Below are 57,671 nucleotides of genomic sequence, written 5' to 3' on the forward strand. Positions count from 1 at the left end.
GCGTGGCCGATCTGGAGCGCTCCATCCGGCAATACATCGACCGACATAACGCCGACCCGAAACCTTTCATCTGGCACAAGAGCGCCGATACGATCCTCGCAAAGGTCGCTCGGGCTGCCCACAAACTTAGTTCGGCTTATTTTTGAGACACCACACTAGGATGCCTTCACACCTTCCGGCGCGGCTCCGCGGCTCGCATCCGGCAGGGGCCCGTAGCGCCACTCAACCCGCAGCGCCAGGCTCTCGCCCTGTGCCAGGGTGCGCAGGCCCGGCTGCCCCGGCAGGTGAAAGGCGTCGATCGGATGGGTGATCGGCTCGAAGCATAACGTGGGTGCTTCTGGCGGCCGGTAGACCAGGCAGAAGTGCCGGGCGGCACCGCCGTCCTGCGCGAAATCGGGCATGCGGGCGGTGAGCTGCAGGCCGCGCTCGGGCCATTCGATGCGGGCGGTGCCGCCCCAGCCGGTGTAGGCGTTGTCGATCAGGCTGTCGTGCGCCGATACGCCCGCGTTCAGGTCCCAGCCGGGCGGGAACTGCCCGGTGTGCGTGGTGGGCAGCGGATCGTCGCCGCTGAGCCACACCCCTTCGACCGGTGCCGCGACGCGGGTGGCCGGCGTGCGCGGAAACCAGGGGTGCAGGCCCAGACCGTAGGGCAGCGGCTCGGCACCACGGTGCACCACGCTGATCGCCTGGTCCAGCCCGCCGGGCACCAGCCTGAAGGTCTGCAGGCCGTCGTAGTCGTACGGATTGCCGTCGAAGCATTCGGAGCGCAGGCGCATCGTGAGCGTGTCGGCGGCCGGCCGGTCGATCTCCCACGGTTGCAGCCAGCCGTCGCCGTGGATCGGATAGGGCTCGCCGACGCGGTTGGGCTGCATCGGGTGGAAGCGCCCCGCATGGGTGAAGCCGCCCCCGCCGATCCGGTTGGACCAGGGCACCATCGCGAAGGAAGCGAGGGTGTAGAGATCGGGCGCCGCGCCGTCCCATGGCCGCCAGAGATCGACCGGCGTGCCGATGCCTCCTGGATCGTCGATCTGCCATGCGGCGACGCTGCCGCCCAGGCGGGGGACCAGCCCCAGGTGCTGCCCGGCGTGGCGCAGCCAGACGATGGGATATGCGGCCTCGGTCATGGGCGGGCTTTCGTAGGGAAGCGCGAGCGATGGCAGGAAGCCGGTGGGCGCCCAGACCGAGCGGTCGACCGGTCAGCCGCCGAACGGATGCGCCGGCGACCCGGGGCTGTCCACCGCCACTGCGAACAGGCCGCCGGCCAGGGGCTCGGCCGCCTGCTGCGCGGGGGTGAGGCCGTCCCGTGCCGAGGTGATGAACAGGGTGCGCAGATCGGCACCGCCGAAGGCGCAGTTGGTCACCTGGCTCACCGGCAGCCGGATGCGGCCGAGTTCGGCCGCGGTCGCCGGGTCGTGGCAGGTGACGCAGCCGCCGCCCCAGTGCGCGATCCAGAGCCGGCCCCGTGCATCGGTGGTCATGCCGTCGGGCACGCCGTCCTCGGCGGGCCAGCGCTTCCACAGCGTCTTGTTGCGCAACGGGCCGGCCGCCGGATCTGCGTCGTAGCGGTAGGTGCAGCCGCGGGCGGTGTCGTTGAAGTACAGGCCGAGCGTCGCGCCGTCGTGCGACCAGGTGGGGCCGTTGGTCACCGCGAAGCCGTCGTCTTGGCGGCTGCAGCCGCCGTCGGGGTCGTAGCGGTAGAGCGCGCCGGTGGGGGCACGGCAGGCGAAGTCCATGGTGCCGGCCCAGAAGCGTCCGAGCGCATCGCATTTGCCGTCGTTGAAGCGGTTGCCCGCGCGCTCGGGCTCGGGCTGGTGCAGGTAGCGCGGGGCCGTGTCGGTGGCCGGATCGAAAAGTGCGAAGCCCCGGCGCATCGTGACGATCAGGCCCGGTGCGCAGGCCCGCTCGGCCAATGCGGAAATCTCTTCGGGAAAAATCCAGCGCCGGCACGCACCCGAGCCGGATGGCCCAGGCTCCCAGCGGTGCAGCTTGCGCGCCAGGATGTCGACCCAGTAGAGCGCCTGCTCGCGCGCCGACCAGAGCAGGCCCTCGCCCAGCTCGGAGCCCAGGGGCTGCACGCAGCGCACGGGGCCGCATGCCGGGGCATCGGATGCCGCAGCGCTCGGCACCGGATCGGGAATGTTCAGGTCGCTCACCAAGTCAGGTCTCCGGGCGTTGTTCGTGCCATGTTTTCAGCGATGCCTCTTGACGAGCGGCATGTTATCAACGCAAATTGATACTGTTAATTCGCATTAATTCATCAGTCGATACCTTTATTTATATGTCAAAAATTTCTGGTTTGTGGTCGTCCGACACGTTTTCTCCTGAAAGAACATCGATTTTCCCCAGCCTGCGCGCACGCTCCGTCTTCGTGACCGGCGGCGGCGGCGGCATCGGCGCCGCGATCGTGGCGGCCTTCGCCGAGCAGGGCTCCCGCGTGGCGTTCGTCGACATCGCCGGGGGGGCGAGCGAGCATCTGGTCGCGCAGATCGCCGAATCGGGTTTCGAGAAGCCGTGGTGGCGCGTCTGCGACGTGCGCGACATCCACGCGCTGCGAACCTGCATAGCCGACGCGGCCGCCGAGCTGGGCGACTTCTCGGTGCTGGTCAACAACGTGGCGAGCGACGATCGGCACACGCTGGAATCCGTCACGCCGGCCTACTACGACGAGCGGATCGCGATCAACGAGCGGCCGGCATTCTTCGCGATCCAGGCGGTGGTGCCCGGCATGCGCAAGCTGGGCGCCGGCTCGGTCGTCAACCTGGGCTCCACCGGCTGGCAGGGCAAGGGCGAGGGCTATCCCTGCTATGCGATCGCCAAGTCGTCGGTCAACGGCCTCACGCGCGGCCTGGCACGTACCCTGGGGCGAGACCGGATCCGGATCAACACCGTCTCGCCCGGCTGGGTGATGACCGAGCGGCAGATCAAGCTCTGGCTCGACCCCGCCGGCGAGGAAGACCTTGCCCGCAACCAGTGCCTGCCCGACAAGCTGCGGCCGCACGACATCGCCCGCATGGTGCTGTTCCTGGCCTCCGACGACGCGGCCATGTGCACCGCGCAGGAGTTCAAGGTGGACGCCGGCTGGGTCTGAGCCGCAGGCCGCCCAGTCGTCATAGAAGGTGTGAAAGAACCGTAGCGAGCGGCCCGAGTGTGCGGCGAGGACCGCAGCTGCGCAGTCGGGCCGCGCAGCAGGTTCTCTCACACCTTCTCGGGGTCGATGCGGCGGCCGTACTGCACCAGGCTGGTCTGCTGCAGCGCCTTCATCATCACCTTGGCCGCGGGCGACAGCAGCCGGTCGGTGCGGGTGATGATGCCGAAAGCGTCCATGTGGCACGGCATCGGGAGCGGCAGCACGGTTACCAGACCGTGGGCCGCGTAGTAGTGCGCCACGTCGGCACCCACTACCGCGACCATGTCGCTCTGCTGCAGCATGCGCGTTATGAACAGCAGGGCGGCGGTCTCCACCACGTTGACCGGCGGCGCGAGGCCGTCCTGCCGGAACATAAGCTCGAACCGGTGGCGCAGCACGCTGCCGGCGGGCGGCACGATCCAGGTGGCCGACAGCACGTCGCGCAAGCTCAGGTCGTTCATGCGCGACAGCGGGTGGCCGGGTCGGGTGACGGCGCAGACCAGTTCCTCGGTCAGCGGCTCGTAGCGCAGGTTGCCCTTGCTGTGATCGGCGAAGAGCCGACCCACCACGATGTCGAGCTTGCCCTGCTCCAGCCGCTCGAGCAGCACCGGGCTGGTTTCGATGTCGAGCGAGATGCGCAGGCTGGGATGCTCCTGCTTCACCAGGGCCACCGCGGCGGGCAGCAAGGTCAGCCCGGGCGATGTGATCGCGCCGATGCCCACCTGGCCGTAGTGCCCGGTCTTGAGCGCGCCGATCTCGTCGTGCGCCTGGTTCAGGCTGGCCAGGGCCATGCGCGCATGCCGGATCATCGTCTCGCCGTACCAGGTGGGGCGCATGCCGCGCGGCAGCCGGTCGAACAGCGACACCTCCAGCACGTCTTCCAGGTCCTTCAGCAGCTTCGACGCGGCGGGCTGGCTCATGTTGAGCACCTGGGACGCCCGGTGGATGTTGCCCTCGTCGGCCAACGCCACCAGCAGCAGCAGCTGGCGCGTCTTCAGGCGTGCGCGAATGAACCAGTGGTTGTAGGTGCTCATGGGGTTTTCCAGAATACTTGGATCGATATATGCTTTGCAGCAAAAGCCATTAGATCGATACCTAAATTATCTCTAGACTTTCGTCGTAATGACAAGATGTTCCGTGAAAACCACCCCAATCCGCCGGTTGCGACGCATCCTGCGATGAAGCCGCCAGTATCCTTTCCCGCCTGCATCCATTAGGCATGGGGTTGCCCCCCGTGAAAAACAAGGAGAGAACTGACCATGAAAAGAACTGTGCTCAAAGCCATCGCCGCTTCCATCGCCCTGAGTGCCCTCGGGGCGCTTTCGCTGGCCCCCGCCGCCCATGCCCAGGACAAGGGCAGCATCGGCATCTCGATGCCCACCAAGTCCTCGGCCCGCTGGATCGCCGACGGCGACAACATGGTCAAAGTGCTGAAGGAGCGCGGCTACAAGACCGACCTGCAGTACGCGGACGACGACATTCCCAACCAGCTGGCGCAGATCGAGAACATGGTCACCAAGGGCGCGAAGGTGCTGGTGATCGCCCCGATCGACGGCACCACGCTGTCCCGCGTGTTGCAGAACGCGGCCGACAAGGGGGTGAAGGTCATCGCCTACGACCGTCTGATCAAGGGATCGAAGAACGTCGACTACTACGCCACCTTCGACAACTTCCAGGTGGGCGTGCTGCAGGCCATCTCGATCGTCGACAAGCTGGGCCTCAAGGAGGGCAAGGGCCCGTTCAACATCGAACTCTTCGGCGGATCGCCCGACGACAACAACGCCTTCTTCTTCTACGACGGCGCGATGAGCGTGCTGCAACCCTATATCGACAGCGGCAAGCTGGTGGTGCGCAGCAAGCAGACCGGTATGAACAAGGTCGGCACCCTGCGGTGGGACGGCTCGGTGGCGCAGGCGCGGATGGACAACCTGCTCTCCGCCTTCTACGGCAAGGAGAAGTTGCATGCGGTGCTGTCTCCCTACGACGGCATCTCGATCGGTATCCTGTCGTCGCTCAAGGGCGTGGGCTATTGCTCCGCCCAGCAGCCGTGCCCGATCGTCTCGGGCCAGGACGCCGAGGTGCCGTCGGTCAAGTCGATCCTCAAGGGCGAGCAGTATTCCACCGTGTTCAAGGACACGCGCGAGCTGGCCAAGGTGGCCGCCAGCATGGTGGCCGCCACGCTGTCGGGCAAGCAGCCCGAAATCAACGACACCAAGACCTACAACAACGGGGTGAAGGTGGTGCCGTCCTACCTGTTGAAGCCAGTCTCGGTGGATGCCTCCAACTGGAAAGCGGTGCTGGTCGGCAGCGGCTACTACAAGGAATCGCAGGTCAAGTAAGCGGCGCGCCTGCGCGGCGCCGTCGTCCGCGCGCGCGCCGAGCGCTGCGGACGGCCGGCCGCCGCATGGGCACCATGGACATCCCAAGGAAACCCAAAACCATGCTCCTCGACATGCGCAACATCCGCAAGACATTCCCCGGTGTGGTGGCGCTGAACCAGGTGGGCCTGCAGGTGAAGGCGGGCGAGATCCATGCCATCGTAGGCGAGAACGGTGCCGGGAAATCGACGCTGATGAAGGTGCTCTCTGGCGTCTATCCGCATGGCAGCTACAGCGGCGAGATCGTCTTCGACGGGGAGGAGCGGCGCTTCGCCGGTATCCGCGACAGCGAGCGCCTGGGCGTGATCATCATTCACCAGGAGCTGGCGCTGGTGCCGCTGCTGTCCATCGCCGAGAACATCTTCCTCGGCAACGAAACGGCGCGCCACGGCGTCATCGACTGGATGGATGCGCACAGCAGGACGCGGGCGCTGCTGCACAAGGTCGGGTTGCGCGAATCGCCCGAAGCCCTGGTCGGCCAACTGGGCGTGGGCAAGCAGCAACTGGTGGAGATCGCCAAGGCGCTTTCGCGCCATGTGCGCCTGCTGATCCTGGACGAACCCACCGCCAGCCTGAACGAGAACGACAGCCAGGCGCTGCTCGACCTGCTGCTGGAGCTCAAGGCCCAGGGCATCACCTGCATCCTGATCTCGCACAAGCTCAACGAGATCTCGCGCGTGGCCGATGCGATCACCATCCTGCGCGACGGCAGCACGGTCGAGACGCTCGACTGCCGCGCGGAGGCGATCAACGAAGACCGGGTGATCCGGGCGATGGTCGGCCGCGAGATGGCCGACCGCTACCCGCCGCGCGAGCCACGCATCGGAGACAAGGTCTTCGAGGTGCGCGGCTGGCGTGCCCACCACCCGCAGCGTCCCGAGCAGCCGTTCCTGAAGGGCATCGACCTGCATGTCCGCCAGGGCGAGATCGTCGGCATCGCCGGCCTGATGGGCGCAGGCCGCACCGAGTTGGCGATGAGCATCTTCGGCCGCTCCTGGGGTCTGCGGATCGCAGGCGAGGTGCTGCTGCACGGCCGGCCGATCGATGTGAGCACGGTGGAGAAGGCGGTGCGCCACGGGCTGGCCTACGTGACCGAGGACCGCAAGGGCAACGGCCTGGTGCTCAACGAAGATATCCAGTTCAACATCTCGCTCGCCAATCTCGACGGCGTGTCGACCGCATCGGTGATCGACGGGGGCCGTGAGTACGCGGTGGCCCAGGGCTACCGCGAGAAGCTGCGGATCCGCAGCTCCGGCATCGACCAGAAGACGCTGAACCTCTCGGGCGGCAACCAGCAGAAGGTGGTGATCGGAAAGTGGCTGTTCACCAGCCCGGAGGTGCTGATCCTCGACGAGCCCACCCGCGGCATCGACGTCGGCGCCAAGTACGAGATATACACCCTGATCGGCCAGCTGGCGGCCGAGGGCAAGTGCGTGATCGTCATCTCGTCGGAAATGCCCGAGCTGCTGGGCATCACCGACCGCCTGTATGTGATGAACGAGGGCCGCTTCGTCGCCGAGATGCGGACGGCCGACGCCTCGCAGGAAAAGATCATGCGCGCGATCGTGAAGCCCTCCCCTGTGTCGCTTCGCGCCATCCCCCCCGAGAAGGAGGGAGACGCCGCACCTGCCGCGGGGCGGCCTTCGCAAGGCGGCCCCGGCCCGGACCGCGCCAGTGCCAGCGCCAGCGCCAGCGCATCTGACAGCCACCAGCAGCAGCTCAACCCATAAAAAACATGAGTCAGACAACCACTTCCTACCCTACGGCCTCGGCCGCGCCTGCATCCGGTGCACCGACCCGCCCCACGCGGTCGCTGCTGGACCATGCCAAGCACAACCTGCGCGAGTACGGCATGCTGATCACGCTGGTCGCGATCATGGCCTTCTTCCAGTACGTGACCGACGGCACGCTGATGCAGCCGCTCAACCTCACCAACCTGGTGCTGCAGAACAGCTACATCGTCATCATGGCGCTGGGCATGCTGTTGGTGATCGTGGCCGGGCATATCGACCTGTCGGTGGGCTCGGTCAGCGGCTTCATCGGCGCGCTGGCGGCGGTGCTGATGGTGCAGTACGGCTGGCACTTCGTGCCCGCCACGCTGGTGTGCCTGGTCTGCGGCGGGCTCATCGGCGGGCTGCAGGGCTGGTTCGTAGCGTTCTCGCGGATACCGTCCTTCATCGTCACGCTGGCGGGCATGCTGGTGTTCAAGGGGCTGGCGCTGGCGCTGCTGGCGGGCCAGTCGGTGGGGCCGTTTCCCGACGCGTTCCAGCGGCTCAGCTCGGGCTTCCTGCCCGACCTGTTCAGCGTGGAAGGGCTGCGCCTCACCTCGCTGCTGATCGGCGTGGCCAGCGCGCTGGCGCTGGTGGTGGCCGGCCTGTGTACCCGGGCCAACCGTTTGCGGCACGGGGTGCAGGTGGAGCCGACTGCATTCTTCCTCGCGCGCAACGCGGTGTTCGTGGTGCTGCTCGTCTATTTCAGCTACCTGCTCGCGTCGTACAAGGGCCTGCCCAACGTGCTGATCGTGATGGCGCTGCTGATCGTGCTGTTCGATTTCGTCACCAGCCGCACCACCATCGGCCGGCGCATCTACGCGATGGGCGGCAACGAGAAGGCGGCCCGGCTCTCGGGCATCAAGACCGAGCGCCTGTCGTTCTACGCCTTCGTCAACATGGGCGTGCTGGCGGCCCTGGCCGGACTGGTGTTCGCGGCGCGCCTGAACACCGCCACGCCCAAGGCCGGCCTGGGTTTCGAACTGGACGTGATCGCGGCCTGCTTCATCGGCGGCGCGTCGGCCTCGGGCGGCGTCGGCAAGGTGATGGGCGCGGTGATCGGCGCCTTCGTGATGGGCGTGATGAACAACGGCATGTCGATCCTGGGCATCGGCATCGACTACCAGCAGGTGATCAAGGGGGTGGTGTTGCTGGCCGCAGTGCTGGTCGACGTCTACAACAAGAACAAGGCCTGACGGCATACGCGGTCGCACGCATGCGGTGCCGACCTTTTATTTACTCTATCGAGCCCGCAACCACGATGACCACCACTCCCCGCAAGAAACTCCGTTCCGCCGAATGGTTCGGCACCGCCGACAAGAACGGCTTCATGTACCGCAGTTGGATGAAGAACCAGGGCATCCCCGACCACGCGTTCGACGGACGCCCGGTCATCGGCATCTGCAATACCTGGTCGGAGTTGACGCCCTGCAACGCCCATTTCCGCAAGATCGCCGAGCATGTGAAGCGCGGCATCTACGAGGCGGGCGGCTTCCCGGTGGAGTTCCCGGTGTTCTCCAACGGCGAATCCAACCTGCGGCCGACCGCGATGCTGACCCGCAACCTGGCCAGCATGGACGTGGAGGAGGCGATCCGCGGCAACCCGATCGACGCGGTGGTGCTGCTGGTGGGCTGCGACAAGACCACGCCCGCCCTGCTGATGGGTGCGGCCAGCTGCGACGTGCCGGCCATCGTGGTCACCGGCGGGCCGATGCTCAACGGCAAGCTGGCGGGCCAGGACATCGGCTCGGGCACGGCGGTGTGGCAGCTGCACGAATCGCTCAAGGCCGGCGAGATCGACGAACACCAGTTCTTCGCGGCCGAATCCGGCATGTCGCGCTCGGCAGGCACCTGCAACACGATGGGCACCGCCTCCACCATGGCCTGCATGGCCGAGGCGCTGGGCACCTCGTTGCCGCACAACGCCGCGATTCCCGCGGTCGATGCGCGGCGCTACGTGCTGGCCCACATGTCGGGCCAGCGCATCGTGGAGATGGCCCACGAAGGGCTGACGGTTTCGAAGATCCTGACCCGCGAGGCGTTCGAGAACGCGATCCGCACCAACGCCGCCATCGGCGGTTCGACCAACGCGGTGATCCATCTGAAGGCGATCGCCGGCCGCATCGGCGTGCCGCTCGACCTGGAGGACTGGACCCGCATCGGCCGCGGCACCCCGACGCTGGTCGACCTGCAGCCCTCGGGCCGCTTCCTGATGGAAGAGTTCTACTACGCGGGCGGCCTGCCCGCGGTGCTGCGCCGCCTGGGCGACGCCGGCCTGCTGCCGCATCCGGACGCGCTCACCGTCAACGGCAGGAGCCTGTGGGACAACGTGCGCGAGGCGCCCCAGTACAACGACGAAGTGATCCGCCCGCTGATCAACCCGCTGATCGCCGACGGCGGCATCTGCATCCTGCGCGGCAACCTGTCGCCGCGCGGCGCGGTGCTCAAGCCCTCGGCCGCGTCGCCGGAGTTGTTGAAGCACCGCGGCCGCGCGGTGGTGTTCGAGAACCTGGAGCATTACAAGGAGCGCATCGTCGACGAGAACCTCGACATCGATGCGAGCTGCGTGATGGTGCTGAAGAACTGCGGCCCCAGGGGCTACCCCGGCATGGCCGAGGTGGGCAACATGGGCCTGCCGCCCAAGCTGCTGCGCCAGGGCGTGAAGGACATGGTCCGCATTTCCGACGCCCGCATGAGCGGCACCGCCTACGGCACGGTGGTGCTGCACGTCGCGCCCGAGGCGGCCGCCGGCGGCCCGCTGGCCGCGGTGCAGGACGGCGACTTCATCGAGCTGGATTGCGAACAGGGCCGCCTGCACCTGGATGTCGGCGACGAAGAGCTGACCGCGCGCCTGGCCGAACGGGCCAGCGCCGACATGGGAGGGCGCGGCGGCTACCAGCGCCTCTACGTCGACCATGTGCTGCAGGCCGACGACGGCTGCGACTTCGACTTTCTGGTCGGCTGCCGCGGCTCGGCCGTGCCCCGCCACTCGCACTGACCGCGTCTGCGACCCCCCGCGACTCCCATGCACGCCACGACCTCCCGCCCGCCCGCGCGCTACCGCGGCATCTTTCCGGTGGTGCCCACCACCTTCCACGCGGACGGCCGGCTGGATCTGGACAGCCAAAAGCGCTGTCTCGACTTCATGGTCGATGCCGGCGTGGACGGCCTGTGCGTCCTGGCCAATTTCTCGGAGCAGTTTGCACTGTCGGACGCGGAGCGAGAGACGCTGACCCGCCTGTCGCTGGAGCATGTGGCCGGCCGGGTGCCGGTGATCGTCACCACCACCCACTACGGCACCCGGGTGTGTGCCGAACGCAGCCGCGCGGCTCAGGACATGGGCGCCGCGATGGTGATGGCGATGCCGCCCTACCACGGCGCCACCTTCCGGGTGCCCGAGCCGCAGATCTACGAGTTCTATGCCCGCGTGTCGGATGCCGTCGGCATCCCGATCATGGTGCAGGACGCGCCGGCCAGCGGCACGGTGCTGTCGGCCGCGTTCCTGGCCCGTATGGCGCAGGAGATCGAGCATCTGGCCTATTTCAAGATCGAGACTACGGGCGCCGCCAGCAAGCTGCGGGAGCTGATCCGCCTGGGCGGCGACGCCGTCGAAGGTCCGTGGGACGGCGAAGAAGCGATCACCCTGCTGGCCGACCTGGACGCGGGCGCCACCGGCGCCATGACCGGCGGGGCCTTTCCCGACGGCATCCGCCCGATCATCGAGGCGCACCGCCAGGGCGCTGCCGACGCTGCCTTCGCGCTCTACCAGCGCTGGCTGCCGTTGATCAACCACGAGAACCGCCAGGGCGGCATCCTGACCGCGAAAGCGCTGATGAAGGAGGGCGGCGTGATCGCCTGCGAGGCGGGCCGCCATCCGTTCCCGGCGATGCATCCCGAAGTGCGCCGGGGCCTGATCGACATCGCGCGCCGGCTCGATCCGCTGGTGCTGCGCTGGGGCCGGTAGCAGTCCATGCACGACGCTCCTCGCTCCCGCGAAACCCGACTGGTGGCCCTCGACTGGGGCACCAGCGCGCTGCGCGCATTCCGCTTCGACGCCCAAGGCGACGTGCTGCAACTGCGCCACCGCCCCTGGGGCATGATGCATCTGCCACCGTCGCCCGACGGCCGAGACGACGCACCGGGCGCCGCTTGCGAGCGTGCCTTGCAGGATGCCTGCGGCGACTGGCTGGCCGCGGACCCTGGCGTGCCTCTGCTGGCCTGCGGCATGGTCGGCAGCGCGCAGGGCTGGCGCGAGGCAAGATACCTGGATGTGCCGGCCTCGCTCGACGATCTGGCGCGCGGCCTGACCGTGGTGCCGCGCGGCGCGGGTGTTCCGCTGCACATCGTGCCCGGACTGCTGCAGCGTGCCGACCTGCCCGACGTGATGCGCGGCGAGGAAACGCAGGTGCTCGGCGTGTTGGCAGACGTCGCGTTCGCAGGCGGCGGCCCGCTGCTGGTCGGCCTGCCCGGCACGCACAGCAAGTGGGTGGTGGCCGAGCGGCGCGCCATCCGCCGGTTCCATACCTTCATGACCGGCGAGGTGTTCGCCGCGCTGCGGCACCACACGATCCTCGGCAGGACGATGCAGGCGCCGCTGCAGTCCGACGACGCGGCATTCGCGCGCGGCCTGGACGTGGCCCGCGGCGGCGACGCCGCCGGCCTGGGCCTGCTCTCGCACATCTTCAGCACCCGCACCCTGGGCCTGACCTGCGCGCTGCCGGCAGAAGCGCAGGCCGACTACCTCTCGGGCGTGCTGATCGGCCACGAGGTCGCCAGCCTGGCGGGGGTGCACCCGCCCGCCGCCGCCGCGCCCGGCCGCGTCGTGCTGTGCGGCGAGCCCGACCTGTGCCGCCGCTATGCGCTGGCGCTGCAGGCCTGCGGCTTTCCTCCACCCTCCGTCGCTGTGCAGGCCACGGCGGCAGGGCTGTGGCAGATCGCCCAGGCCGCCGGGCTTTGCGGGACCCACAACTCTTTATCGCCGCTCACCGAAAGCTTTACCGCATGAAAATGAACGACACGCTCTTGCGCCAAGCCCTGCGCCACTGCGGCCTGATCGCGATCCTGCGCGGAGTGCAGCCGCACGAAGTGGTCGCCATCGGTCGAACACTCTACGACGCCGGTTTTCGGATCATCGAGGTGCCGCTGAATTCGCACGATCCGCTCGCCAGCATCCGTGCGCTGCGCGACGCGGTTCCCGCCGACTGCCTGGTGGGGGCCGGCACCGTCTTGTCGGTGCAGGCGGTGACCGACGTGGCCACGGCGGGGGGGCAGCTCATCGTCATGCCGCACAGTGACGCCGCGGTGATCCGTGCCGCCCGCGCGGCCGGCCTGGCCTGCGCCCCGGGCGTCGCCACGCTGACCGAGGTCTTCGCCGCGCTGGCTGCCGGCGCCAGCATGCTCAAGCTTTTCCCGGCCGAAGCACTGTCCCCGGTGGTGCTCAAGGCTTGGCGCGCCGTGGTGCCGCCCACCGTGCCGCTGGCGCCGGTCGGCGGCATCGTGCCGGGCAGCATCGCTCCTTATGCGGCGGCCGGTGCCGCCGGCTTCGGCCTGGGCTCCGCGCTGTATCTGCCGGGCGACGGCGCTGTCGACGTGGCCCGCAACGCCATCGCTTTCGTCGCCGCGTGGCGGGCCGCCTACGGCGCGGCGCCTGCGGCAGCGACCCCGTTTCTCCACTGACTCCTTCACCCGCTTTCCTGCCCATCCGCCATGAAGATCACCCGACTGACCACATTTCTGGTGCCGCCGCGCTGGTGCTTCCTGAAGGTCGAGACCGACGAGGGCATCGTCGGCTGGGGCGAGCCGGTGCTGGAGGGCCGCGCGCACACGGTGGCCGCCGCGGTCGAGGAACTGGCCGACTACCTGCTCGGCAAGGACCCACGCCATATCGAGGACCACTGGACGGTGCTCTACCGCGGCGGCTTCTACCGCGGCGGCGGGGTGCACATGAGCGCGCTGGCGGGCATCGACCAGGCGCTGTGGGACATCAAGGGCAAGGCGCTGGGCGTGCCGGTGTCGGAGCTGCTCGGCGGCAACGTGCGCGACAGCATCCGCGTCTACAGCTGGATAGGCGGCGACCGTCCGAGCGAAACCGCGCAGCAGGCCCGCGATGCGGTGGCGCGCGGCTTCACCGCGGTGAAGATGAACGGCACCGAGGAACTGCAGTTCGTCGACACCTTCGACAAGGTCGAGCGCTGCCTGCAGAACGTGGCGGCGGTGCGGGACGCGGTGGGGCCGCATGTCGGCATCGGCGTCGATTTCCACGGCCGGGTGCACCGGCCGATGGCCAAGGTGCTGGTCAAGGAGCTGGAGCCCTACCGGCTGATGTTCATCGAGGAGCCGGTGCTGAGCGAGCACGACGAGGCGCTCAAGGAGATCGCGCGCATCTCCGCCACCCCCATCGCCCTGGGCGAGCGGCTCTATTCGCGCTGGGATTTCAAGCGGGTGCTGTCGCAGGGCTATGTCGACATCATCCAGCCCGACCCTTCGCACGCCGGCGGCATCACCGAGACCCGCAAGATCGCCTCGATGGCCGAGGCCTACGACGTGGCGCTGGCGCTGCACTGCCCGCTGGGCCCGATCGCCCTGGCGGCCAACCTGCAGATCGACGCCGTCTGCTACAACGCCTTCATCCAGGAGCAGAGCCTGGGCATTCACTACAACCAGGACAACGACCTGATGGACTACGTGTCCAACCCCGGGGTGTTCGCCTACCGGGACGGCATGGTGGCGATCCCGAACGGGCCGGGCCTGGGCATCGAGGTCGACGAGGCGTACGTGCGCGAGCGGGCGCAGCGGGGACACCGCTGGCGCAACCCGGTGTGGCGTCACCGGGACGGCAGCTTCGCGGAGTGGTGACCGGCCGGCGCGCGTGCCGGAACGGGTGCGCGATGATCCGCTGCGGATGCGGCATCCGGATATCCCGCTGACGGCGCAACCTGCCCGAGGCCCTTCTTCGGCGGCCTGGATCGATGCTCCTGAATTGATAGCTAGTGGTCGGCGTGGATAGCCGGCCGGAGCATCGTTTGGCTTCGAATTCGCTCGTCGAGGGCGTCTTGGCTCGCGGGCCTGGTTTCTGGCGGCCCTGCGTTTCATTCGGCCCCCGCAGGCGCGCTCGGCCCACGGGTGCCGTGTCTCCAACGCTTTGCGGTTGGCCGCGGGACGCCGACTTCCCTCCGCAACCCGGCGGTCCCAACCTATGATCCGAAGCTTTCCCGACAGCCTTTCACATTCGGCGCACCTCGACCGTCGCGTGCACAACGACCCGGTGCCCGGCCACTCCTTTCCTGTTCCAACGTGTCTGCTTCTCACCGTCCCGACCGATCGATTCTGGTCCCCGTCGCCTGCGTCGTCGGCAGTCTGGTGGCGCTGTGCGTGGGCACCTCCTTCGCCGAGAGCCTGTTCCCGGTCATCGGGGCCGAGGGTACCGTCGCGCTGCGCACCGGCTTCGCCGCGCTGGTGTTGCTGCTGGTCTGGCGCCCGTGGCGGCGCCCGCTGGCCCGTCGTGACGCGGTGTGGATCTGCATCTACGGCGCCACGCTGGGCCTGACCAACCTGCTGTTCTACCTGTCGCTACGCACCATGCCGCTCGGCGTCGCGCTGGCGCTGGAGATCACAGGGCCGCTGGGGCTGGCGGTGCTGTCGTCGCGCCGGCTGGTCGATTTCACCTGGATCGCGCTGGCGGCCGCAGGCCTGGCGCTGTTGCTGCTGATCGGCGGGCCGGCCGCCCGGCCCGACAGGGCGGGGGCGACCTATGCGCTGGGGGCCGGCGTGATGTGGGCGCTCTACATCGTCTTCGGCCAGAAGGCGGCAAATGCGCATGGCGGGCAGGCGACGTCGATCGGGCTGCTCTGCGCCGCGCTGGTGACCCTGCCGTTCGGGGTGGTGCAGGCCGGCACCGGCCTTCTGGCGCCGGCGGTGCTGCTGGCGGGCCTGGCGGTGGGCATCGTCTCCAGCGCGCTGCCGTACTCGCTGGAGATGGTGGCGCTGAAGCGGCTGCCGCGCCGCACCTTCGGCATCCTGCTGAGCCTGGAGCCGGCGGTGGGCGCCCTGGCCGGCGTGCTGTTCCTGGCGGAGCGGCTTACGGCGGGGCAGTGGGCCGGCATCGTCTGCATCATGGCGGCCGCCGTCGGCTGCACCGCCACCGCCCGGCGGGCGGTGCCGACCCCGTCCGTAGAGGTGACCGCTGCGGCGGCGGGCAGTCGAGAAGAAGCCGCCGGCTGAAGGTTGCGAATGTCCCGGAGCATGCCTGACCAAAGCCCGTTGCCGCTGCGCGACGGCGTCGGCGCCAGTTGCGTCGCGGTGCCGCGGCGCACGGCGGGTTCGGTGCTCGATTTCCTGGAGCGGCGCCTGCCCGGCGTATCGCGCGAGGCCTGGGCACGGCGCATCGCGCAGGGCGAGGTGGTGGCCGCCGATGGCCGACCGCTGCAGGCGGGCGACGCCTGCACCGACCACGCACGGCTCTTCTACTACCGGATGCTGGAGGAAGAGCCGGTGCTGCCCTTCGAGGCCGAAGTGCTGTTCCAGGACGCGCACCTGGTGGTGGTCGACAAGCCGCATTTCATGACGGTGGTGCCCAGCGGCCCCTATCTGCAGCGCAGCCTGCTGGTGCAGATGAAGCGCCGCCTGGGCATGGCGGCGCTGTCGCCGCTGCACCGGATCGACCGCGACACGGCGGGCTTGGTCGCTTTCGGGGTGCGGCTGCAGGAGCGAGGCGCCTACCAGCGGCTGTTCGCCCTGCACACGATCGAGAAGACCTACGAAGCGGTCGCGCCCTGGGTGGCCGATCTGGCCGCGCCGCGCACCCACCGGATGCGGATGGCGCCCGCGGCCGAGTTCTTCCGCGAGCAGGTCGTCGAGGGCACCCCCAACACCATCACCCGGACCGAGATGCTGGCCCGCCTCGGCCCCCTGGCCCTCTACCGCCTGCGGCCGACGACCGGCCGCAAGCACCAGCTGCGGGTGCACATGGCCGCCCTCGGCGCACCGTTGCTGCACGACCCGCTCTATCCCGCGATCGTCGATGCGGACGCGGGCGACTACGCCCGGCCGCTGCAGCTGCTGGCGCGCAGCCTGGATTTCACCGACCCGGTGACCGGCGGCCTCCGCCATTTCGAAAGCCGCCGCGCCCTGGCGGCGGTGGAGGCCTGGGAACAGGCGGGCGGGGCCGCGCCGGCGCCCTAGTCGCCGCGGGTGGCGGTTGCGTAGCTGTTGCGGTGCAGGCGCTTACCCGGTCGGTCGGCGCGCGCATTACAGTCCCGGCATGGCATACGAACTCTATTACTGGCCCACCATTCAGGGCCGCGGCGAATTCATCCGGCTCGCCCTCGAATCCGCCGGCGCTCCCTACGTCGACATCGCCCGCGGGCCGCAGGACGATGGCCAGGGCGTACCGGCGATGACCCATTTCCTGGAAGACAAGCGGGTCGTCCATCCGCCTTTCGCGCCGCCCTTCCTGAAAGACGGAGCGGTGGTGGTCGGCCAGACGGCCGCCATCCTGCAGTACCTGGCGCCCGAACTGAAGCTGGTGCCCCGCAGCGAGCAGGCCCGCATCTGGACCCACCAGATCCAGTTGACGCTCTGCGACATCGTGGCCGAGGCGCACGACACCCACCACCCGGTCGGCACCGGCCTGTACTACGAAGACCAGAAGGCCGAGGCGCTGCGCCGGTCCACCGAGTTCTGCAGCGCCCGCATGCCCAAGTTCCTGAACTGGTTCGAGGCGGTGCTGGCGCGCAACCCCGCCGGTCAGCGGCATCTGGTGGGCGGCAAACTGAGCTACGCCGATCTCTCGCTCTTCCAGGTGGTAGAAGGCCTGTGCTATGCATTCCCGAAGGCATCGGCCCGGGTGCTGGCCAAGACGCCGCATGTGCTGAAGCTGCGGGACCGCGTCGCCTCGCTGCCGCGGGTGGCCGCCTACCTGCGCAGCGAGCGGCGCATTGCCTTCAACGAGGACGGCATCTTCCGCTGCTATCCGGAACTCGACGTGTGACGCGCGTCGCATGCTGATCGCGGGTGTCGACTTCGCCGGGCCTGCCGATGCCGTGGCCCGGCAACTGATCGGCGTCACGGTGCGGATCGACGGCGTCGGCGGCCGTATCGTGGAGACCGAGGCCTACGACCGCAACGACCCGGCATCGCACACCTTCGGCGGACCCACCGCCCGCAACGCCGCGATGTTCGGCCCGCCCGGGCGGCTCTACGTCTACCGCTCCTACGGCCTGCACTGGTGCGTGAACTTCGTCTGCCGTGCGGAAGGGCACGGTGCCGGCGTGCTGATCCGGGCCCTGGAACCGACAGCCGGGCTGGACCGGATCCGCGAACGCCGCGGCCCGATGGCCGATCGCCTGCTGTGCGCAGGTCCGGGCCGGGTCGGCCAGGCGCTGGCGATCGACGGCGGCTTCAACGGGATGCCGCTCGACGCACCTCCGCTGGAACTGCTGCCGGCCGACCACAGTTCACCGGTCGATGTCCTGACCGGGCCGCGCATCGGTATCTCGAAGGCCGCCGAAGTGCCGTGGCGTTTCGGCGAAGGGGGATCGCGGTTTCTGAGCAGGCCATTCCGCCAAGAGGACGGGCGGCAGAGGCGTCGATAGCGAGAAGCGGACTAGAAAGAGGTTGTGATATTTTCTAAGTCCAGGTTGATCGCGCTATTTTTGAATATAGAACTTTGTGTGCTTACGGAGCCACTGGGTGCGAACGTAGACATCGCAGCCACCAAAGAGTCAGGGTTGCTCGATGTATTTTGCGATTCTGTTCCGAGCGTACCTTTTGAGAACCGAAAGTAAACATCGATGGCATTGACTGTCGTATTGTTGAATACAGCGTCGGCCATTCTCCCAGTAAACTTCCATTGTTTAGGATATTTTGGGTTTCATACTCGGTGTTCATACTTTGAAGGCCCGCCGCTGATGCTTGAGAAAGCTCACCCTCATCTGTGATGCCATCGTCATTAAAATCTTGCCAAAGCAATAGTGCAGAATAACGTTCATCGCTTTCATTTATCACGCCGTCGTCGTTGGTATCGAAATCCGCTAATTTTGCAAATCCATCGCCGCGCTCTCGCCCACCAAAAAATTCATCGACCCCATTGATCAAACCATTTTCGTTTTTATCAATGGCAAGAAAAGCATCTTTGTTCGAAATCCACGCAGTTTTATCTTTTATATCATCGCCATCCACGTCAAATAATACTGTGCTTCCTGCAAGGAACGATGTTGTTTCAATTCCATCCCCGCCTAGATAGATTATAATGGGAGATGAAATTCCGCTGTTGGCTTTTTCGATTGCCCATGAGCCGCTGAGTACTGTTAAGCGCTTGCTGCGCAAAGCCTACGTGCACGTAACAGCTTTTAAAACGGAGTCTCCAAGACTTTCATGTTCTGCGTCAACGGGCCTGGCATCTCAATTTGCATCGATTGCAACCAATTCGATTGCGACCGTTAGTCGATGGATAGTTGATTCTCGATACCGTCTCGGAAGTAGGCGGCGGCTGAAACTGGACGCCCAGACGCCTGGAGCAGGCCCCCGTTGCGGAGGCAGGCGCCGTGACCCGCCCTGAACAGGAGGCGCGGCTCAGGCCGCGATATTGCATTCCCGCCGCAGCAGCGCCAGCGCGTCGTGCAGCCGGTAGTCCAGGTCGCTGCGCAGGGTCTTCTCGGATTCCTGCAGGAAGCTGGTCCACAGCGCGCGGTAGTCGTCGCGGTGCGCCTCGGGTGCATGCGCGTCGACGAAGGCGGTCGCCAGCGCCGGCTCCATGCCGTGCTTGCGGATGCGCCGCACAAGGCTGGCGGCCTGCTTCTCGGCCAGCAGCGTCTTTTTCGGCAGGCCGGCCGCCAGGCAAAGCAGCAGGGTGAGCAGCGAATGCTCGTCCTCGTGGCCCTGGGTGGCACGTGCCCAGGTCTTGCTGCCGGGCTGCGGCGGCGCGTCCTGGCCCAGCGACTGGTAGTAGTGGTCGATTTCGCCCAGCGGGTCTTCCACCAGAAAATATCGCTCGCGCCACACGGCGCCCGAGCGCAGCATCAACCGCACCGATTGGGTGGTCTCCAGCAAGCGCGGCAGATCGGCGGCGACGCTCTTGCGTATCGCCTCCACCGTTCGGTTCAGCTCTGCGGGAAGCCCTGGTGGCAACGCGATCTGCAGCGTTGTGCCGCGCTTGCGCAACGCGACGATCCGCTTGTCGATCCGCACCGCGTCGGGCCAGTCGGTCGCACCGGGCGCCAGGGCGCGGTAGAGCAGGGCGGTGCGGACCACCGCTTCGGCATCCGCCCCGGCTTCTTCCAGCGCGTCGGCATCGAGTTTGAACGGCCGGCCCAGCCAGAGCGCCGCGTCGGTGAGGTGCGCGGTGGCCGTGCGGCGTGCCAGCTCGGCGCGGTAGTCGGCATGGCTGCGCAGGGACCAGGCCGACAGCAGCGGCGTTTCGGCATCCGAGAAACGGCGCATGCCGAAATGGCCGCTCTCCGGCATCGCGATCAGGCGGCGCAGCATGTCGGATCCGGCCTTGGAGCGCGACATGAAGGAGTGGTCGCGCAATAGCTCGGCCGCACCGCGCAGGTCGCCTTCGCTCGCGTCCTCCAGATGCAGGCTGACCAAGTTGACGATGCGGGCGCGGGCCCGCTCCAGGTCGGGCCGCAAAAACTCGCTGCCGAAGTAGCGTGCGATCTGCACCATGCCCTTGGGCGCCTCGGTCCGGATCGCGGCGATCTTGTCGGCATCGATCACGCCGTACTGCAGCCCGTAGGCCAGGGCTTTCTCGAAGAACGGGCGGCCGTCGTGGATCGACAGCCCCGCGGCGGGGGAGGGCACAGACATCCTGGGTACCGTCGGCGCGCTCAGATCGCCGATTCCTCGTCCGAGTTGCGGGCGGCGGGCGTCGCCTTGCCGCGGTCGGTGTCGCTGGTCTCGAACTTGCCGTCGTCCTCGTCGTCTGGCGGTGCCTCGTCGTCTTCCAGCCCCAGGTCGTGGGCACGGGCCTTGGCCCGCAGCACCAGCAGCATCTCGACGAAGAGGTCGCGGCATTCGTAGCGCAGCAGCCAGGCCAGCTGCATCCAGTCGCGGTCGGCCACCTCGTCCTGCAGCAACTGCGGCTGCACATAGGCCGAGGCCAGCAGCTGCTCTTCGGTGAGCATCAGGCCGTAGTCCTCGGTGGTGTCGAAGGTGCCGGTGCGGGCGAAGGCCTCGATGCGGCTCCACTTCTCGGTGAAGTAGTTGGCCAGCGCCTCGCTGCCGCCCTCCAGGTCGCCGATGGCGTTCAGGAATTCGAGCGGATCGCCGTCGTCGCGGAAGACCACCGCGTTCACCATGCTGCGCAGGTGGGTGTGGCTCAGGTCCTTGTACTGCTTCTCCAGCACCATCGCCCGGGCGAACTGCTCGGGCGTGACCAGCAGGTTGACGACCGAGGCGCGCGAGTCGTCGTACTCGCGCATGACGGCCAGGATGTCCTTGGGCGCCAGCTGGTCCAGCACCAGAATCAGGGCGTTGTCGCCTTCGGCGTCGGCCAGGTCGGCCAGGGCCGATTCGGCACCGACGATGTCGCCGGCCGCGATCAGGCCGCGGGTCCGGGTGATGAGTGCGAGATGGTTCATCGTGTCACTCCTTGCGGTCGAAGCCTTGGTCGGACAACCAGTCGCTGCCGGCGTCCTCGCGGCTGCGCCGGGTCTGCGGATCGCGGGCGTCGTCGGCGCTGAGCGGGGTGTCGTCGTCTTCGACCGGTTCATTGTCGTCCTGGTCGTCGTCGGCGTTCTCGTCCTCGTCCTCGTCCGAGGCGCCGGCATCCGCCGGGCCGGGGCGGGCATGGGTCTGCAGGTATTCGAGGGTGGCGGCCGCCACCAGGAAACGGCTGCCGGCCGGCTCCTTGAGCACCGCCTCGGCCATGCCCACGGCCCAGGGTTCGAGTACGACCGACTGCGCCAGCGTGTGCCACTCGGGCAGCTCGGCCGCGTCCAGCCCCACCAGCGGCTCGATCGCGCGCGGCTGCGGGAACTTGAAGGCCCGGTGGAACGCCACGGCGACCATCTCCGGGCTCAGTTCCAGCATCTGCACCAGGAAGCCGATTTCCTTGCGCTTCTGGGTCAGGCGCCTGTGCAGCACGTCCTTGCCTTCCGAATCGGAGGTCAGGTCGTCCAGCTCGGCCCGGTAGGCGGTACGCAGGTTGTGGAAGTAGGGAGAGAGGGTCACGGCGGGAGGATGCTCTTGAAATAGGCTTGCCAGATCTCGGTCGCCGTTTCCAGCGGGTCGTCCAGCAGATTGCGACGTCGGTTCTCGTCGTAGGCTCGGCGCAGTTCGTCGTCGGACAGCACCTCGTAGGCTTTCTGCACCGCCTGGAACCTGGCGGCCGCGTCCGGCGCGGGATTCCGGTCGGGGTGGAGCTGGGCGGCCTTCTGGCGGAAGGCCTTCTTGATGTCGGCCGGCGAGGCGCTGCCGGCCAGTCCCAGAATTTCGTAGTGGTTGCTCATGCGGTCACCCCGGATGCCGCCGTTCCGGGCGATTTCAAGCCGGTGGCCGGGGTGCTCTGCGCCACGGGGCCAATCAACCGGCCAGCCCCACGAACACGTTCTGCACGTCGTCGTTGCCGTCGATCGCGGCGAGGAAGGCCTCGACTTCCTCCAGGTGCTCGGGGCTCAGGCGGGCCGGATCGACCGGGTTTTTCGGCTTATAGCCCAGCTTGGCCGACAGCACGGTGAAGCCCTGCGCCGGCAGTGCGCGGCTGACCAGGTCGAGATCGGTCGCGTCGGTGATGAAAACGGTGGCGCCGTCTTCGCCGGCCTCGAAATCCTGCGCGCCGGCCTCGATGGCCGCCACTTCCGCGTCGGCACCGGCGGCGGCCGGCTCGGCCTCGATCATGCCGACATGGTCGAAATCCCACGAGACCGAACCGGAGGTGCCCAGCTGGCCCTTGCGGAACAGCACCCGCATCTCGGGTGCGGTGCGGTTGACGTTGTCGGTCAGGCATTCGACCATCACCGGCACCTGGTGCGGCGCGAAGCCTTCGTAGATGACGTGCTCGAAGTTGACCGTCTCACCGGTCAGGCCGGCGCCCTTCTTGATCGCGCGCTCCAGGGTTTCCTTGGGCATCGAGACCTTGCGGGCCTGCTCGACCACCAGGCGCAGCCGCGAATTGGCGGCCGGGTCGGCGCCGCCGCGCGCGGCGACCATGATTTCCTTGGCCAGCTTGCCGAACAGCTTGCCGCGGGCATCCGCCGCCTGCGCCTTGCCTTTTGCTTTCCACTGCGCGCCCATGTCTGATCTCTCTCGGTGTGTTGCGGCGCCCGCGGGCGCCAGTCGGTGTCGGGGTTCTTGCGGCGAGGGCGCGGCCGCCCCATCGGCAGTGCAGCCCGGATGCGCCGTCGGAAGACGGAACCGCCGGCGCGGTCTCGCATCGGCGGCTCAGGCTGTTTCGGCGGGCCGTATCGCGGGCCGCCGGTGGGCGCCTGGAGCATGTTATGCACTGTGACGTACCCGCGTGTGTCCCATCCTTCGGGAAAGCCGGGCAGAGGCCCGGCTGCCGCGTTGCAGTCCGCTTGCGGTATCCACACCGCGGCGCGTCCTGCGCCGGGCCTTTTGCCGGCTGTCGCGGGTACGTCACAGTGCACCACACGCCCTAGTGTATCGGCCATGCCGCCCATCGCGTCGAAGCGAGGCCGCGTCGCGGGCGCGACCGTCGGCAGGCCATCACGTTGCTATTAAATAAATAGCTAGAAGTCGTTGCAGGGTGGCCTCAGCCCCGAGCCGCGGCGGTTCCTGCCGCATGGGGCGCGTTTTGCAGCATCGCCTGGGTGACGCTGGCACCGGCCGGCACGCTGTCGGTCGGCCAGACGTTGCCGCCGATGACCGCACCCCGGCCGATGGTGACTCTGCCGAGGATGGTGGCGCCGGCGTAGACGACCACGTCGTCCTCGACGGTCGGGTGGCGCGGCAGGCCCTTCTTCAAGGTGGTGCCGTCGGCCTCGGTCGGGAAACGCTTGGCCCCCAGCGTGACGTTCTGGTAGAGGCGCACGCCCTGGCCGATGACGGCCGTCTCGCCGATGACGACGCCGGTGCCGTGGTCGATGAAGAAGCGCGGGCCGATGGTGGCGCCGGGGTGGATGTCGATGCCGGTCTGGCCATGCGCCAGCTCCGAGATGATGCGCGCCAGCAGCGGCAGGCCCAGCGTATAGAGGCTGTGGGCCAGCCGGTAGTGGATCATCGCGAGCAGGCCCGGGTAGCAGAGCAGCACCTCGTCCACGCTGTGGGCGGCCGGATCGCCTTCGTAGGCGGCGACCGCGTCGCTGTCGAGCAGGCGGCGTATGGCCGGCAGTCCGGCGGCGAAGTCCCGGAGCAGGGCACGCGTCGTCCGTTCGGTATCGCCGGACGCGGTCGACGTCCTGCGGGCGGTGTAGCGCGACTCGAGCAGCGCCTGGTCGAGCAGTGTGTGCAGCGCCGAATCGAGTGTCCGGGCGACGTAGAAATCCTCGCTTTCGTGGCGCAGGTCCGAAGGCCCCAGCCGCAGCGGGAAGAGAACGCCCTTCAGGCATTCGACAACGCCGGCCAGCGCGTTGCGCGACGGGAACTCCCGTCCCGTCGGCTCGCGGGCGCGGCCTTGCGAGTCGCGCCACGCGATCCGCGTGCGCTGCAGTGCCTGCACCACTTCGTTTACCTCGAAACCTGACATGAAACCTCCGTTGTCGTCGTGCGGACCGGCCGCCCGGCGGCGGGGATGCGCGGGGCAGGGCGCCAGAGCGTGTCATGCACTTCGACGTACCCGCGAAAGCCGGGGAGAGGCCCGGCGGCAAGGCGCAGGACGCGCCGCGGTATGGATACCGCAAGCGGACTGCAACGCGGCGGCCGGGCCTCTGCCCGGCTTTCCCGAAGGACGGGTCCCGCAGGCAGGCGCTCGCGGCGTTGCGGCCCTGGCCCAGGCACGAGCCTCGGGCGGCGGCCCGCGCCTTGCGATCGCCCGCCCGCGGGACCCACGCGGGTACGTCGAAGTGCATAACACGCTCTAGTGAATCACTGTAAGCGCGCGGTGCCTGTCGCCAAATGCGAAAAACGATGAACCTCGGAGCCACGCAGCCACGCAGCCACGCAGCCACGCAGCCACGCAGCTGATTTGTGCAGGGCGAAGGGACCGGCGGGTGCGGCAACGCCCGCACCGCTTTCGGGCACTCGGCCGACGTGCCGCACGGGCCGGGCCGGTCATATTGCCGGCCAACCCCTTTTTGCAACGGCCTCCTACGACCATGACCTCTTGCCTCATCACCGCCGTCGGCCCCACCACCAGCCGCGCCTACCGCTGCGTTTGCGGCAAGCCCCTGTTCCTGCGCAACAGCCTGTGCCTCAACTGCGGTCGCTCGCTGGGCTACGACCCGGCCATGCGGACCGTGGTGGCGATCGAGCCCGGCGTGCAGCCCGGCGACTGGGTGATCTCCGGCACCGGCTCCGACCGCATCGTGCACCGCTGCGCCAATCTGGAGGCGCCCTCGGCCTGCAACTGGCTGATCCCCGGCGGCACGACCGCCCACCGGCACACGCCGCACAACCTGGATCCGGGCTTCTGCCTCTCGTGCAGCACTACCCGCACTATCCCCGACCTTGCCAAGGAAGAGAACCGTGAACTGTGGCGCAAGCTGGAGATCGCCAAGCGCCGCTTGCTGTCGCAGCTGCTGGCCCTGGCACTGCCGATCGAGACCCGCAAAGAGCGGCCCAACGGTTTGATGTTCGACATGGTGGAACAGGTCCCCGGCGGCCCCAAGGTGCTGACCGGCCACGACGAAGGCCTGATCACCCTCAACATCGATGAGGCCGACGACGCGCGGCGCGAGAAGATCCGTGCCGAGATGCGCGAGTCGTACCGCACGCTGCTCGGCCACTTCCGGCACGAGATCGGCCACTACTACTGGGATCGCCTGGTGCGTGACACCGTCTGGCACCAGCCGTACCGCACGCTCTTCGGCGACGAATCGGTCGACTATGGCGAATCCTTGAAGCGCCATTACGAGAACGGCCCGCCGGCCGACTGGCCGCTGCACTACGTCACCAGCTACGCCACCACCCACTCCTGGGAAGACTGGGCCGAGACCTGGGCGCACTACCTCCACATGGCCGACACGGTGGACACCGCCGTCAGTTTCGGCATCGATGCGAACAACGTCGATATCGAAAGCGATCCGTACACGCTGGACGACCTATGGCGGCCCGACCATCCGAACGCCGCCGCCTTCCTCGCCTTCCTCAATTCCTGGATCGTGCTGACCCACGCGCTCAACGAGCTGACCCGCAGCATGGGCCAGCCCGACTACTACCCCTTCATCCTGCCGCGCGAGGCGATCGCCAAGCTACAGTTCATCCATGAGGTGGTGCGCTCGTACAGCGTGCCGGCAGCGGCGCTCGGCGTGGAGGAAACGGCAGCGGATTTCGACGACAGCAAGGCAGAGCCCGAGGCGCGCGCGGCCTGACGTACGTCCGACCGTGGCGCGGTACAGGCCGGGCGGCGTGGAGAGACGAATGCTATAAAAAATATAGCTGGATGTCGTTGCCGCACGACGACCTCGGCCATTTTTGATCCGGTATCGATCAACCGATCGACATCAGGCTCGCGTTTCCACCGGTGGCCGCCGTGTTCACGCTGGTCGAGCGCTCGACCAGCAGTCGTTCGAGCGGCAGGTCGCGCTCGCCGGGGCGGCAGGCGACGACACCGACGATGGCACCGGGCCGCTCCGCCAGCCGCCGGGTCCAGTCGAGCAGCGCGGGCGCATCGCCGTGGTGGAGGACCGCGTCGAAGTCTTCCTCCAAGAGGCGCGCCTCGGCCGCCTGGTCGATCCGCGCCTGCACATCGGCCGGCAGGCGCGCCCGCAGCGCCGGTGCCGCGGCCGACCACAGGGCGCGGCTGCCCACGGCCAGCACGGCGGCGAGCTGCGTCAGCCGGTCGGCGGGATCGTCCGCCAGACACAGCACCCGTGTGCGGGCCGCCAGGGTGTAGACGTTTCGTTCCCCGGTGGCACCCTGCAGTTCCAGAGCAGCGCCGCTGCGGGACTGGCCTGCGAAACGGGTGCAGAGGGCCGCTACCGACGCGAGCCCCTCGGCTGTCAGCCAGCGCTGCAGCGACGCCAGGGCCGGGCGTGCGGGCGGCGGCGGGTCTATGGCCGCGGCACCTGCGACTCGGTCATGCGGCGGCATCAGCGCGAGTGCCCGCGCCTGCGTGTCCTCCGGCCGCGAAGCCAGCAGGCGGTAGAGGTACAGCGGCCCCCCGGCCTTGGGGCCGGTACCCGACAGGCCCTCTCCGCCGAAGGGCTGCACGCCGACGACGGCGCCCACCATGTTGCGGTTCACATAGCGGTTGCCTGCATGCGCCGCGGCCAACACCCGGGCGATGGTTTCGTCGATCCGGGTGTGCAGGCCCAGCGTCAGGCCGTAGCCGGTGGCGGCGATCTGGTCCAGCAGCGCGCCGATGTCTTCGCGCCGCCATCGCACCACGTGCAGCACCGGGCCGAAGACCTCGCGCTGCAGTTCGCCGGCGTGGTCCAGCTCGATCAGGGTCGGCACGACGAAGGTGCCTGCGGCCGCCGCGTCCTGGCCGGCGGCGGCGCGGAACACGGTGCAGCCCCGGGCGGCCATCGCCGCGATGTGCCGCTCGATGCCGTCGCGGGCCTCGGCGTCGATCACCGGGCCCACGTCGGTCGACAGCACCGCCGGGTCGCCCAGGCGGAGTTCGGCCATCGCGCCGCGCAGCATCCGCAGGATGCGGTCGGCCGCGTCTTCCTGCACGCACAGCAACCGCAGTGCCGAGCAGCGCTGGCCCGCGCTGTCGAAGGCCGAGGCGAGCACGTCGGCCACCACCTGCTCGGCCAGCGCGGACGAGTCGACGATCATCGCGTTCTGGCCGCCGGTCTCGGCGATCAGGGGCACCGTTCGCCCGTCGGCGGTGAGCCGGCCTGCCAGCGTCTTCTGCAGCAGCCGCGCGACCTCGGTCGAGCCGGTGAAGAGCACGCCCTGGATCCGCGCATCCGCGATCAGCCGGGCGCCCACCGTCGCGCCGTCGCCGGGCAATAGCTGCAGGGCCGCGCGCGGAATGCCCGCCTGCCACAGCCGGCGCAGCGCGTGCGCGGCCACGAGCGGCGTCTGTTCGGCGGGCTTGGCCAGCACCGTGTTCCCGGCCGCCAGCGCGGCCGCGACCTGCCCCACGAAAATGGCCAGCGGAAAATTCCAGGGGCTGATGCAGACCACCGGCCCCAGGGGCCGGTGCGCGTCCACCCTGAAGTCACGACGCACCTGCGCCGCGTAGAAGCGCAGGAAATCGACGGCTTCGCGCACCTCGGCGACCGCGTTGGAGGCGATCTTGCCCGCCTCGCGCGCCAGCAGGCCCAACAGTTCGGGCATGTCCGCCTCGAGCGCGGCGGCGGCGCGGTCGAGCGCATCGGCCCGCTCGGCCGGGTGCGTCGCGGCCCAGGCGACCGCATGGCCGGCGGCTGCCGCGACGGCCGCGTCCACATCTTCCGCGGACGATTCCTGCACATGGCCGACGACGTCGCTACGGCATGCCGGGTTGCGCACGGCGACCGGCGCCGGCGACGCCACGGGTGCGCAGGCCGTGAGCGGGCCGGCGGACGCCTGCCGGGCGTGCGCCGCCTGCATCGACCCGGCCAGCGTCGCGAGCGTGCGGTCGTCGGCCAGGTCCAGCCCGAGCGCATTGGCGCGCAGCGAGCCGTAGAGCGCCGCCGGCAGCGGGATCGCAGGATGCGGCGAACCCGCGTGGCCTTCGGCGTCGGCGAGCCGATCGACCGCGGCGACCGGGTCTTCGACCAGCACAGCGAGCGGGATGGTCGGGTCGGCGATGCGGTTGACGAAAGAGGTGTTGGCGCCGTTCTCCAGCAGCCGGCGGACCAGGTAGGCGAGCAGGGTCTCGTGGGTGCCGACCGGGGCGTAGATCCGGCACGGCCGGCCCAGCCCGCCCTGCGACGGGTGGCCGACCACCTGCTCGTACAGCGGCTCGCCCATGCCGTGCAGGCACTGGAACTCGTACTGCCCCGGCGCGTAGCCGGCAGGCCCCGCCATCTCGTGGATCGCCGCGACCGTGTGGGCGTTGTGCGTGGCGAACTGCGGATAGACCGCATCGGGCGCATCCAGCAGCTTGCGCGCGCAGGCCAGGTAGGAGACGTCGGTGTGCGCCTTGCGGGTGTAGACCGGATAGCCCGACTGGCCGTCGACCTGGGCGCGCTTGATCTCGCTGTCCCAGTAGGCCCCCTTCACCAGGCGCACCATCAGCCGGTGGCCGCTGCGCCGCGCCAGGTCGACCACGCAATCGACCACCTGCCCGCAGCGCTTCTGGTAGGCCTGGATCACGAAGCCGATGCCGTCCCAGCCGGCCAGTTCGGGTGCGAAGCAGAGGCGCTCCAGCAGGTCGAGGGACAGCTCCAGCCGGTCGGACTCCTCGGCGTCGATGTTCAGGCCGATGTCGTGGCGGCGCGCCTGGACGGCCAGGGCGTGCAGCGTCGGATACAGCTCCCGCATCACCCGGTCGTACTGGGCGCGGCCGTAGCGTGGGTGCAGGGCGGAGAGCTTGATCGAGATGCCCGGCCCCTGCTGCACGCCGCGGCCGGCGCAGGCGCGGCCGATCGCGTCGATCGCCTCCTGGTAGTCCCGCAGGTAGCGGGCGGCGTCGGCCGCCGTGAGCGCCGCCTCGCCCAGCATGTCGTAGGAATAGCGAAAGCCCTGCGCCTCCCGGGTGCGGGCATGGGCCAGCGCATCGGCGATGGTCTCGCCGGTCACGAACTGCTCGCCCATCATGCGCATCGCGCGCTCGACGCTCATGCGGATCAGCGGCTCGCCGCCCCGGCCGATCAGCCGCGCCAGAGCGGACGACAGGCCCGATTCGCTGTGCGTCGCCACCAGCTTGCCGGTCAGCAGCAGGACCCAGGTCGCGGCGTTCACGAACAGCGACGGGCTCTTGCCCAGGTGCTGCCGCCAGTCGCCGTGGGCGATCTTGTCGCGGATCAGCGCGTCGCGGGTGGCGGCGTCGGGGATGCGCAGCAGCGCCTCGGCCAGGCACATCAGGGCGACGCCTTCCTGCGACGAGAGCGCGTACTCCTGCAGCAGCCCCTGCACGATGCCGGCGCGGCCGGCGTCGGCCTTGCGATCGCGCAGCGTGCCGGCCAGCCGTTCGGCAAGGACCTGGGCCGAACGTGCCGTGTCGGGCGGCAGCCGGGCCAGGGCGAGCAGCAGCGCCAGGGCCTCCGGTTCGGCGATGCGCGTCGCCGCGGTGATGGCGGCGCGCAGGGGCCGCGCCCGGCTCTCCAGACCAGTGGCGAAGGGCTGGGGCGACGAGGGAGAGGACAGGATGCTCATGGCGCCGAAGGTAGTGGATCGCGGGATGACGGGCCGTCGTCTGCGGTTCGGAACTTCGATAGTGCGCGACCAGGCCGAATTAAATCCGGTCCATGACCAGCCCAACAGACAGAGCCGACCGCAGGCAGGGCGTGTCCGGCGCGCTGAAGGTCGCGAAGCATCGTCCGTCCGCATTCGCCCAAGACGGTGGTGGCCATCAGGTAATCCGGGTTGTCCAGTCGCGCTGAGCGGTTACCCGTGGTGTCGGCAAGACGATTCCCAAGAGCGCCGCAAAATTCTCCATATTTCTCTGTTTTCTTGTTTGAATAGGGTTTAACTTCGCGCACTTCTTTACACGAGCGACACAGTCTCGGGAGGAATGGCGATGGCGGATGGCAGTGCTGAATCGGGCATGCAGAGCGGGTCGGTAGAAGAACCCACGGGGAATCCTCCAGCATTTATAGATGGCACGCTAACAATATCCCGCCGAGACCGAGCATTGGCCGTACTCTGCACTGTCTGCCGCGTCCTGCATATCGCAGCCGACCCACCGGCTCTGGCGTATCTGCTATGGAAAGAAGATAGCGACGATCGGTTGGACGGCGACTACTCCGCCGCCCCGGCAGAGGGCCAGGAGGCCGTGCAAACGGCACTTGCAGCCTGCGGAGGCAACCATGCTATTGAAAGAGTAGCAGCATGCCGAAGCAGATCAACGACTAGAAGGCGATTACATCTACAGGAAAGAAGACAGAACCGCCCTTGGCACGCAGCCGCCAGCAAAGGGCAGGTGACGCCATGAAAACCCCGCACCGAATACCAACCCGCATGCGCATCGGACTGCTCTGCCTGCTGTTGGCCCTGGCCGGCGGCACCAGCGCATCCGGGCATGCCGCGACAGCCACCGTCACCACAGCCGTCGAACAACAGTCGATGAAAGAACGCCAGCGCATCGCCGGCGAGATGTTTCAGGAGCTGTGCAAGAAGTCGGGCGTTTTTATTCACCGCACGGTGGAGAACGTGGAGGGCGTTTTTCTGATGAGGCTGCGGCCCGATAAACTCAACTTTGAGAATAAGTATGCACTGGATGACCCTTATGGTCGTGATGTTGGCGGAAAAGGATATATCGAATTATTTTTGAAAAGCTATTATGACGGTTGGCCACAGATTGCTGCCGGTCAAAATCCTCCCACGAATAGATTTGGTTATCAATACGTCGAAGCAATAGACCCCTCGGACGGCGTTAGGTACCGCTACAACGGCTCCGTCAAAGCCGTGAGAAAAAAGGATGTAACTGCGCCGGACGTTCAAGCGAATATCAAGCGAAACGATTGGGCGGGCGCTCTCCTTGGCTACTGGCTGCAAATAACGCATGTCCTGAGTTCGCACCGCGCCATGGATTTACCGTACGAACCTCTCAAACTGTCCGTTTTGTCAATCAATCTTTGAAGCCAAGGAAAGTTAAAAAATGATCGCACCGACCATCGCAGAATACCTGTCTTATGGCAACCTGCAAATCGCAGCCGAATCATTCATTCGTGATGAAAAAACCATTTGGACGGTGGACAATCTGCGCGATCGCGCATTGACGGGCGGTACCCGGGCCGACACGTTCGTCGGCTTCGACTTCCGCGATGACCGTTTGACAGGCGGCGCTGGCGATGACGCGCTTCAGGGCGCAGGCGGAAGCGACGTGCTGTCGGGAGATGCCGGCGACGACACGCTCGACGGCGGTCTGGGAGATGACGTCTACCTTTTGCGTCTCGGCGACGGGCACGATGTGATCCGCAACACGGGCGGCGCGGACACGCTGCGATTCGGGCCCGGCATCGACGCCGAGAATCTGAGATTGATTCGCACGTCCACCCCCCTTCCTGCCAAGGAATTTTTTCAACCGACGACGCGGTTCTCGGTTGCCGATTCTCTGATGGTGGTACTGCCGAATGGAGAGCAGGCGTGGATCCCGGATTACTTCGCATCGGAGAACGCCATCGAGACATTAGAGTTCGAAAACGGGCGCGGTGGAATATCCAGGATATACAAAGTCGCATCACCGATATGCAGGGTACCGCGAACGCCATGCAGGGCACCGCGGGCGATGACAGTTATTTGGTAGACCCTGTTTCCGACACGATCGGCGAAAGCGCGAACGAGGGCACTGACACCGTCAGCAGTTCGGTATCGTATGGTTTGCCGGACAATGTGGAGCGGCTCGTGCTGACGGGCCCGCTGGACCTCGTCGGCATCGGAAACAGCTCCGACAACGTGATTATCGGAAAATCCGGAAATAATATTTTTGAATGGTGGCGAAGGCACGGATCGCCTTGTAGGAAGCGCCGGCGACGACAGCTACATCGATCTCTCGATTAATAGAGGGGCCTACTCGGAAGGTGCGCTGATCGAATCCCCATCGGAAGGAAACGACACCCTCTATCTGGATGCAAAAAACCGCACCCTCGATGAGAATGTCGAAAATCTTGTTTTGATAGGCTGGAAGCAGAATACGGTTTATTATCAAGGTTACTACGGCTATCTCCCGACCTATCTCGCATATGATGGCAAAGGCTCAGATAATATAATCAAGCTTGTTGGCAATAGCGAGAATAATACGATCGATGCGACCAATTATCCGGTGGTCTGGTTCTCAATGGTGGCGGTGGCGACGACATGCTTATCGGCGGGGGGAAGATGATTATTATGTAGTCGATGATGAGGCCGATCGGGTGATCGAGTCTACAGACATGTCGAAAAATGACACGATCATATCGTCGTCGACGAGGACAAGGCGGATGTGCTGACCTACTCCGCCGCTTTGGCGACAGGGGCTGCCCTGCCGGGCTGGTTGGCATTCGACGCCGGCAAGAAGACCTTGACCGGCACGAGTACCGCAACCGCCGGGACTTTCGACAGACGGCGGTGCCGGTGCGGACACCATGACGGGCTTGGCCGGAGACGACACCTACTGGGTCGACAACACGGCGGACAGGGTGGTGGAAGCGGCCAACGCGGGCACCGATACGGTGGTGTCGAGCGTGAGCTACACCCTTTCGGCGAATGTGGAAAATCTGACGCTCACCGATTCGGCCGCGATCAACGGCACCGGCAACAACCTGGACAACGCGCTACAGGGCAATGCGGGGGCCAACACGCTGACGGGCGGCGCCGGAGCGGACTATCTCGACGGCGCCGCGGGAGCCGATGTGCTGGTGGGCGGTGCGGGCAACGATACCTACTGGCTTGCCCGCGGATATGGTGTGGACACGATTCAGGAGAACGACAGCACCGGCGGAAATCAGGACGTCGCGAGGTTCGCGAACGACATCTCTTCCAGAAAGCTGTGGTTCCGCAAATCCGGCAACCAGCTGGAAGCAAGCGTCATCGGCACTGGAGACAAATTCATGGTGAGCGACTGGTACTCGGTCTCCAAAACCCAGGTCGAGCGCTTCGACGCGGGCGACGGCAAAGACCCCACCAAATGGTGGCGCGGTCGTGAGGTTGATCTGGGGTCGGCGGCGTGACCCCCGACGACCTCCGCGCCTGGCAGGCGCACATGGGCTACACGTACGACACCGCAGCCGCTGCGCTCGGCATCAGCCGCGGCAGCTACGCGGACATGGTGGCCGGCCGCAGTCGGACATCTGGCAAGCTGCTTGCGATCAGCCGGCGGACGGCGCTGGCCTGTGCGGCGCTGGCGGCAGGGCTTTCGGAGTGGGACTCTGACCATCACCGAACGAGCAAATGCGGGCCGCCTGCAGATGAGCATCCAAATCCCACGGTGGGAATATAAAGAAGGCTCCGCTACTAAATGAATAGCAGCGGAGCCTTACTGTGTCTGGTGGGACGTGCGGGGGTCGAACCCACGACAAACGGATTAAAAGTCCGCTGCTCTACCAACTGAGCTAACGTCCCTCTGAAGGGCTTTACCGGCTGCGCCGGCAGCAGCAAAGCCTACGATTATAGCTGCTGCGGGACCGCTTTTTGCGCCCGCCGCCGCGCGATCGACTTAAACGGCCATGATCGAGACGGCCTTGGTGACCAGATAGCCCTCCATCGCCTCGGGGCCGCCTTCGGAACCGTAGCCCGAATCCTTGACACCGCCGAACGGCATTTCGGGTGTCGGCGCGGCGGGCTGGTTGATCCAGAGCATGCCGACTTCCATCTGCTGGCTCAGCAGGTGGGTGTTCTTGACCGAGCGGGTGAAGGCGTAGCCGGCCAGGCCGTAGGGCAGGCGGTTGGCCTCGGCGATCGCGTCTTCGAGCTTGTCGAAGCCGCGGATCGCTGCGATCGGGCCGAAGGGCTCGTTGTTGAACACGTCGGCGTCGAGCGAAACGTCGGTCAGCACGGTGGGCGCGAAGAAGTTGCCGTCGTTGCCGACGCGCTCGCCCCCGGTGGCTACCTTGGCGCCGGTGTTGCGGGCGTCGTCCAGGATCTTGGCCATCGCGCTCAGGCGGCGCGGGTTGGCCAAGGGGCCCAGAGTGGTGCCGTCGGCGGCGCCGTCGCCCAACTTGAGGCTTTCGGCGTGCTCGACCATCAGCTGGGTGAATTCTTCGCGCACGCTGTTGTGGACCAGAAAACGCGTCGGCGAGATGCAGACCTGGCCGGCATTGCGGAACTTGGCGCCGCCCGAGGCCTTCACCGCCAGGGCCACGTCGGCGTCTTCGGCCACGATCACCGGCGCGTGGCCACCCAGCTCCATCGTGGCGCGCTTCATGTGCGCGCCTGCCAGGGCGGCCAGTTGCTTGCCGACCGGGGTGGAGCCGGTGAAGGTCACCTTGCGGATGACCGGATGCGGGATCAGGTAGCCCGAGATTTCCGCCGGGTCGCCGAAGACCAGGCCCACGGTGCCGGCCGGTATGCCGGCGTCGACGAAGGCGCGCAGCAAGGCAGCCGGCGATGCCGGAGTTTCTTCGGGCGCCTTGACCAGGAAGGAGCATCCGCTGGCCAGCGCCGCGCCCAGCTTGCGGACGATCTGGTTGATCGGAAAGTTCCAGGGCGTGAACGCGGCGACCGGGCCGATCGGCTCCTTCAGCACATGCTGCTGCGCCAGCAGGTTGCGCGAGGGCACGATGCGGCCGTACACGCGGCGGCCCTCGTCGGCGAACCATTCGATGATGTCGGCACCGGCCAGGACTTCACCCTTGGCCTCGGCCAGCGGCTTGCCCTGTTCGGCGGTGAGCAGCTGGGCGATGTCGCCGGCGCGTTCGCGCAGCAGGGCGGCAGCCTTGCGCATCGTGGTGGCGCGTTCGTTGGCGGGGATCTTGCGCCAGGCCTCGAAACCCTTCTGGGCGGCAGCCAGTGCGCGGTCCAGGTCGGGTATGCCGGCGAAGGCGACCTTGCCGATCGGCTTGCCGGTGGCCGGGTTGACGACGTCCTGGGTCTTGCCGCTGGCGGCATCGCACCACTGGCCGTCGATCAGGAGTTGGGTGTCGGTATAGCTGAAGGTCATGCAGATTCCTTGGAGGAGGCGAGCGCCCGCCGGGCGCTGCAGGGTGAAGGCGTGCCGCCATGCCCGGGGCAGGAACCGGGGGAGGGCGGATGCGCCGAGGATCACCGAACATGTTACAAGACCATCGTGTCGGCCGCTCGCGCGGCTGCCAGACGCCAGTACCGGCGACTCAGGTTCCCAGGGCTTCGAGCTGGGTGGTCAGCTCCAGCCAGCGGTCTTCCAGCCGACCCGATTCGGTGGTGACGGCCTTCAGCCGCTTGCCGGCATCGGCGATCTCGGCCGGTGCCAGGGTCTGCTGCATCCGGGCTTCGAGCGCCGACTGCTCGTGCTGCAGCGCCGCCATGCGCGTCTCCAGCTGCTCCATTTCGCGCTTGAGCGGGCGGGCGGCCGAGGCCGATTGCTGGCGGGCCTGGGCATCGTTCTGGCGCTGCGCTTTCGACGACGCGCCCTTGGCCTCGGAGGCCGCTGCCGCTGCCGCGGGCGCCGGGACTGCGACCGGGGCCACGGCGGCGCGCTCGGCCGTCTTGGCCTCTTCGCGCATGCGCTTGGCCTCGTCGAGCAGATAGCGCTGGTAGTCGTCCAGGTCGCCGTCGAACGGTCCGACCACGCCCCGGCCGACCAGCCAGAACTCGTCGCAGACCGAGCGCAGCAGTGCCCGGTCGTGGCTGACCAGCATGAGAGTGCCTTCGAACTCGTTGAGCGCCATCGCCAGCGCCTCGCGCGTCGCCAGGTCCAGGTGGTTGGTGGGCTCGTCGAGCAGCAGCAGATTGGGACGCTGCCAGACCATCATGGCCAGCACCAGCCGCGCCTTCTCTCCGCCGCTCATGGTGCCGACGGCCTGCTTGACCATGTCGCCGCTGAAGTTGAAAGTGCCCAGGTAACTGCGCAGGTCCTGCTCGCGCGAGGGCTGCTTGGCGTCGGCGCCCATCTCGCGGGCCAGCCGGATCATGTGCTCCAGCGGTGTGTCCTGGGGCCGCAGCACGTCGAGTTCCTGCTGCGCGAAGTAGCCGATCCGCAGGCCCTTGCCCTCGATGATCTCGCCGGCGATCGGCGCCATGTCGTGGGCCACCGTCTTCACGAAGGTCGACTTGCCCTGGCCGTTGGCGCCCAGGATGCCGATGCGCTGGCCGGCCAGCACCGACTTGCTGACGCCCTGCAGGATGATCTTGGGCGCCGCGCCTTCTTCCTCGGCCGCATAGCCGAAGGACGCGTCGGTGATCGACATCATCGGGTTGGGGATGTTGCCCGGCTCCTTGAACTCGAAGGTGAACTCGGCCTCGGCCAGCAGCGGCGCGACCTTCTCCATCCGCTCGAGCGCCTTGACCCGGCTCTGCGCCTGTTTGGCCTTGCTGGCCTTGGCCTTGAAGCGGTCGATGAACTTCTGCAGGTGGGCGATCTTGTCCTGCTGCTTGCTGAAGGCCGACTGCTGCTGCTCCATCTGCAGCGCGCGCATTTCCTCGAACTTGCTGTAGTTGCCGCCGTAGCGGTTGAGCTTGGCATGCTCGATGTGCATCGTCACGTCGGTGATCGCGTCGAGGAATTCGCGGTCGTGGCTGATCACGATCATGGTACCGGCGTAGCCCTTCAACCACGATTCGAGCCAGACCAGCGCGTCCAAATCCAGGTGGTTGGTGGGCTCGTCGAGCAGCAGCAGGTCCGACGGGCACATCAGCGCGCGGGCCAGCTGCAGCCGCATCCGCCAGCCGCCGGAGAAGCTGTCGACCGGCTGGTCCAGCTCGCTGGACTTGAAGCCCAGGCCCTGGATCAGCGCCTGGGCGCGGGGCACCGCGTCGTACTCGCCGGCGTCGGCCAGGTCGGTGTAGGCGTGGGCGATGGCCATGCCGTCGTCGGCGGCCTCGGCCGCGGCCAGCAGGGCGCGCAGTTCGCCCAGGCGGGTGTCGCCGGCCAGCACGAAGTCGGTGGCCGACTCCGACGTTTCGGGCATGTCCTGCGCCACCTGCGCCATGCGCCAAGCCGCAGGCCGGTGGAAATCGCCGCCGTCCTCGTGCAGGGTGCCGTTGAAGAGCGCGAACAGCGTCGACTTCCCCGCGCCATTGCGGCCGACCAGCCCCACCTTCTCCCCGGGGTTGATGACGACCGAGGCCTGGTCGAGCAGCAGCTTGGCGCTGCGGCGAAGAATGACGTTCTTGAGTGTGATCATGAAAAATAAGGGGCGAGCGGACGGGCCGCCCGGCACAGGCCGGCCACCGCGCAGGCGCGGCCGCGCGTGGCGGAAAACCGGCGCGCGGAAGGCGCCGAACGGCGCATTTTCGCCCATCGGCGCGGGGCCGGTCGAAAGACCGCTCGTCGTCTTGCGCCTAAGGTTGGCGATCCGGGGCTCTCCCGGAGCGACGGCGCGCCCGGAAGATGGTACTTTCGGCCCCATGCAGACCTCCGCACCCTCCTCCGCAGAAGATACGCCCGCCGCACCGTCGGCCCCACCACCGCCGCCAGCCGACGGTGCCGCGGCCGGCAGCGACCAGCCGGTCCTGGTGATCGCCGACGGCAACGACGCGCTGCAGGCCCAGCTCGGGCCGCTGCACAGCGTGCTGACCGCCGCGAGCGGAGCCGCGGGCCTGGAGCTGGCGCGCCAGCATCGCCCGGACCTGGTCATGCTCGACCTGATGCTGCCCGACATGACCGGCTTCGAGGTGCTGCGGCGGCTCAAGGTCGATGCCCGCACCGCCGAGATTCCGGTGATTTTCGTGAGCAGCCAGGCCTTCGCCGGCGACGGCGTGCGCAGCCTGGCGCTCGGCGCGGCCGATTTCGTCACCACGCCGCTCGATGCGCCGGTGGTCGCCGCCCGGGTCGCCACCCAGCTGCGCCTGTCGGCCTACCGCAGGGAGGTGGAGGAACTGAGCCAGCAGGACGCCGTCACCGGCGTGGCCAACCGCCGCCATTTCGACCGCATGCTGACGATGGAATGCCGGCGCGCCCAACGCGCGCAGACCCAGGTGTCGGTGGCGATGGTGGAACTCGATGCCTTCGATGCCTATGCCGACCGCCACGGTCGGGCCCTGGCGGCCGACACGCTGCGCGCGGTGGCCCAGACGCTGCGCACCAGCATCCGCCGGCCGGCCGACCTGGCCGCCCGGTATTCGGACGACCGTTTCGCGATACTGATCCCCGACACCCGCCTCGGCAGTGCCCGCAAGGTGGTGCAGGCCTTCTGCGACGCCCTGGCGGCGCTGCGGATCCCGCACGCCGCCTCCGCCGTGGCGCCGCGCGTCACCGTCAGCGTGGGCCTGGCGACCACCGAGGTGGGCGAGGACGGCGGGGGCGAGGCGGTGGCGCAACGCGCCGAAGCGCATCTGCAGCAGGCCCGCGAGGCCGGCCACAACCGGGTGGTGGCCGACGGCGACACGGCGGCGGCCTGATCCCGGGCCTGCGGCGGGCCCTGCGCTGCGGCCCGTCGCCGACGGCGGCTATCCGAACGCGCTCACCAACGCGTCGCGCGTCAGCAGCAGCACCTGGTCGTCGCCGGCCGAGGTTTCCAGCCAGACGGTCTCGAGCCCGGGAAACGCCCGCTCGAAGTGCTCCTGCTCGTTGCCGATCTCCAGCACCAGCACCGCGTCATCGGCCATGCGGGCCGGCGCGTCCCGCAGCAGGATGCGGATGAAGTCCATGCCGTCGGCGCCGCCGGCCAGGGCCATCTCGGGCTCGGCCCGGTACTCGGCGGGCAGGGCCGCCATGCTGCCGGCGTTCACATAGGGCGGATTGCACAGGATCAGGTCGTACGGCCCGCGCACGCCGGAGCATCCGTCGGAGGTCAGCAGCGTGATCCGGTCCTGCAGCGCGTGCCGGTCGACGTTGATCCGCGCCACAGCCAGCGCGTCGGCCGAGAGGTCGGCCGCGTCCACCGCCACGTCGGGGTAGGCCATCGCCGCCAGCACCGCCAGGCTGCCGTTGCCGGTGCACAGGTCCAGCACCCGGCGGGTGTGTTCGCCCAGCCAGCCGTCGATGCCGCCGTCGGCCAGCAGCTCGGCGATGAAGCTGCGCGGCACGATGGCGCGCTCGTCGACGTAGAAAGGCACGCCCTGCAGCCAGGCTTCGCGGGTCAGGTAGGCGGAGGGCTTGCGGGTGGCGATGCGCGCGTCCAGCAGGGCGCCGATGCGCGCGTCTTCCTCGGGCGTGACGGCGCGGTCGGCCACGCCGTCCAGGTCGTCGAGCGGCAGCGCCAGGCGCCACAGCACCAGCCATGCGGCTTCGTCGAAGGCGGTGGCGGTGCCGTGGCCGAAGGCGACGCCGGCGGCCTCCAGCTGGCGGGCGCCGGCCTGGATGCGATCGAGGACGTTCATGCGCCCACCGTCCGCCGGGACAGGTTTTCCAGGGTGCGGCGGTAGATGTTCTTGAGCGGCTCGATGTCGGCGACCGGAATGTGTTCGTCGATTTTGTGGATCATCGCGTTGGTCGGGCCGCATTCGACCACCTGGGCGCCCAGCGGCGCGACGAAGCGGCCGTCGCTGGTGCCGCCGGCGGTCGAGAGGGTGGTCTCCAGGCCGGTCTCGGCCCGGATCGCGTCGCCCACCGCGTCCAGCAGGTCGCCCGGCATGGTCAGGAAGGGCTGGCCGCCGAGGGTCCAGCGCAGCGCGTACTGCAGGCCATGCCGGTCGAGCACCGCATGCACCCGCTGCTGAAGCGATTCGGCGGTCGATTCGGTGCAGAAGCGGAAGTTGAAGTCGACCACCACCGTGCCCGGGATCACGTTGCTCGTGCCGGTGCCGCCGTGGATGTTGCTGACCTGCCAGCTGGTGGGCGGGAAGAACGCGTTGCCGGTGTCCCACTCGGTGGCGGCCAGCTCGGCCAGCGCCGGCAGCGCCTCGTGGATCGGGTTGCGGGCCAGCTGCGGATAGGCGATGTGGCCCTGGATGCCCTGCACCGTGAGCTTGCCGCTCATCGTGCCCCGGCGGCCGTTCTTGACCATGTCGCCGGTGCGCTCGACCGAGGTGGGCTCGCCGACGATGCACCAGTCGATCCGCTCGCCGCGCGCCTGCAGCGTGCGGCAGACGGCGACGGTGCCGTCGACGGCCGGGCCTTCCTCGTCGCTGGTTAGCAGCAGGGCCAGCGTCAGCGGGGTGTCGGGCGCGGCCGCCAGGTACTCCTCCAGCGCCACCACGAAGGCGGCGATCGAAGTCTTCATGTCGGCGGTGCCGCGTCCGAAGAACCGGCCGTCGCGGTGGGCCGGCACGAAGGGCGGCGTGGTCCATTCCCCGAGCGGGCCGGTCGGCACAACGTCGGTATGGCCGGCGAAGACCAGCGTTTTGGCTGTTGCTATTGAATCGATAGCTTGAAGTCGTTGCTCCGTAACGGCTGCAGCTCTTTTTGCCCACAGGTTCTGCACCCGGAAGTCGTCCGGCCCGCTGTCCATCCGCTCGCAGACGAAGCCCAGCGGTTCCAGCCGGCGCACCAGGATGTCGAGGCAGCCGGCATCGTCGGGAGTGATGGAGGGGCGGGAAACCAGTTCCTCGGCAAGCTGCAGGGTGCGCGACATCGGCGGATCGGGGATGGGAGGGGAAGGCCAATCGGGAGCGGGCCGGATGGGAAGCGGCGGGCGCGGCGGAGGCGCTCGCGCCGTCTTCTCAGTGCTTCACGTCGAGCGTGATCTCGGTGAACGACGGACTGTCGTCCACCGGTGCGACGGCCGCGGCGGCGACGGCGGCGGCGGACTTGGACGCCATCGCGAAATCGTTCTGCAGCCGCCAGACCAGGTTGGTCGGCGAGTCGGCGTAGGCCAGGCCCTCGCGGCGGTCGACGACGCCGTGGGTGATCAGGCGGGCGATGTCTTCCTCGAAGGTCTGCGAGCCCTCGGCTATGGATTTCTCCATCGCCTCCTGCACGCCGCCGAAGTCGCCGCGGGCGATCAGGTCGGCGACCAGCTTGGTGTTGAGCATCACCTCGGCGGCCGGCACCCGCGCGCCTTTGACTGTGCGCAGCAGCCGCTGCGAGACGATCGCCTTGAGCGCAGCGGCCAGGTCGCCGAGCAGGGTCGGGCGCACCTCGGCCGGGTAGAAGCTCAGCACCCGGTTGAGCGCCTGGTAGCTGTTGTTGGCGTGCATCGTGGCCAGGCACAGGTGGCCCGACTGGGCATAGGCGATCGCGGCGGACATGGTTTCGCGGTCGCGGATCTCGCCGATCAGGATCACGTCGGGCGCCTGGCGCAGCGCGTTCTTCAAAGCGATGTGCAGCGACTGGGTGTCGACCCCCACCTCGCGCTGGTTGACGATCGACTTCTTGTTGCGGAACAGGTGCTCGATCGGCTCCTCGATGGTCAGGATGTGCCCGGTGCTCGATTCGTTGCGGCTGTCGATCATCGAGGCGAGCGAGGTGCTCTTGCCCGAGCCGGTGGCGCCCACCATCAGCAGCAGGCCGCGCTTCTCCATCACCAGCTCGCGCAGGATCGGCGGCAGGTTGAGCGTCTCGAGCTTCGGAATCTCGCTGTTGATGTAGCGGATCACCACCGCGAACGAGCCGCGCTGGCGCATCGCGCTGACGCGGAATCGGCCCACGTCCTTCATCGCGAAGCCGACGTTCAGTTCGCCGGCTTCCTCCAGCTCCTCCATCCGCTGCGGCGTCAGCACCTCGGCCAGCAGGTTGCGCGGCGCTTCGAAGGGCAGCACCTGCGCGTTCACCGGAACGCATTCGCCGTTGATGCGGAGCGTGGCCGGTGCGTTGGACGAGAGATACAGGTCCGAAGCTTCCTTCTCGGCCATCAGTCGGAGGATGCGTTCCATCGTGCCCATGCGCGTGTTCCTTGGTGAAGCGGGGGAGTGGCGGTGCGTGGCCGGGGCGCCCGCCGCGCGGGCCGGCCCCGAAGCCGCGTCAGTCGCGCAGCAGGTCGTTGAGGCTGGTCTTGGCGCGGGTCTCGGCGGTCACCCGCTTGACGATGATCGCGGCGTACAGGCTGTACTTGTCGTTCTTCGGCAGCGAGCCGCCGATCACCACCGAGCCGGCCGGCACGCGGCCGTAGCTGACCGTGTCGGTGGCGCGGTCGTAGATGGGCGTGCTCTGGCCGATATAGACGCCCATCGAGATGACCGAGTTCTCTTCGACGATCACGCCCTCGACGATCTCGGAGCGGGCGCCGATGAAGCAGTTGTCCTCGATGATGGTCGGGTTGGCCTGCAGCGGCTCCAGCACGCCGCCCAGGCCCACGCCGCCGGAGAGATGCACGTTCTTGCCGACCTGCGCGCAGGAGCCGACGGTGGCCCAGGTGTCGACCATCGTGCCTTCGCCCACGTAGGCGCCGATGTTGACGTAGCTCGGCATCAGGATCGCGCCCTTGGCGATGTAGCTGCCGTGGCGGGCCACGGCCGGCGGCACCACGCGCACACCGGTGGCCTTCATCTCCTCGGCCGACAGGTGGGCGAACTTGGTCTGCACCTTGTCGTAGAAGCCCAACTGGCCGGCGCTGATGACTTCGTTGTCCTTCAGGCGGAACGACAGCAGCACCGCCTTCTTGATCCACTGGTGGACCGTCCACCGGCCGACGCCCTGGCGGGTGGCGACACGGATCTTGCCGACGTTGAGTTCGGCGATCACATGCTCGACCGCCTCGGCCGTTTCCTTGGGCGCGGAGGCGGGCGAGAGCTGGGCGCGGTCGTCCCACGCGGCGTCGATCAGGGTCTGGAGTTGCTGGGTCATGTCAAGGGCTCGGGAGGGGAAATTTCAGGAATCGAACCGGGCCGGCGGCAGGCCGCGCACGAAGGCGGCGATGCGGCGGGCGGCTTCGGTGCATTCGGCCGTCTCGGCCACCAGCGCCATGCGGAGCCGCCCGGCGCCGGGATTGCCGCCGCGCGCCTCGCGGGCCAGGTAGCTGCCGGGCAGAACGGTCACATTGTATTGAGCCAGCAGGTCGCGGGCGAAGGCCGCGTCGTCGTCGCCGTAGCGGCCCGGGATGGCGGCCCACAGGTAGAAGCCGGCGTCGGGCAGGGCCACGTCGAGCACCTCGGCCAGGATCGGCGTGACTTCGGCGAACTTGGCGCGGTATCGGGCGCGGTTCTCGACCACGTGGGCCTCTTCGCCCCAGGCGGCGATGCTGGCCGTCTGCACCACCGGGCTCATCGCGCTGCCGTGGTAGGTGCGGTAGAGCAGGAAAGCCTTGAGCAGGGCGGCGTCGCCCGCCACGAAGCCGCTGCGCAGGCCCGGCAGGTTGCTGCGCTTCGACAGGCTGGTGAAGGCCACCAGCCGGCGGAAATCGGCGCGGCCCAACTTCGCCGCGGCCTCCAGCCCGCCCAGCGGCGGCGCGTCGCGGAAGTAGATCTCGCTGTAGCACTCGTCGGAGGCGACGACGAAGCCGTGGCGGTCGCTCAGCTCGAAGAGCTTGGCCCACTCGTCCAGCGGCATCACCGCGCCGGTCGGGTTGCCGGGCGAGCAGACGAAGAGCAATTGGGTGCGGGCCCAGACCTCCTCCGGCACCGCGTCCCAGTCGACCCCGAAGTTGCGGGCCGGGTCGCTGGGTGCGTAGTAGGGCGTCGCGCCGCCCAGCAGGGCCGCGCCCTCGTAGATTTGGTAGAAGGGATTGGGGCAGACCACCGTCGCGCCGGGCCGGCTCGGGTCGAGCACAGTCTGCGCGAAGGCGAACAGCGCCTCGCGCGAGCCGTTGACCGGCAGCACCTGGGTGGCCGGGTCCAGCGCCAGGGCGTAGCGGCGCCGCAGCCAGTCGGTGAAAGCCTTGCGCAATGCCGGGTCGCCCGCGGTGGCGGGGTAGCCGGCCAGGCCGCCGCCGGGCTGTAGGGCCGCATCGGCCAGGGCCTGCTGGATGAAGCGAGGCGTGGGGTGCCTGGGCTCGCCGATGCCCAGACTGATCGGCCGCAGGCCGGCCGGGGGCGCGACGTCGGCGAAGAGTTGCCGCAGCCGCTCGAACGGGTAGGGCTGCAGTGCGGAGAGCAGGGGATTCATGGGCCGCGATTATCCGGGACGCGCGGCGCGCTGCGGATGCGCTGTGGCGGCCGAGATGGTGCTGCAGTCGACCAGCAGCGTCCCGGCGGCCAGCTGCGCCAGCAGGCCTGCACCGCCCAGGTAGAGGCTCTCGACGTGCGCGCTGGCGGGCAGCATGCTGACGACCACCTCGGCGCCGGCCGCGGCTTCGGCAGCAGATGCGGCCACCGGCACGCCGTCGGCCCGCAGCCGGTCGCAGGCGGCGGCCGAGAGGTCGAAGGCCCGCACCGCGTGGCCCGCCTTGTGCAGGTTGAGGGCCATCGGGCCGCCCATGTTGCCGAGTCCGATGAAGGCGATATCCATGGTCGCGTCTCCTTTTTTATGAACCGAATGTGCCTGTGGCCGGCGCCGTTCGTCGGCCTGCAGCTATCTAAATAATAGCAATCAGCGGAGCGCGTCCGGCGCGCCGTCTTCCAGCATCCGGCGGGCCACGATCACCCGCATGATCTCGTCGGTGCCTTCCAGGATCTGGCGCGCCCGGGTGTCGCGCACCAGCCGCTCCAGCGGGTAGTCGTGCGGGTAGCCACAGCCGCCGTGCAGCTGCAGCGCCTCGTTGCAGACACCAAGCCCGACGTCGGTCGCGAAGCGCTGGGCCATCGCGCAGTAGGTGGTGGCGTCGGGGTCTGCCGCGTCGAGCTTGCTGGCGGCCAGTCGCACCATCTGGCGGGCGGCGACCAGCTCGGTCGCCATGTCGGTCGGTCAGTTCGAAGTTCATGGCGTGGGGCTCCGGTGGCCCGGCTCGATCTGGGCGGTGCGGGCGCGACTCGCCTTTTCCAAGGCTTCACTGGAGGCTGATGGTGGTGTTGACGCCTTGCGAGACGGTGCCGTCGTCGAACCAGCGCGCCGTGACCGTCTTGGTCTGGGTATAGAACTGGATCACCTGCTTGCCGTAGGGCCCCAGATCGCCCAGCTTGGAGCCGCGCGAGCCGGTGAAGGAGAAGAGCGGCACCGGCACCGGGATCGGCACGTTGATGCCGACCTGGCCGACGTCGATTTCTTCCTCGAACCGGCGGGCGGCGGCGCCCGACCGGGTGAAGATCGAGGTGCCGTTGCCGTTGGGATTGGCGTTGATCAGCGCGATGGCCTCGTCGATCGTGTCGGCCGAGGCGATGCACAGCACCGGGCCGAAGATCTCCTGGTCGTAGATCGCCATGCCGGGCTTCACGCCCGAGAAGATCGTCGGGCCGACGAAGTTTCCCTTCTCGAAGCCGGCCACCGCGGCGCCGCGGCCGTCGAGTTCCAGCGTGGCGCCGTCGGCCTCGCCGCGTGCGATGAAGCCGGTGATCCGCTCGTGCGCGGCGCACGAGATCACCGGGCCGACGTCTACGCCTCGCTCGGTGCCGGCGCCGATCTTGAGGGTTCTGGCCTTGGCGACCAGCGCGGGAATCCACTGCCGGGCCTCGCCCACCAGCACCGCGACCGAGACCGCCATGCAGCGTTGCCCGGCCGCGCCGAAGGCGGCGCCGACCAGGGCGTCGAGCGTCTGCTCCTTGTGCGCGTCGGGCATCACGATCGCGTGGTTCTTGGCGCCCATCATGCACTGCACCCGCTTGCCTGCCGCGATGCCGCGGTGGTAGACATGGGTGCCCACCCGGGTCGAGCCGACGAAGGAGATCGCCTCGATGTCCGGATGGTCGCAGATCGCGTTGACCGCGGCTTCGCCGCCGTGGACGACGTTGAGCACACCCTGGGGAACGCCGGCTTCCAGCGCCAGTTCGCAGAGCCGCATGGTGACCATCGGGTCCTGCTCCGAGGGCTTCAGCACGAAGGTGTTGCCGGTGGCGATCGCCATCGGGAACATCCAGAGCGGGATCATGGCCGGGAAGTTGAACGGGGTGATGCCGGCGCAGACGCCCAGCGGCTGCAGCAGGGTGTAGGTGTCGACGCCATGGGCCACGTTGGTCGCCCGCTCGCCCATCTGCAGGGTGCCGATGTTGGCGGCGTGCTCCACCACCTCCAGGCCGCGGAAGATGTCGCCCTCGGCGTCGGAAAGGGTCTTGCCCTGCTCGGCGGTCAGCAGGGCCGCCAGCTCGGCCATATGTCCGCGGATCAGCTGCTGGTACTTGAGGAAGATGCGGGCGCGGGTGCCGATCGGGGTCTTGCGCCAGGTCTTGAAGGCGTCGCGGGCCGAGGCGACGGCCCGCTCGATCTCTTGCGCGGTGGCGAAGGGCACACGGGCCAGCACCTCCTGCGTGGCGGGGTTGACCACGTCGCGCCATTCGGTCGTCTTCGACTCGAGGAACCGGCCGCCGATCAGCAGCTTGACTGTGGGCGCGAGGACTTCGGGGGGGCGGGCGTTCATGTGTCGGTCTCCTGGAAGGGGGCTGTCGTTCTGCGCGCGGCGCGCAGCCGCCGGACCGGAATCAGGCCATCCTAGCTTTGCGGATCCGTCGTGACAATCGCCGTGCGAACGCGAGTGCCGGCACGTAGGCAAGCCCCGGTAGGCAAATTGCTCGGTTGTCCGGCACCCACCATCGGCTTCATGCGGTAGGCTTTCGGCGATCGATCCGCCCGACTGGCCCTTCCCCGAGACACGCGACCTATGCCACACAATCTCCAGACCCACCAACTGGTCCGACGTTCCATGGCCCTCGTACTGGCCGGTGGGCGGGGATCCCGGCTCAAGGAGCTGACCGACCGTCGCGCCAAGCCGGCGGTGTACTTCGGCGGCAAGTTTCGCATCATCGATTTCGCGCTCTCCAACTGCCTGAACTCGGGCATCCGGCGGATGGCGGTGCTCACGCAGTACAAATCCCATTCGCTGCTGCTCCATCTGCAGCGCGGCTGGAGCTTCCTGCGGCCCGAACTGAACGAAATGGTCGACCTGCTGCCGGCCCAGCAGCGGATCGACGAGGAGCACTGGTACCGCGGCACCTCCGACGCGATCTACCAGAACCTGGACATCGTCCGCTCGAAGCGCCCCGAGTACGTGGTGGTGCTGGCCGGCGACCACGTCTACAAGCAGGACTATTCGCTGCTGATCAAGGACCACGTCGAGGGCGGCCTGGGCTGCACCGTCGGTTGCATGGAGGTACCCCGTATGGAGGCGACGGCCTTCGGCGTCATGGCGATCGACGCCAGCCGCAAGATCGAGGCCTTCGTCGAGAAGCCGGCCGATCCGCCCGCGATGCCCGGCAAGCCCGACGTGGCGCTGGCCAGCATGGGCATCTACGTGTTCGACGCCGAATACCTGTACAAGCTGCTGGAGGCCGACGACGCCAACCCTCATAGCAGCCACGATTTCGGCAAGGACATCATCCCGCTGGCCGTCGCCGAGGGCCGGGCGCTGGCGCATCCGTTCGGCATGTCGTGCGTGCCGCAGGTCGAGGGCGTGGCGCCCTACTGGCGCGACGTCGGCACGATCGACGCCTTCTGGTCGGCCAACCTCGACCTGGCCAACATCACGCCCGAGCTGGACATCTACGACACCGACTGGCCGATCTGGACCTACTCGCAGCAGCTGCCGCCGGCCAAGTTCGTGCCCGATCGCGACGGCCAGCACGGCATGACGACCAACACCATCGTCTCGGGCGGCTGCATCGTCTCGGGCTCGAAGGTGACCAACTCGGTGCTGTTCTCCAGCGTGCGGGTGCATTCCTACTGCAACATCGACCAGGCGGTGATCCTGCCCGACGTGACCATCGGCCGCGGCTGCTGGCTGCAGAAGGTGGTGATCGACCGCAAGTGCCGCCTTCCCGACGGCCTGGTGGTGGGCGAGGACGCGGCGCTCGACGCCGCGCGCTTCCAGCGCACCGAGAGCGGCGTGGTGCTGATCACGCGCGAGATGCTCGCCAGGCTGTGACGTGGCGTCACGGGGCATGACAGGGCGGCCCGGGCCGCCCTTTGTCGTTCGGTCGGCAGCGGCATCGCGACGCGGGCACCGGCCTGCCCGGGGGCGTGCAGGCACGGTTGATGCATCATTGCGGGTCACCCACTTTCTCCTGTTTCCGGGTAGCCAATGCCTTTCACCACCGCCGTTCCGACTCCGGATTTCCAGTACGACCATCCCGACCGCGACGTCGCCGCCCTGAAGCGCGCGCTGGCCAACAAGCTGATCTACGCCGTCGGCAAGGACCCGGTCGCGGCCCGGCCCGAGGACTGGCTGCATGCGGCGCAGCTGACGGTGCGCGACCAGCTGGTCGAGCGCTGGATGGCCACCACCCGCGCCCAGTACGAGCAGGACGTCAAGCGGGTGTACTACCTGTCGATGGAATTCCTGATCGGCCGCACCTTCACCAACGCGCTGCTGGCGATCGAATCGCAGGAGACGCTGCGCCAGGCCCTGGCCGACTTCGGCGTGCGGATGGAGGACATCGGCAACCTGGAGCCCGACGCCGCCCTGGGCAACGGCGGCCTGGGCCGGCTTGCCGCCTGTTTCCTGGATTCGATGGCGACTCTGGGCGTGCCGGGCTTCGGCTACGGCATCCGCTACGAATACGGCATGTTCCGCCAGACCATCGTCGACGGCGAGCAGGTCGAGGTGCCCGACTATTGGCTGACCCACGGCTACCCGTGGGAATTCCAGCGGCCGGAGGTGGTCTACCGGGTGCGGTACGGCGGCCGGGTCGAGGGCCGCACCGAATACGGCGCGGCGCACTGGGTCGATACCCAGGACGTGCTGGCGATGGCCTACGACACGATCGTCCCGGGCTACGGCACCCAGGCTACGAACACGCTGCGGCTCTGGTCGGCGCGCGCCACCGAAGAGATCGACCTGGGTGAATTCAACCGCGGCAGCTACCGCTCGGCGGTCGACCGAAAGAACCAGTCGGAGAACGTGTCGCGGGTGCTCGACCCCGACGATTCGACCGAGTCCGGCCGCGAACTGCGGCTGCACCAGGAGTTCTTTTTCTGCAGCGCCAGCATGCAGGACCTGCTGCACCGCTACCTGCGCACCCACGCCGGCTTCGACCGGCTCTCGGACAAGATCAGCATTCACCTGAACGACACCCACCCGGTTCTGGCGGTGCCCGAGCTGATGCGGCTGCTGCTCGACGAGCACGGCCTGGATTGGGACACCGCCTGGGGCCATGCGCAGCGCATCTTCAGCTACACCAACCACACGCTGATGCACGAGGCGCTGGAGACCTGGCCGGTGGCGATGCTCGGCCGCATCCTGCCGCGTCACCTGCAGATCGTGTTCGACATCAACGCCCGGTTCCTCTCGGGCCTGGCGCAGCAGGGCCGGCACGACGCCGACCTGATGCGCCGCGTGTCCCTGATCGACGAATCCGGCGAGCGCCGGGTGCGCATGGCCTACCTGGCGGTGCTGGTGAGCCATTCGGTCAACGGCGTGTCGGGCCTGCATTCGGACCTGATGACGCAGTCGATCTTCGCCGACTTCGCCCGCATCTTCCCCACCCGGTTCAACAACAAGACCAACGGCGTCACGCCGCGCCGCTGGCTGGCGCAGGCCAACCCGCCCCTCGCCAGGCTCCTCGACCAGCACATCGGCCGCGACTGGCGCCGCGACCTCGACCTGCTGGCCGGGCTGCGTCCGCTGGCGACCGACGCGGCCTTCGCCGAGGCGTTCCGCCAGGCCAAGCATGCCAACAAGGAGCGGCTCGCCGCCTGGGCGCAGGCCCACATGGGCATCGCCCTCAACACCGAGGCGCTGTTCGACGTGCAGGTCAAGCGCATCCACGAGTACAAGCGCCAGCTGCTCAATCTGCTGCACGTGATCGCCCGCTACCAGCGGATCGTGGCCGACCCGACGGGCGACCATGTGCCGCGGGTGGTGGTGTTCGCCGGCAAGGCCGCATCGGCCTATGCGATGGCCAAGCTGGTGATCCGGCTGATCAACGACGTGGCGGCGGTGGTGAACGCCGATCCGCGCACCCGGGGGCTGCTGCAGGTGGTCTTCGTGCCCAACTACAGCGTGAGCCTGGCCGAGATCGTGATCCCGGCGGCCGATCTGTCGGAGCAAATCTCCACCGCCGGCACCGAGGCTTCGGGCACCGGCAACATGAAGTTCGGGCTGTCGGGCGCGCTGACCATCGGCACGCTCGACGGCGCCAACGTCGAGATGCGGGAGAACGTGGGCGACGACAACATCTTCATCTTCGGCAAGACCACGCCCGAGGTGGAAGCGCTGCGCGTCTCCGGCTACCAGCCCCAGACGTACTACCAGGCCGACCCGGTGCTGAATGCGGTGCTGGACGCGGTGCGCGACGGCAGCTTCTCGCCAGCCGAGCCGGCCCGTTACCAGCAGATTTTCGACACCCTTGTCCACTGGGGCGACAAATACCTGCTGCTGGCCGACTTCGCCAGCTACCTGGAGACGCAGGCAAGGGTCGACGCGCTGTACCGCGATCCGGACGCCTGGACCCGCAAGGCGATCCTCAACGTCGCGGGCATGGGACCGTTTTCTTCCGACCGCACGATCGCGCAGTACGCCGAGGAGATCTGGCACAGCCAGCCGGTGGTGCTGCCCGCACCGGCCGGCACCGCGGCGGGTGGCCCGCCGGGCCGAGGCGCCGAAAGCTCCGTTCGGGCCGCGGATTTGCCCGGCGCGGTGGTGTAGGAGACGAAGCCGCTGCGGCTCTCGTCGACCTGCGGCGGCCGGCCGACTTTGCGTATATTGCGAAGCAGGCGGCGCGCCCGACCGCGTCCAGCCCCCGATCCAGGAGACACGCATGGCCGACACCCCCACCACCGCAGCCGCAGCCGCCGCAGCCGCACCCGGCAGCTTCAGGCCCAAGAAAGCCGTCGCGCTCTCGGGCGTCGCCGCCGGCAACACCGCGCTCTGCACCGTCGGCAAGACCGGCGACGACCTGCACTACCGCGGCTACGACATCCTCGACATCGCCACCCGCTGCGAGTTCGAGGAGATCGCCTACCTGCTGGTGCACGGCAAGCTGCCCAACGACGGCGAGCTGCGTGGCTATAAGGCCAAGCTCCGCTCGCTGCGCGGCGTGCCCGCCGCGGTCAAGACGGTCCTGGAGCAACTGCCGCCCAGCGCCCATCCGATGGACGTGATGCGCACCGGCGTATCGGCCCTCGGCTGCGTGCTGCCCGAGAAGGACGACCACAACACCCCCGGCGCCCGCGACATCGCCGACAAGCTGATGGCCTCGCTCGGCTCGATGCTGCTCTACTGGTACCACTGGTCGCACAAGGGCGTGCGGATCGAGGTGGAGATCGACGACGACTCGATCGGCGCCCACTTCCTGCACCTGCTGCACGGCAAGAAGGTGCCCGAGCGCTGGGAGCGCGCGATGCACACCTCGCTGGTGCTGTACGCCGAGCACGAGTTCAACGCCTCCACCTTCGCCTGCCGCGTGGTGGCCGGCACCGGCTCCGACATGCATTCGGCGATCGCCGCCGGCATCGGCGCGCTGCGCGGCCCCAAGCACGGCGGCGCCAACGAGGTCGCGTTCGAGGTGCAGAAGCGCTACGACACGCCCGACGAGGCCGAGGCCGACATCCGCCGCCGCGTCGAGGCCAAGGAGGTGGTGATCGGCTTCGGCCATCCGGTCTACACGGTGAGCGACCCGCGCAACGTGGTGATCAAGGACGTGGCCCGCGAGCTGTCGGATGCGGCGGGCTCGCGCAAGATGTTCGACATCGCCGAGCGGCTGGAATCGGTGATGTGGGACGCCAAGAAGATGTTCCCCAACCTCGACTGGTTCAGCGCGGTGAGCTACCACATGATGGGCGTGCCGACCGCGATGTTCACCCCCCTGTTCGTGATCGCCCGGACCGCCGGCTGGTCGGCCCACGTGATCGAGCAGCGCATCGACAACAAGATCGTCCGCCCCAGCGCCAACTACACCGGCCCCGAGGACCAGCGGTTCGTGCCGATCCAGGACCGCGCCTGATCCACCCGCTGCGGGGCGGCCGCCGGCACCCCGCAGCCCGACCGACACCGGCGGACGACGACCCGTGGCCCACGCGCCCCGGGCGATCCCGGCCCCCGCGGCCCCAAGCCTTGGAAGCACCCACGATGAACACCGCCCACCGCGAGAACCTGCCGGGCACCGCACTGGATTATTTCGACGCGCGCGCCGCCGTCGATGCGATCCGGCCCGGGGCCTACGACACGCTGCCCTACACCGCCCGGGTGCATGCCGAGAACCTGGTGCGCCGCTGCGATCCGGCGATCCTGGAGCAGTCGCTCGTCCAGTTGATAGAGCGCCGGCGCGACCACGATTTCCCGTGGTTCCCGGCGCGCGTGGTCTGCCACGACATCCTGGGCCAGACCGCCCTGGTCGACCTGGCCGGCCTGCGCGACGCGATCGCGGAGCAGGGCGGCGACCCGGCCAAGGTGAATCCGGTGGTGCCGGTCCAGCTGATCGTGGACCACTCGCTGTCGGTGGAGTGCGGCGGGTTCGACCCGGATGCGTTCCAGAAGAACCGTGCGATCGAGGACCGGCGCAACGACGACCGGTTCCACTTCATCGACTGGACCAAGCTCGCGTTCGAGAACGTCGAGGTGATCCCGCCGGGCAACGGGATCATGCACCAGATCAACCTGGAGCGGATGTCGCCGGTGGTCCATTCCCAGGGCGGCGTGGCCTTCCCGGACACCCTGGTCGGCACCGACAGCCACACGCCGCATGTCGATGCGCTGGGCGTCGTGGCCATCGGCGTCGGCGGGCTGGAGGCCGAGAGCGTGATGCTGGGCCGCGCCTCCTGGATGCGCCTGCCCGACATCGTCGGCGTGCGCCTGACCGGCCGGCCGCAGCCGGGCATCACCGCCACCGACACCGTGCTGGCGCTGACCGAATTCCTGCGCAAGCAGAAGGTGGTGGGGGCGTACCTGGAGTTCTTCGGCGAAGGCGCCGCCGCGCTCACGCTGGGCGACCGGGCCACCATCTCCAACATGGCGCCCGAGTACGGCGCCACCGCCGCGATGTTCTCGATCGACCAGCAGACGATCGACTACCTGCGCCTGACCGGCCGCGCCGACGCGCAGGTGCGGCTGGTCGAGACCTACGCCCGCCACACCGGCCTGTGGTCCGACAGCATGGCGACCGCCGAGTACGAGCGGGTGCTGGCCTTCGACCTCTCCAGCGTCGTGCGCAACATGGCCGGCCCGTCGAACCCGCATGCCCGGGTGGCGACGACCGACCTGGCCGCCAAGGGCATCGCCGCACCGTGGCGGGACGAGCCGGGCATGATGCCCGACGGCGCGGTGATCATCGCCGCCATCACCAGCTGCACCAACACCAGCAACCCGCGCAACGTGATCGCCGCGGCGCTGCTGGCCCGCAACGCCAACCGCCTGGGCCTCGCCCGCAAGCCGTGGGTCAAGACCTCGCTCGCGCCCGGCTCCAAGGCGGTCACGCTGTACCTGGAGGAAGCCGGCCTGATGCGCGACCTGGAGGCGCTGGGCTTCGGGGTGGTGGCCTACGCATGCACCTCGTGCAACGGCATGTCGGGCGCGCTGGACCCTGCCATCCAGAAGGAGATCGTGGACCGCGACCTGTATGCGACGGCGGTGCTCTCGGGCAACCGCAACTTCGACGGCCGCATCCATCCGTATGCCAAGCAGGCGTTCCTGGCCTCGCCGCCGCTGGTGGTCGCCTATGCCATCGCCGGCACGATCCGGTTCGACATCGAGAAGGACGTGCTGGCGGTCGTCGATGGCCGGGAGATCCGGCTGAAGGACCTGTGGCCCGAGGACGCGGAGATCGACGCCATCGTCAAGGCCAGCGTCAAGCCCGCCCAGTTCCGGCAGGTCTACGAGCCGATGTTCGCGCTTAAGCAGGGCACCGGCGAGCGGGTGAGCCCGCTCTACGACTGGCGCGCCGAATCCAACTACATCCGCCGCCCGCCGTACTGGGAAGGCGCCCTGGCCGGCGAGCGGACCCTCGCCGGCATGCGGCCCCTGGCGGTGCTGCCGGACAACATCACGACCGACCACCTCTCGCCCTCCAACGCGATCATGATGAACAGCGCGGCCGGCGAATACCTGCACAAGATGGGCGTGCCGGAGGAAGACTTCAACTCCTACGCCACCCACCGCGGCGACCACCTGACCGCCCAGCGCGCCACCTTCGCCAACCCCACGCTCAGGAACGAGATGGTGCGCAACTCCGACGGCACGGTGCGCCCCGGCTCCCTGGCCCGTGTCGAGCCCGAGGGCGAGGTCACCCGCATGTGGGAGGCGATCGAGACCTACATGCACCGCAAGCAACCGCTGATCATCGTGGTCGGTGCCGACTACGGCCAGGGCTCGTCCCGCGACTGGGCGGCCAAGGGCGTCCGCCTCGCGGGGGTGGAGGCGATCGCGGCCGAAGGCTTCGAGCGCATCCACCGCACCAACCTGATCGGCATGGGCGTGCTGCCCCTGCAGTTCCAGCCCGGCACCACCCGCCACACCCTGGCCCTCGACGGCTCCGAGACCTACGACGTGGTGGGCACCCGCACCCCGCGTGCCACGCTGACCCTGGTGGTCCACCGCAGGAACGGCGAGTGCATCGAAGTGCCGGTGCTGTGCCGGCTCGACACCGCCGAGGAGCTGTCGATCTACGAGGCCGGCGGCGTGCTGCAGCGCTTCGCGCAGGATTTCCTGGCCGCGACCGTGCCACCCGCCGCCGTGCCTACCAACGCCTAGCCGCAAAGAGATGTGCAGATGGCTTTCGCTCCGCAGATCAAGATTCCCGCCACCTACATGCGCGGCGGCACCAGCAAGGGCGTGTTCTTCCGCCTGCAGGATTTGCCCGTGGCCGCGCAGGCCGCCGGCCCGGCACGCGACGCGCTGCTGCTGCGGGTGATCGGCAGCCCCGATCCGTACGGCAAGCAGATCGACGGCATGGGCGCCGCGACCTCGAGCACCAGCAAGACGGTGATCCTGTCGAAGAGCACCCGGCCCGGCCACGACGTGGACTACCTGTTCGGCCAGGTGTCGATCGACAGCCCCTTCGTGGACTGGAGCGGCAACTGCGGCAACCTCTCGGCCGCGGTGGGGCCGTTCGCCGTCGCCAACGGGCTGGTCGATGCCGCCCGCGTTCCGCCCGACGGCGTCGCCACGGTGCGCATCTGGCAGGCCAACATCGGCAAGACCATCGTGTCGCATGTGCCGATCGCCGCCGGCGCGGTGCAGGAGACGGGCGATTTCGAACTCGACGGCGTGACCTTTGCGGCGGCCGAGGTGCAGCTCGAGTTCCTGGACCCGGCCGACGAGGGCGAAGGCGAGGGCGGCGGCGCGATGTTCCCGACCGGCAATCTCGTCGACACGCTGGAGGTGCCGGGCGTCGGCAGCTTCCAGGCGACGATGATCAACGCCGGCATCCCCACCATCTTCCTGAACGCAGAGGCCCTCGGCTATACCGGCACCGAACTGCAGGGCGCGGTCAACGAGGATCCGAAGGCGCTCGCGATGTTCGAGGCGATCCGCGCCCACGGTGCGGTGCGGATGGGCCTGATCGCCGATGTCTCGCAGGCCGCCGGCCGGCAGCACACGCCGAAGGTCGCCTTCGTCGCGCCGCCGAAGAGCTACACATCCTCCAGCGGCAAGACGGTGGCGGCGGGCGAGGTCGATCTGCTGGTGCGGGCCCTGTCGATGGGCAAGCTGCACCACGCGATGATGGGCACCGCCGCGGTCGCCGTCGGCACGGCGGCCGCCGTGCCGGGCACGCTGGTCAACCTGGCGGCCGGCGGCGGCGCCCGCGGCGCGGTGCGCTTCGGCCATCCGTCGGGCACCCTGCGCGTCGGCGCCGAGGCCACCCAGAGCGCCGGCGCCTGGACGGTGACCAAGGCCCTGATGAGCCGCAGCGCCCGGGTGCTGATGGAGGGCTGGGTCCGCGTGCCCGGGGACGTGATCGCTACCCCGGGCGCCTACGCCGCCGAACAATGAACGAGAAAACCCATATGAGCACCAAGAAACTCCTGCGCCGGCTGGCCGAACAACGCCGCGGCCTGCTGGTCCCCGGCGCCTTCAACGCACTCTCGGCCCGGGTGGTCGAAGACCTGGGCTTCGAGGCGATCTACGTCACCGGCGCCGGCGTGACCAACATGTGGTTCGGCCTGCCCGACCAGGCCTTCATGGGCCTGACCGACATCGCCGACCACACCGCCCGCATCCGCGACACGGTCGAGGTGCCGCTGATCGTCGATGCCGACACCGGCTTCGGCAACGCGCTCAACACCTACCACGCGGTGCGCACCCTGGAGCGTGCGGGCGCCGACTGCATCCAGCTCGAAGACCAGGTCAGCCCCAAGCGCTGCGGCCATTTCTCGGGCAAGGAAGTGATCGGCACCGACGAGATGCTCGGCAAGATCAAGGCCGCCGTCGATGCGCGGCGCGACCCCGACCTGCTGGTCATGGCCCGCACCGACGCCTGCGCCACCCAGGGCTTCGAGGCGGCGGTGGAGCGGGCGCAGAAGTTCGGCGAGGCGGGCGCCGACATCCTGTTCGTCGAGGCCGTCACCACCGCCGAAGAGATCCGCGCCTTGCCGCAGCGGCTCGACCGGCCGCAGCTGATGAACATGGTGATCGGCGGCAAGACGCCGATCTTCGGCGCCGACGAGCTGGCCGGCCTGGGCTACGGTCTGGTGCTGTACGCCAACGCCGCGCTGCAGGGTGCGGTGGCCGGCATGCAGAAGGCGCTGACGGTGCTGCGCGACACCCGCCGCATCGACGAAGACCCGGCGCTGGTCACCCCGTTCGCCGAGCGGCAGCGGCTGGTGCGCAAGCCCGAGTGGGATGCGATGGAGAAGAAGTACCAGTAGGCCCCGCCCCCGGTCCCGCCGGCCGCGAGCGGCGAGGGCGCCGGTATCGGATACTCGCCGGATGAAACGACGCCAGCATCTCCTTCTCGTCGCAGCCGGCGCTGCGACCGCCCTCACGCATTCCTTCGCCCACGCCCAGGCCGCCTGGCCCTCCAAGCCGATCCGGCTGGTGGTGCCGTTCCCCGCCGCGGGCGCGACCGACCTGTTCGCCCGCACCCTGGCCCAGAAGCTGGGCGAGGTGCTGGGCGTGTCGGTCATCATCGACAACAAGCCCGGCGCCGGCGGTGCCATCGGTGCCGATGCGGGCGCCAAGGCCGCGCCCGACGGCTACACGCTGCTGCTGACGACCTCCAGCACCCACGCCATCGGCCCGGCGATCAACCCCCGGCTGCCCTACGACACGGTGCGCGACTTCACGCCCATCGCCCATGTCGGCAACGCGCCCAGCATCATGCTGGTGCCCAACGACTCGCCGGCCAGGACGGTCCAGCAGTGGATCGACCACGCCAAGCGCAACCCGGGCAAGCTCAATTACGGCTCCAGCGGCACCGGCACCATCGTCCACCTGACGGCCGAGCTGTTCAAGGCGCAGGCGGGCGTTTTCGTGACGCACATCCCCTACAAGGGCACCGCGCTGGCGATGCCCGACCTGATCGGCGGCAAGCTCGACGTGATCTTCGATTCGCTGCCGACCGGCCTGCCGTTCGTGCGCGACGGGCGGCTGCGTGCGCTGGCGGTCACCTCGCTCAAACGCAGCCCGCTGGCGCCCGACCTGCCGCCGGTGGCCGACGTGCTGCCGGGCTTCGAGTCCAACACCTGGTTCGGCCTCTACGGCCCGCGCGGGCTGCCGGCCGACCTGGTCGCCAAGGTCAACGCGGCCGCCAACCAGGCGCTGGCCGATGCGGCTACGCGCAACAAGCTCGCACGGCTGGGTATCGAACCGGTGCAGTCGACGCCGGCGCGGTTCGGGCAGATGGTGGCTGCCGACGCGGCCAAGTGGAAGAAGATCATCGTGGACCGGAAGATCACGGCCGACTGATCTTTTT

The 57,671-nt window shown here is 68.3% G+C and carries 46 protein-coding genes, 1 tRNA gene and 4 pseudogenes; 29 read left to right on the top strand and 22 right to left on the bottom strand.

Features of this window, described 5'->3' with window-relative positions:
• Positions 1-146 (top strand): annotated as a pseudogene (locus tag DFQ15_RS17690) (IS630 family transposase); the annotation flags it as partial.
• 9 nt (positions 147-155) lie between these two features.
• Here DFQ15_RS17690 and DFQ15_RS05070 read toward each other — a convergent pair.
• Together DFQ15_RS05070 and DFQ15_RS05075 are read right to left on the bottom strand one after the other, a co-directional pair.
• Positions 156-1,124 carry an aldose 1-epimerase gene (locus DFQ15_RS05070; protein WP_110464934.1) on the bottom strand — a complete coding sequence of 323 codons (969 nt, stop codon included), beginning with the start codon at positions 1,122-1,124 and terminating at the stop codon, positions 156-158.
• Between the two features lie 72 nt (positions 1,125-1,196).
• A complete protein-coding gene (locus DFQ15_RS05075; protein ID WP_233504298.1) occupies positions 1,197-2,144 on the bottom strand; it encodes an SMP-30/gluconolactonase/LRE family protein in 948 nt (315 codons plus the stop codon).
• Between the two features lie 134 nt (positions 2,145-2,278).
• Between DFQ15_RS05075 and DFQ15_RS05080 the strand changes: the two genes are divergently transcribed.
• Positions 2,279-3,088, top strand: coding sequence for an SDR family NAD(P)-dependent oxidoreductase (locus tag DFQ15_RS05080; RefSeq protein WP_110464936.1), 810 nt, complete (start codon positions 2,279-2,281; stop codon positions 3,086-3,088).
• Between the two features lie 107 nt (positions 3,089-3,195).
• On the opposite strand, the gene DFQ15_RS05085 is transcribed toward DFQ15_RS05080, so the two are convergent.
• Positions 3,196-4,161 carry a LysR family transcriptional regulator gene (locus DFQ15_RS05085; RefSeq protein ID WP_110464937.1) on the bottom strand — a complete coding sequence of 322 codons (966 nt, stop codon included), beginning with the start codon at positions 4,159-4,161 and terminating at the stop codon, positions 3,196-3,198.
• A 225-nt stretch (positions 4,162-4,386) separates the two neighbouring features.
• Here DFQ15_RS05085 and chvE point away from each other — a divergent pair, with 225 nt between their 5' ends.
• The 12 genes from chvE to DFQ15_RS05145 all read left to right on the top strand — a co-directional run bounded on the left by chvE (position 4,387) and on the right by DFQ15_RS05145 (position 17,866).
• Positions 4,387-5,466 (top strand): multiple monosaccharide ABC transporter substrate-binding protein, encoded by a 1,080-nt coding sequence (gene chvE / locus DFQ15_RS05090; protein WP_110464938.1) that lies wholly within the window; start codon positions 4,387-4,389, stop codon positions 5,464-5,466.
• Between the two features lie 101 nt (positions 5,467-5,567).
• Positions 5,568-7,235, top strand: coding sequence for a multiple monosaccharide ABC transporter ATP-binding protein (gene mmsA, locus DFQ15_RS05095; RefSeq protein WP_110464939.1), 1,668 nt, complete (start codon positions 5,568-5,570; stop codon positions 7,233-7,235).
• Positions 7,236-7,240: 5 nt separating this feature from the next.
• A complete protein-coding gene (mmsB, locus tag DFQ15_RS05100) occupies positions 7,241-8,470 on the top strand; it encodes a multiple monosaccharide ABC transporter permease (protein ID WP_110464940.1) in 1,230 nt (409 codons plus the stop codon).
• A gap of 65 nt (positions 8,471-8,535) precedes the next feature.
• Positions 8,536-10,272 (top strand): IlvD/Edd family dehydratase, encoded by a 1,737-nt coding sequence (locus DFQ15_RS05105; RefSeq protein ID WP_110464941.1) that lies wholly within the window; start codon positions 8,536-8,538, stop codon positions 10,270-10,272.
• A gap of 27 nt (positions 10,273-10,299) precedes the next feature.
• Positions 10,300-11,238 (top strand): dihydrodipicolinate synthase family protein, encoded by a 939-nt coding sequence (locus DFQ15_RS05110; RefSeq protein ID WP_110464942.1) that lies wholly within the window; start codon positions 10,300-10,302, stop codon positions 11,236-11,238.
• Between the two features lie 6 nt (positions 11,239-11,244).
• Entirely contained in the window at positions 11,245-12,279 is a 1,035-nt protein-coding gene (locus DFQ15_RS05115; RefSeq protein ID WP_110464943.1) for a 2-dehydro-3-deoxygalactonokinase, read from the top strand.
• A 2-nt stretch (positions 12,280-12,281) separates the two neighbouring features.
• Positions 12,282-12,950, top strand: coding sequence for a 2-dehydro-3-deoxy-6-phosphogalactonate aldolase (locus DFQ15_RS05120; RefSeq protein WP_110464944.1), 669 nt, complete (start codon positions 12,282-12,284; stop codon positions 12,948-12,950).
• A 30-nt stretch (positions 12,951-12,980) separates the two neighbouring features.
• Positions 12,981-14,129: a galactonate dehydratase gene (dgoD, locus tag DFQ15_RS05125; protein WP_110464945.1), complete on the top strand. Its 1,149-nt coding sequence runs from the start codon at positions 12,981-12,983 to the stop codon at positions 14,127-14,129.
• 438 nt (positions 14,130-14,567) lie between these two features.
• A complete protein-coding gene (locus DFQ15_RS05130) occupies positions 14,568-15,494 on the top strand; it encodes an EamA family transporter (RefSeq protein ID WP_110464946.1) in 927 nt (308 codons plus the stop codon).
• 21 nt (positions 15,495-15,515) lie between these two features.
• Positions 15,516-16,454: a pseudouridine synthase gene (locus DFQ15_RS05135; RefSeq protein WP_110465034.1), complete on the top strand. Its 939-nt coding sequence runs from the start codon at positions 15,516-15,518 to the stop codon at positions 16,452-16,454.
• 79 nt (positions 16,455-16,533) lie between these two features.
• Entirely contained in the window at positions 16,534-17,262 is a 729-nt protein-coding gene (locus tag DFQ15_RS05140; RefSeq protein WP_110464947.1) for a glutathione S-transferase, read from the top strand.
• A gap of 10 nt (positions 17,263-17,272) precedes the next feature.
• Positions 17,273-17,866, top strand: coding sequence for a DNA-3-methyladenine glycosylase (locus DFQ15_RS05145; RefSeq protein WP_110464948.1), 594 nt, complete (start codon positions 17,273-17,275; stop codon positions 17,864-17,866).
• An 82-nt stretch (positions 17,867-17,948) separates the two neighbouring features.
• Here DFQ15_RS05145 and DFQ15_RS16960 read toward each other — a convergent pair whose 3' ends face one another.
• From DFQ15_RS16960 to epsC, 7 genes are all read right to left on the bottom strand, one after another.
• Positions 17,949-18,599 carry a hypothetical protein gene (locus DFQ15_RS16960; protein ID WP_146228650.1) on the bottom strand — a complete coding sequence of 217 codons (651 nt, stop codon included), beginning with the start codon at positions 18,597-18,599 and terminating at the stop codon, positions 17,949-17,951.
• 246 nt (positions 18,600-18,845) lie between these two features.
• The gene (locus DFQ15_RS05150) at positions 18,846-20,081 is read right to left on the bottom strand and encodes a hypothetical protein (RefSeq protein WP_110464949.1); all 1,236 of its coding nucleotides are present in this window, start codon (positions 20,079-20,081) and stop codon (positions 18,846-18,848) included.
• 20 nt (positions 20,082-20,101) lie between these two features.
• Positions 20,102-20,854 (bottom strand): hypothetical protein, encoded by a 753-nt coding sequence (locus tag DFQ15_RS05155; RefSeq protein WP_110464950.1) that lies wholly within the window; start codon positions 20,852-20,854, stop codon positions 20,102-20,104.
• A 4-nt stretch (positions 20,855-20,858) separates the two neighbouring features.
• Entirely contained in the window at positions 20,859-21,446 is a 588-nt protein-coding gene (locus DFQ15_RS05160) for a hypothetical protein (protein ID WP_110464951.1), read from the bottom strand.
• Positions 21,443-21,724, bottom strand: coding sequence for a DnaJ domain-containing protein (locus tag DFQ15_RS05165; RefSeq protein WP_110464952.1), 282 nt, complete (start codon positions 21,722-21,724; stop codon positions 21,443-21,445). Before DFQ15_RS05165 ends, DFQ15_RS05160 begins: the two co-directional genes overlap by 4 nt.
• Positions 21,725-21,797: 73 nt before the next feature.
• Positions 21,798-22,508, bottom strand: coding sequence for a YebC/PmpR family DNA-binding transcriptional regulator (locus tag DFQ15_RS05170; RefSeq protein WP_110464953.1), 711 nt, complete (start codon positions 22,506-22,508; stop codon positions 21,798-21,800).
• 478 nt (positions 22,509-22,986) lie between these two features.
• Entirely contained in the window at positions 22,987-23,919 is a 933-nt protein-coding gene (gene epsC / locus DFQ15_RS05175) for a serine O-acetyltransferase EpsC (RefSeq protein WP_110464954.1), read from the bottom strand.
• A gap of 568 nt (positions 23,920-24,487) precedes the next feature.
• On the opposite strand from epsC, the gene DFQ15_RS05180 reads away from it, so the two are divergent.
• Complete coding sequence (locus tag DFQ15_RS05180; protein ID WP_110464955.1) at positions 24,488-25,702, top strand: zinc-binding metallopeptidase family protein; 1,215 nt, start codon at positions 24,488-24,490, stop codon at positions 25,700-25,702.
• Positions 25,703-25,820: 118 nt separating this feature from the next.
• Here DFQ15_RS05180 and putA read toward each other — a convergent pair whose 3' ends face one another.
• Entirely contained in the window at positions 25,821-29,588 is a 3,768-nt protein-coding gene (gene putA, locus DFQ15_RS05185) for a trifunctional transcriptional regulator/proline dehydrogenase/L-glutamate gamma-semialdehyde dehydrogenase (protein ID WP_110464956.1), read from the bottom strand.
• A gap of 774 nt (positions 29,589-30,362) precedes the next feature.
• On the opposite strand from putA, the gene DFQ15_RS16965 reads away from it, so the two are divergent.
• From DFQ15_RS16965 to DFQ15_RS05200, 6 genes and pseudogenes are all read left to right on the top strand, one after another.
• Positions 30,363-31,013, top strand: coding sequence for a hypothetical protein (locus DFQ15_RS16965; RefSeq protein ID WP_146228651.1), 651 nt, complete (start codon positions 30,363-30,365; stop codon positions 31,011-31,013).
• Positions 31,014-31,032: 19 nt separating this feature from the next.
• Entirely contained in the window at positions 31,033-31,680 is a 648-nt protein-coding gene (locus DFQ15_RS18110; protein WP_110464957.1) for a calcium-binding protein, read from the top strand.
• Positions 31,681-31,860: 180 nt separating this feature from the next.
• Positions 31,861-32,256 (top strand): hypothetical protein, encoded by a 396-nt coding sequence (locus tag DFQ15_RS16970; RefSeq protein WP_146228652.1) that lies wholly within the window; start codon positions 31,861-31,863, stop codon positions 32,254-32,256.
• A gap of 99 nt (positions 32,257-32,355) precedes the next feature.
• Positions 32,356-32,409, top strand: a pseudogene (locus DFQ15_RS17700) (hypothetical protein); the annotation flags it as partial.
• An 88-nt stretch (positions 32,410-32,497) separates the two neighbouring features.
• On the top strand, positions 32,498-33,082 hold the full coding sequence (locus DFQ15_RS05195) for a calcium-binding protein (RefSeq protein WP_110464958.1): 585 nt from the start codon (positions 32,498-32,500) through the stop codon (positions 33,080-33,082).
• Positions 33,079-33,351: a helix-turn-helix domain-containing protein gene (locus DFQ15_RS05200; protein ID WP_199399815.1), complete on the top strand. Its 273-nt coding sequence runs from the start codon at positions 33,079-33,081 to the stop codon at positions 33,349-33,351. Before DFQ15_RS05195 ends, DFQ15_RS05200 begins: the two co-directional genes overlap by 4 nt.
• A 46-nt stretch (positions 33,352-33,397) precedes the next feature.
• Here the strand turns inward: DFQ15_RS05200 and DFQ15_RS05205 are convergent.
• The 3 genes from DFQ15_RS05205 to abc-f form a co-directional block, all read right to left on the bottom strand.
• Positions 33,398-33,473 (bottom strand) — tRNA-Lys (locus DFQ15_RS05205).
• Between the two features lie 94 nt (positions 33,474-33,567).
• Positions 33,568-35,010: an NAD-dependent succinate-semialdehyde dehydrogenase gene (locus DFQ15_RS05210; protein WP_110464959.1), complete on the bottom strand. Its 1,443-nt coding sequence runs from the start codon at positions 35,008-35,010 to the stop codon at positions 33,568-33,570.
• 169 nt (positions 35,011-35,179) lie between these two features.
• The gene (gene abc-f, locus DFQ15_RS05215) at positions 35,180-37,171 is read right to left on the bottom strand and encodes a ribosomal protection-like ABC-F family protein (protein WP_110465035.1); all 1,992 of its coding nucleotides are present in this window, start codon (positions 37,169-37,171) and stop codon (positions 35,180-35,182) included.
• A gap of 223 nt (positions 37,172-37,394) precedes the next feature.
• Between abc-f and DFQ15_RS16975 the strand changes: the two genes are divergently transcribed.
• Positions 37,395-38,387, top strand: coding sequence for a GGDEF domain-containing protein (locus DFQ15_RS16975; protein WP_158529006.1), 993 nt, complete (start codon positions 37,395-37,397; stop codon positions 38,385-38,387).
• A gap of 48 nt (positions 38,388-38,435) precedes the next feature.
• On the opposite strand, the gene prmB is transcribed toward DFQ15_RS16975, so the two are convergent.
• The 8 genes and pseudogenes from prmB to DFQ15_RS05260 all read right to left on the bottom strand — a co-directional run bounded on the left by prmB (position 38,436) and on the right by DFQ15_RS05260 (position 46,249).
• Positions 38,436-39,308: a 50S ribosomal protein L3 N(5)-glutamine methyltransferase gene (gene prmB, locus DFQ15_RS05225; RefSeq protein WP_110464960.1), complete on the bottom strand. Its 873-nt coding sequence runs from the start codon at positions 39,306-39,308 to the stop codon at positions 38,436-38,438.
• Positions 39,305-40,501, bottom strand: a complete 1,197-nt coding sequence (gene dapE / locus DFQ15_RS05230) for a succinyl-diaminopimelate desuccinylase (RefSeq protein ID WP_110464961.1) — start codon at positions 40,499-40,501, stop codon at positions 39,305-39,307. Before dapE ends, prmB begins: the two co-directional genes overlap by 4 nt.
• An 88-nt stretch (positions 40,502-40,589) precedes the next feature.
• The gene (locus tag DFQ15_RS05235) at positions 40,590-41,750 is read right to left on the bottom strand and encodes a PilT/PilU family type 4a pilus ATPase (protein ID WP_110464962.1); all 1,161 of its coding nucleotides are present in this window, start codon (positions 41,748-41,750) and stop codon (positions 40,590-40,592) included.
• 79 nt (positions 41,751-41,829) lie between these two features.
• Positions 41,830-42,651, bottom strand: coding sequence for a 2,3,4,5-tetrahydropyridine-2,6-dicarboxylate N-succinyltransferase (gene dapD / locus DFQ15_RS05240; protein ID WP_110464963.1), 822 nt, complete (start codon positions 42,649-42,651; stop codon positions 41,830-41,832).
• 24 nt (positions 42,652-42,675) lie between these two features.
• Complete coding sequence (dapC, locus tag DFQ15_RS05245) at positions 42,676-43,908, bottom strand: succinyldiaminopimelate transaminase (RefSeq protein WP_110464964.1); 1,233 nt, start codon at positions 43,906-43,908, stop codon at positions 42,676-42,678.
• 39 nt (positions 43,909-43,947) lie between these two features.
• A pseudogene (locus tag DFQ15_RS05250) lies at positions 43,948-44,250 on the bottom strand (NAD(P)-binding domain-containing protein); the annotation flags it as partial.
• Positions 44,251-44,331: 81 nt separating this feature from the next.
• Positions 44,332-44,640 (bottom strand): annotated as a pseudogene (locus tag DFQ15_RS05255) (acyl-CoA dehydrogenase family protein); the annotation flags it as partial.
• An 88-nt stretch (positions 44,641-44,728) separates the two neighbouring features.
• Positions 44,729-46,249, bottom strand: coding sequence for a CoA-acylating methylmalonate-semialdehyde dehydrogenase (locus DFQ15_RS05260; RefSeq protein ID WP_110464967.1), 1,521 nt, complete (start codon positions 46,247-46,249; stop codon positions 44,729-44,731).
• Between the two features lie 240 nt (positions 46,250-46,489).
• Here DFQ15_RS05260 and glgC point away from each other — a divergent pair, with 240 nt between their 5' ends.
• The 7 genes from glgC to DFQ15_RS05295 all read left to right on the top strand — a co-directional run bounded on the left by glgC (position 46,490) and on the right by DFQ15_RS05295 (position 57,664).
• Positions 46,490-47,749 (top strand): glucose-1-phosphate adenylyltransferase, encoded by a 1,260-nt coding sequence (gene glgC / locus DFQ15_RS05265; RefSeq protein WP_110464968.1) that lies wholly within the window; start codon positions 46,490-46,492, stop codon positions 47,747-47,749.
• 156 nt (positions 47,750-47,905) lie between these two features.
• On the top strand, positions 47,906-50,470 hold the full coding sequence (locus DFQ15_RS05270) for a glycogen/starch/alpha-glucan phosphorylase (protein ID WP_110464969.1): 2,565 nt from the start codon (positions 47,906-47,908) through the stop codon (positions 50,468-50,470).
• A 112-nt stretch (positions 50,471-50,582) separates the two neighbouring features.
• Positions 50,583-51,767, top strand: a complete 1,185-nt coding sequence (prpC, locus tag DFQ15_RS05275; protein ID WP_110464970.1) for a bifunctional 2-methylcitrate synthase/citrate synthase — start codon at positions 50,583-50,585, stop codon at positions 51,765-51,767.
• A 125-nt stretch (positions 51,768-51,892) separates the two neighbouring features.
• Positions 51,893-54,508, top strand: coding sequence for a Fe/S-dependent 2-methylisocitrate dehydratase AcnD (acnD, locus tag DFQ15_RS05280; protein ID WP_110464971.1), 2,616 nt, complete (start codon positions 51,893-51,895; stop codon positions 54,506-54,508).
• Positions 54,509-54,526: 18 nt separating this feature from the next.
• Complete coding sequence (gene prpF, locus DFQ15_RS05285; RefSeq protein WP_110464972.1) at positions 54,527-55,750, top strand: 2-methylaconitate cis-trans isomerase PrpF; 1,224 nt, start codon at positions 54,527-54,529, stop codon at positions 55,748-55,750.
• Positions 55,751-55,764: 14 nt separating this feature from the next.
• Entirely contained in the window at positions 55,765-56,625 is an 861-nt protein-coding gene (locus tag DFQ15_RS05290) for an isocitrate lyase/PEP mutase family protein (protein ID WP_110465036.1), read from the top strand.
• Positions 56,626-56,686: 61 nt separating this feature from the next.
• Positions 56,687-57,664, top strand: coding sequence for a Bug family tripartite tricarboxylate transporter substrate binding protein (locus tag DFQ15_RS05295; protein ID WP_110464973.1), 978 nt, complete (start codon positions 56,687-56,689; stop codon positions 57,662-57,664).
• The last annotated feature ends 7 nt before the right edge of the window (positions 57,665-57,671 follow it).

The organism is Xylophilus ampelinus, from assembly GCF_003217575.1.
In the GTDB taxonomy this organism is placed as follows: domain Bacteria; phylum Pseudomonadota; class Gammaproteobacteria; order Burkholderiales; family Burkholderiaceae_C; genus Xylophilus; species Xylophilus ampelinus.

Excerpts from the sequence above, each read along its gene's own strand:
- DFQ15_RS05070 (WP_110464934.1), bottom strand. The coding sequence starts at position 1,124 with ATGACCGAGGCCGCATATCCCATCGTCTGGCTGCGCCACGCCGGGCAG.
- DFQ15_RS05080 (WP_110464936.1), top strand. The coding sequence starts at position 2,279 with ATGTCAAAAATTTCTGGTTTGTGGTCGTCCGACACGTTTTCTCCTGAA.
- DFQ15_RS05085 (WP_110464937.1), bottom strand. The coding sequence starts at position 4,161 with ATGAGCACCTACAACCACTGGTTCATTCGCGCACGCCTGAAGACGCGC.
- chvE (WP_110464938.1), top strand. The coding sequence starts at position 4,387 with ATGAAAAGAACTGTGCTCAAAGCCATCGCCGCTTCCATCGCCCTGAGT.
- mmsA (WP_110464939.1), top strand. The coding sequence starts at position 5,568 with ATGCTCCTCGACATGCGCAACATCCGCAAGACATTCCCCGGTGTGGTG.
- mmsB (WP_110464940.1), top strand. The coding sequence starts at position 7,241 with ATGAGTCAGACAACCACTTCCTACCCTACGGCCTCGGCCGCGCCTGCA.
- DFQ15_RS05105 (WP_110464941.1), top strand. The coding sequence starts at position 8,536 with ATGACCACCACTCCCCGCAAGAAACTCCGTTCCGCCGAATGGTTCGGC.
- DFQ15_RS05110 (WP_110464942.1), top strand. The coding sequence starts at position 10,300 with ATGCACGCCACGACCTCCCGCCCGCCCGCGCGCTACCGCGGCATCTTT.
- DFQ15_RS05115 (WP_110464943.1), top strand. The coding sequence starts at position 11,245 with ATGCACGACGCTCCTCGCTCCCGCGAAACCCGACTGGTGGCCCTCGAC.
- DFQ15_RS05120 (WP_110464944.1), top strand. The coding sequence starts at position 12,282 with ATGAACGACACGCTCTTGCGCCAAGCCCTGCGCCACTGCGGCCTGATC.
- dgoD (WP_110464945.1), top strand. The coding sequence starts at position 12,981 with ATGAAGATCACCCGACTGACCACATTTCTGGTGCCGCCGCGCTGGTGC.
- DFQ15_RS05135 (WP_110465034.1), top strand. The coding sequence starts at position 15,516 with ATGCCTGACCAAAGCCCGTTGCCGCTGCGCGACGGCGTCGGCGCCAGT.
- DFQ15_RS05140 (WP_110464947.1), top strand. The coding sequence starts at position 16,534 with ATGGCATACGAACTCTATTACTGGCCCACCATTCAGGGCCGCGGCGAA.
- DFQ15_RS05145 (WP_110464948.1), top strand. The coding sequence starts at position 17,273 with ATGCTGATCGCGGGTGTCGACTTCGCCGGGCCTGCCGATGCCGTGGCC.
- DFQ15_RS05150 (WP_110464949.1), bottom strand. The coding sequence starts at position 20,081 with ATGTCTGTGCCCTCCCCCGCCGCGGGGCTGTCGATCCACGACGGCCGC.
- DFQ15_RS05155 (WP_110464950.1), bottom strand. The coding sequence starts at position 20,854 with ATGAACCATCTCGCACTCATCACCCGGACCCGCGGCCTGATCGCGGCC.
- DFQ15_RS05165 (WP_110464952.1), bottom strand. The coding sequence starts at position 21,724 with ATGAGCAACCACTACGAAATTCTGGGACTGGCCGGCAGCGCCTCGCCG.
- DFQ15_RS05170 (WP_110464953.1), bottom strand. The coding sequence starts at position 22,508 with ATGGGCGCGCAGTGGAAAGCAAAAGGCAAGGCGCAGGCGGCGGATGCC.
- epsC (WP_110464954.1), bottom strand. The coding sequence starts at position 23,919 with ATGTCAGGTTTCGAGGTAAACGAAGTGGTGCAGGCACTGCAGCGCACG.
- DFQ15_RS05180 (WP_110464955.1), top strand. The coding sequence starts at position 24,488 with ATGACCTCTTGCCTCATCACCGCCGTCGGCCCCACCACCAGCCGCGCC.
- putA (WP_110464956.1), bottom strand. The coding sequence starts at position 29,588 with ATGAGCATCCTGTCCTCTCCCTCGTCGCCCCAGCCCTTCGCCACTGGT.
- DFQ15_RS16965 (WP_146228651.1), top strand. The coding sequence starts at position 30,363 with ATGAAAACCCCGCACCGAATACCAACCCGCATGCGCATCGGACTGCTC.
- DFQ15_RS18110 (WP_110464957.1), top strand. The coding sequence starts at position 31,033 with ATGATCGCACCGACCATCGCAGAATACCTGTCTTATGGCAACCTGCAA.
- DFQ15_RS05195 (WP_110464958.1), top strand. The coding sequence starts at position 32,498 with ATGACGGGCTTGGCCGGAGACGACACCTACTGGGTCGACAACACGGCG.
- DFQ15_RS05210 (WP_110464959.1), bottom strand. The coding sequence starts at position 35,010 with ATGACCTTCAGCTATACCGACACCCAACTCCTGATCGACGGCCAGTGG.
- abc-f (WP_110465035.1), bottom strand. The coding sequence starts at position 37,171 with ATGATCACACTCAAGAACGTCATTCTTCGCCGCAGCGCCAAGCTGCTG.
- DFQ15_RS16975 (WP_158529006.1), top strand. The coding sequence starts at position 37,395 with ATGCAGACCTCCGCACCCTCCTCCGCAGAAGATACGCCCGCCGCACCG.
- prmB (WP_110464960.1), bottom strand. The coding sequence starts at position 39,308 with ATGAACGTCCTCGATCGCATCCAGGCCGGCGCCCGCCAGCTGGAGGCC.
- dapE (WP_110464961.1), bottom strand. The coding sequence starts at position 40,501 with ATGTCGCGCACCCTGCAGCTTGCCGAGGAACTGGTTTCCCGCCCCTCC.
- DFQ15_RS05235 (WP_110464962.1), bottom strand. The coding sequence starts at position 41,750 with ATGGGCACGATGGAACGCATCCTCCGACTGATGGCCGAGAAGGAAGCT.
- dapD (WP_110464963.1), bottom strand. The coding sequence starts at position 42,651 with ATGACCCAGCAACTCCAGACCCTGATCGACGCCGCGTGGGACGACCGC.
- dapC (WP_110464964.1), bottom strand. The coding sequence starts at position 43,908 with ATGAATCCCCTGCTCTCCGCACTGCAGCCCTACCCGTTCGAGCGGCTG.
- DFQ15_RS05260 (WP_110464967.1), bottom strand. The coding sequence starts at position 46,249 with ATGAACGCCCGCCCCCCCGAAGTCCTCGCGCCCACAGTCAAGCTGCTG.
- glgC (WP_110464968.1), top strand. The coding sequence starts at position 46,490 with ATGCCACACAATCTCCAGACCCACCAACTGGTCCGACGTTCCATGGCC.
- DFQ15_RS05270 (WP_110464969.1), top strand. The coding sequence starts at position 47,906 with ATGCCTTTCACCACCGCCGTTCCGACTCCGGATTTCCAGTACGACCAT.
- prpC (WP_110464970.1), top strand. The coding sequence starts at position 50,583 with ATGGCCGACACCCCCACCACCGCAGCCGCAGCCGCCGCAGCCGCACCC.
- acnD (WP_110464971.1), top strand. The coding sequence starts at position 51,893 with ATGAACACCGCCCACCGCGAGAACCTGCCGGGCACCGCACTGGATTAT.
- prpF (WP_110464972.1), top strand. The coding sequence starts at position 54,527 with ATGGCTTTCGCTCCGCAGATCAAGATTCCCGCCACCTACATGCGCGGC.
- DFQ15_RS05290 (WP_110465036.1), top strand. The coding sequence starts at position 55,765 with ATGAGCACCAAGAAACTCCTGCGCCGGCTGGCCGAACAACGCCGCGGC.
- DFQ15_RS05295 (WP_110464973.1), top strand. The coding sequence starts at position 56,687 with ATGAAACGACGCCAGCATCTCCTTCTCGTCGCAGCCGGCGCTGCGACC.